We start from the raw sequence: 57,507 nt of genomic DNA, 5'->3' as shown, positions 1-57,507 counted from the left end.
GGCTGGGGCACCACAACGGCGGGCGCGGCTCTCACCACCGCCTGCGGAGTGCCATCAATGATCCAATCCAGTTCGCGAGGCATCCGGGGTCCGAACTGCAGTTGAAGCCCGTTCAATACATCAGTCTTTTCCCAGCGATTCGCATCGAGTCCGTGTTTCAGCACTCGATAGAGAACCTGGGCCTTCGCCTCGGCGGCAATACGATCGTCGGGGCCGAGGTTGTTAAAATCTTCGCGCTCGTCAATTAAATTCTCATGGAGATCACCCGAAAGCTTGTCGGCGAGCTCGCGCGCAACCTCAAGCAAGGCAAGGTCATCACGACCGTGCATCGGCTGAAAGGACTGGCACGCGCAAATCATGAGGGCTACTGAAGATGGCCCGCCTTCTATCCATTGAAAATCCCGCCAGCCTTTCAGGTAGCGGCAGATTCTGCGCAGTTGCTCCCCGTGTTCCGCAATCTGGTGACGGAACCAATCCGAAACCACGCCCGGGTCAGATGCTTTCCACTGGCCATTGCGAGTGGCGAGGACGATCTCCTTCAGACTATCCCAGTCCGGCTCCGGCAATTCGCCAAAAGCGCTTGCTTCAGCGTAATGCTCGTCCTTGAACGTGAGTGACTTCGCCAGCACGCGCTCCTGAATGGCAGTGAACTGCGCATCGGGTGCCGCATATGGTGGTACATCTACATGGCAATCCTTGCCGATCACGACCCGAACGCATGTGTCTTTCGCGCAGAGAGTCCAACCCTCCTTCGCGCAAAGGGATTTGAGCAATTTTTCGAGCAGACCGTAGTAAACAGTGGCGGCAATCTTCGGGTGATTGTCCTCCCACACCGATACGGGCAGGTAGACGCCGAGATCCCAATCCATCTCCTGCGGCGGCACCTGAGCGCGTTGGATGCATGTGTTGTAAGACCAGGACCCCTGCGTTCTGAAACGAGGTGACACCTTCCTCGTCTGATCGAGAATCGTCATCGAGGCTTGCTCGATTCCCTCACGGAGGTGGTCGCGAATTTTATTCTTTGCCTGCGTGAGATGTTGCCGTTGCTCTTCAGTGGGCAAAACCACGCAGTAGTATGAGCGGTCATTGTTGGAACTGTAGAAAAGCCGGTGAAGATTAAGCATCGTCGCTGTTCCTTATGTTTTGATTCGGTCCGTGGTAAAAAGCCGGCTCGTCCGGCTTGTGGCTCATGAAGGCGCGGAAATCGGGGCGCCCAAAACATTGCTGCGCAAGGTGGTTCGCGCGGCCGATCAAGACGCTGGACGCAGCCTCGTCTGTTTTGTCCAGGCCAACTGACGCCGACTGCGCTTCGGTAACTAAAACGTCTACGTCCATGTAGCGCTCGCCGAGAGAATGGCTCAGCATGAATTTACTGAGCGACTCTTGCGCTGAAATGGTCAACTCGAAAATGCTGCTTGCCCAGCGAGCTTTACCGCGATTGAGCGTCGCCGTCGGATCTGCCGTCACCTGGCTCGTGATCGTGCCGACGGCAAGAACATGTACATCTGTTGGGTTTTGCCCCAAGAATTCACGCGCCTCGTGCACTGCAAGCAATCCTGGCGCGTTTGCTACCAAGCCACCGTCTACGTATTGCTGGGAATTAAGTTCGTAGATCGGGAAAAAAGTCGGTGCGGCGCTGGTTGCCAGGGCCACATCGACCATGGATAGCCGATGATCCCGGCCAAAATTTGCATGGTGGGGCGTCTTGAAGAGTTGCGGCGCGCCTGAGGTATAGTTCACAGCGGGGATTAGAAGACGCGTCCTGCTTTCCCCGAGAAGTCGTCCGCCGAGAAATTCGTCGCGCGATAGCAATGCTTTTAGATAACGATTGTCGTACTTCGCGCCGAGCCAACCGGAGAGAAGGCTCCTCGGATGGAAAATTCTAGAACCATGGCTCTTGAATATTTCCGTCAGCCGCGCAGCAGGGATACGGAGTGCCAGTGCCAGCGCAAGGATGCCGCCGATTGAGGTTCCTGCGATCAGGTCGAAGCGATCCGCGATCCTCCCTCCGTATTGCTCCTCCATCAGTTCAAGAACGCGGGAAGAGAACAAGCCGCGGTAGCCTCCGCCGGACAGTGCAAGTATCTGAAATCTTTTTCCCATTTAATATTAAATAGATACAATAATTGTTGGCATATTCAGCACAAACTCGTAAAGATTATATCATGCGATCATATTGATCGCGTATACTCCTCTTAAAGATTTTAACTATTCATGGAATTCAAATAAATGGCGGTTGTTGCTCAGAAGCGTTCTAAACATTTGCCTACGGCTGACATCACACCTGGAGCGCATGAACGACTCGTTTTTATCGATTTTCGCTGTCTGTTTTTGGGGGAGTTGAAGCGAACAGACCTGATAAGTCGATTCGGCATCGGGACTGCCGCGGCGACGCGGGACATTGCGCTCTATAGAAAAGAGCTAGGCGGCCGGATCGATCTTGATCCAGTCAGCAAGTCCTACCGACCGGCAAAGCAATTCACCGCCAAATTCGAACATGACGTCGAGCGAGTGCTGACGGCGTTGTCTAGAGGTTTCGGCGAAAGTCAATCAAGCAGGACGCGTGCGTTATTGCTATGCGAAACTCCACCGGAGTTGTGCACCCCGCGCATAGAGGTACTCGCGCCGATTACTCGCGCGATTTATCGAAAAAGTCCCGTGAGTATTCGTTACAGCTCATTCTCGAGCGGCGAATTGACCCGAGAGATAGTTCCCTTCGCGCTTGCCAATAATGGTGTGAGGTGGCACGTACGGGCGTTCGATCGATTGCGGCAGCAATTTATCGACTTTGTTCTCACTCGTATTCACGAAGCCAATGACAAGGAATCAAGTCCCGTCGAGGAGCATGAGCTTCCTGAACACGATTTCGAATGGGGACGCATGCTTGAACTGGAACTCGTTCCGCACCCGAAGGAAACACGTCCGGAGATTGTGGCGATGGACTACAAGATGAAGGACGGTGTATTAAAAGTCCGCGTACGGGCGGCGCTCGCCAGCTACCTGCTGCGTCAATGGATCGTTGACTGTTCGCCGACACACTCATTGATCGGCCCTGAGTACCGACTTTGGCTTCGCAATACACCGACCTTGTATGGCGTAGCGAATGCGCACCTCGCGCCAGGATACGTGGCGTCATCAAGTTAGCATTGAGTTATCGCGGATCAAGAGCGTTCATGTGCGCCCTCACTATCGGCAAGGAGGGAGATGCAAATGCGCCTGAATGTTGGTCCCCTCTGAGGGATATCTACTGGATCACGGGGCGTTAGCGATCGTGTCGTTTCACTGTCGGGTTGCTGTCGTGTCCGATAGCCCGAGAAAGGTCAATGCTGAAGGCTCTTCAACCCCTAGGTAGGTGACTGATATGAATGCAGGACAGAAAACGCACCCCGAAACCATGCGCATTGTTACACCGCAAGAGTTTAGTCACGTCGTACAAATATTGCGGGAGATGAGGAAATGGTCCCAGGAAACCTTGTCAGCCATCAGCGGCTTGAGCGTCCGTACGGTACAGCGCGTTGAAAACGGAGAGCCCTCGAGTGTCGACACGCGACGCGCCTTGGCTCGCGCTTTTGAATCAGAGGACATCGATGTCTTCAACAAGCCTTGTGACGTTCCAACTAAAGAACATCTACTAGCCGAGAAAGAAAAATTTGAACGCGACCATGTGACGGTTGCGTGCAATCTGGTCAAATCAGGGCGCGACCTTATGGCCGCTTTCACGACCGCCATGGCAGATCAATCCATGCCCGCAACGCCGATGAATGACGCTGCTGAAGAGACATTTGCGACGTTACTGGACTACCTCCGAGACTGGCGAGATTGCTGGGATTTGACGAGCGAGGTAGACAAGCTCGAAGTCTATAGAGAAATTCAAAATCTCCTAGATTCTCTGTTTGCGGCAAATATATCCGTGGTGATCGCGACACGCGATGTAAAACTTATGTCACCGAGCTGGCCAGATAAGACACCATGGCCTGTGACGGTGCTTCACATGGCCGCCTTTGAGAAAGGCGCAGAACCCAAAGAGATCTGGGTCCGCCGTCAGGTCAAGTTCGGATAAATCGACGCTTCTACTTAATTGGTTCTGCCCCGCGCTGCAGAATTTCGAGGTAACTGGTATAGACGTAAACTCTGTTACGGTCCTGACCGGTCACTTCTTTTACGATGCCCAGGTTAAGCAATTCGACGAGCGCGGAACGGGCTGTCGGCGCCGAGACATTTAGTTCCTTTTGGACGTTTGGCACGGTCGCATATATCTGTTTTTCCATGAGGTCATACACTTTATAAACGGCCGCGTTGCTGCGGCCTGAGCGCGCCAGAATTTTGTCGCGATCGGTCTTTATGAGGTCTGTGAGCTCACGTGCCGTGGTCGCGGCTTCATTGGCGACTTCCGCGACGCCACGTAGAAAGAATTCGACCCATTCTTCCCACGCGCCTTTCTGGCGAATGTCCTGGAGGGCGCGGTAATACTCGTTTCTATTGATTTTAAAATAGAGGCTCAAGTACAGAGTGGGCTCGCGCATCAAGCCACCAGCGCACAAAAACAATGTGATTAAGAGCCGGCCCAGTCGCCCGTTGCCGTCATGAAACGGGTGGATCGTTTCGAATTGCGCGTGGATGAGAGCGGCGCGCACAAGGACTGGCAACGAGGGCTTTTCTTCGTTGATGTATTTCTCCAGTTTGCCCAGCAAGGGAAGAACTTGGTCTGCGGGAGGAGGCACGAAATTTATCCTTCCGTATCCGTCTTGTATCCAGACTTGTGAGCGGCGAAGTTCGCCAGGATCTTTATTCCGGCCCCGCTGCCCTTGCAGCAGTATTCGATGCAAGTCTCGCATCAGATTGAGCGTAACTGGATAGCCTTCCCGAACTCGCGAAAGCCCGGCGCGGATAGCTGCGACGTAGTTCGAGACCTCCTCGACATCTTCCGCTGGGACGCCTGGCGCAGCCTCTATCTCATGAAGAAGCAGGTCGGAAAGCGATGACTGGGTTCCCTCGATTTGCGAGGACAGAAGCGCTTCTTTCCGAAGATAGGCGTAAATGAAACGGTCGACATCGGGTAGCAATTGCGCAAGCCCTTCCAGCTTGCCAATAGCGACTTGAGCCTGCTCAAGCAGCCCTAGCATCGGCTCCAGTTGGAGGGGAGGTACCGGCGGCAGCACAGGTGGGATGAAAGCTTGTGCTGCCTTTCCAGCCGCAACCGTTGGAACGTAGTTCCCGAGGCGGGAATTGTCTTTCTTATCGTCTGCCATAGATTATATAAAGGAAAGATAAAATGTAATAACTTTCTTATGACTCCTTTTTAGATCATATTAAGAAAGATAAAGGCATCTGGCAACCCCCATTAAGAAGGGTAATCTAAATTATCTTCCTTAATATAAGGTTAGTACTGTACTAACACCTCCACCGACCGAACTCGAACCTCAAAGGCTATTGGCGAGATTTCCAATCCAACTTTGGCCGCCCATTTCAGGCCGACTCACGCTCTACCGGCACCCAAAAATCGGGGACGCAGGTTCGGTTGCGCCGAGAAAATAGGGCCTACTAAAAAACATCCTCCCCCTTCAACTGATTCACGGAGTAGTCGATGCCATACGTCACTCTTCGCTATGAACGTGCAAAGCTTTACGAGGAAGTCTGGGTAGAAGCCGTCACTACCGTTGCAAAACGCTATGGCATATCGGACGTGGCACTCCGAAAAATCTGCAGAAAGCTCGCCGTGCCGCTGCCACCGCTCGGCTATTGGGCCAAGCTCGCTGCCGGAAAGAAGCTCCCTACCCCGCCACTTCTCGAATATTCCGGGCCTGCCGAAATCGTCAGGGAACGTTACGTCAGCGATGTGCCCGTAGAGCCGGATCCGGCCCATCTCGTCGCCAGGCGCGAGTTCGAAGCTCGGCCCGAGAATCGGATTGTTGTCGCAGAAACGCTCGATCGACCCCATGCATTGGTCGCCGCGACCGAACGCGCTTTCCGAAAACCGAAGCGTCGGAACCCTGACGATCAGCCGATCACCGAACGGCCGGCACTGGCTATTTCGGTAAGCGAAGCGAGTCTGCCGCGAGCCCTGCGGATCATGGATGCGCTGATCAAGGCACTCGAAGCCCGAGGCATGACTTTGCGCATCGAAACGGACGACAAGCGGCGCACCTGCCTGACTCTCCAGGGGCAAGTCATCGCAATTCGTCTCGCGGAAAACATCTCGCGTACCGAGCGTGAACCCACCGAGAAAGAGCGCCAGGAAATCAAGAAATATGGCTATACATACCTTCGGGATCGCTACTCATTCCAGCACACCGGCATGCTGAAACTGGGGATTCTCGGCGACTATCGCGATGAACTGCAGAAGGTCGTGGGCGATGGTAAGCAGCAACGTATCGAGCAGCTCCTGAATGAGTTCATAGTCAAGATCGAGACGGAAGCGGTGCGCCGAAAGAGAGAGGCTGAACACCACGAACGGCAGCGTCTGCGATGGGAGGAAGAGGCACGCCTGCGACGCGAATACGAAGAGAGACAGCGGAAGGAAATGGAACGATTCAAATCGCTAGAGGAGGCAGCACGCAACTGGAAACGGGCGGAAGATCTCCGCACCTACATTGCTGCCGTGGAAACAAAAGCAGCGCGCGAACAAGGTAGCGTTGCGTTGGAAAGCGACCTCGGTCAGTGGATTGCCTGGGCGCGGCAGAAAGCCGATTGGATCGATCCGATCATCAATGTCGAGCGTCCGGTAGACGACGAGGACGAGTGTCCGGTACTCGACGATGAATAGGTAACCGCGGCTTCGGCAGCGCGCAGGGGCGGTGCGCTTCGTACCGTCACGGCCTCAAGATGGGTGGTGCCATGCGGTCCCCGCAACGCCGCATGACCCACTCGTTATCAACCTACTCAGCACTATCATTTTTCATCCTTTCGAGCTCGTCTTTGGCCTGCACCTGGGCCGTTGGAATGATGCCGTGCTCTCGCGTCGCGGCCACCGAGCGCAGGATGTTTCGAGTTTCCAATACCGCTTCGCACAGTCGCCAATAGGCCGGGGGAACGGGTGCCTGCATCGCCATTTCCACGCCTTCCAGGAGCAGTCCGCGCTCGATTAAAAGCCGGTAGTAGTCGGCGTCAGCGACGCCTCTCTTTCGCGCTCGCTGGGTTACCTCTTCAGCCAGATCAGTTGGCAAACGAAGTGCCTTCGGAATCATCGGCCGCATGCCGCACTTCTCCTTTCATGTATCTGCAAATGCGTACAGAAGTCGTTGACGCAACGGCACTTGATCACGAATGCGTATTCAACTGAGGGCTGCATGCGTAGTCACTCCATCTTGTTGACGGTACTTGCATTTCCGGCTCATCGCGAGAGTGCATCAGGTGTGACAAAAAAATTACGGGGCCCCGCCGGTTTTATCGGCGGGGGAAACCCACTTCACAGACCACCGTTGTGCGCCCTTCGCTGGAATGGTGGCGCCCTCCTTCTCCTGCGCCCGAAAATCCGCGTCCTTGTCCATCACATACACGAGCGCGCGCTCGACCAGGTCGGCGAGTTTAAGGGCGCCGCAGAACACGCGGTAACGCTCCACGGGTTCTTGCACGTCGCGGGCAATCTTGACGCGCAGGAATGTGCGTTCCTTTGAGGGTTCGGATTTGAGAATTGCCATGACGCTCATTCAAAGTGGAATTGAGGAGTGGTGACCGCGCCGACTGTAGTGCCAGGCCTGCGAGGAGGAAACTCCCAGTTCTGCCAGGCATGGCAATGCCTCACGACGTTTCTCAGGTTCAGTGTGCTGCGACCGGCTAAAGTTCGTGCGAAATCGCGATCTATGGCCACGGGCGACTTTCTTGGGTCGGAGGCGCGATCCGATCTCCGCGCTTCCCACCGAATTCTGGCTGCCGGTGCGAGCGCGGTTTCTTGCGTGAACACGGGCAATCCACACTTTGCGACAGGAGCGCAAACATAGCGCTCGTGTCGTTAAACGTTTCGAAGTGAGTGTGTCGATTTTCAGATTCGCGCCGGACCACCGGTTCATTCAGCCGCGACACACAGCCGTTTTAACCCAGCCGCCGCCCGCTCCGAACAGTTAAAATCGCGCGTGCAGCCCATTCAACAACCGTAGGATGGGTCGAGCGCAGCGACACCCATCTGCCAATTCGAGAACAATTCTACGTGTCACAGGCACGGGAAAACCGATCCCCGGAGACCCACTTGAACGCCCGCCAGAATGAATACCAGCAACCCATCGGTCCCCCAGTCATCGGCTGGACGCCCCGGCCGTTGCCGCCCCGCTCCGCGCTCGTCGGCCGCCACTGCCGGCTCGAACCGGTCGACGCCGGGCGGCACGCGGCCGATCTGTACGAGGCGTACAGCGAGGCTGCCGACGGTCGCGACTGGATGGACGTACCTGTTCGTCGGACCGTTTCCCGATTTCGCCGGCTATCGCGACTACCTCGTCAAGGCGACCGCGAATCCGGATCCGCAGCATCACGCGATCATCCATCTGGCCTCGGGCAAACCGGTCGGCACCGCGGCGCTGATGCGCATCGACCCGGCGCATGGCGCGATCGAAGTGGGCCACATCGCGTATTCGCCGCGACTCCAGCGCACGCCGGCGGCGACCGAGGCGATGTACCTGCTGATGCGGCGCGTGTTCGACGAACTGGGATACCGGCGTTACGAGTGGAAGTGCGACGACAACAACCTGCGCTCGCGCGCCGCGGCGGCTCGTTACGGATTTCAGTTCGAGGGGATTTTTCGCCAGGCGATCGTCTACAAGGGACGCAGCCGCGACAGCGCATGGTTCTCGATCATCGACAGCGAGTGGCCGGCCATCCGCAGCGGCTTCGAGCAATGGCTGTCCCCGGCGAACTTCGATGCCGCGGGCAACCAGGTCGAGCCCCTGTCGGCGCTGGTCGCGCGGTCGCGCGCCTGAAAATCGTCATGCAACCGGAAGCAACTGCTGCCGGCGCGGCGAGGATTCGTCCCGCGGACGATCCCGCGTGCTGCTGCGCCTGATCCCGTTTGCGCTGGCGCTGGCGTGGGGCCTCAACTGGCCCGCGGTCAAGATCTTGTTGTCCGCGTTCCCGCCCTTCATGCTGCGCCTGGTGAGCCTGGGCAGCGGGGCCATCCTGTTGCTGATCGTCGCGCTGCTGCAGGGCAAGCGCCTCACCCCGCAGAAGGGTTCATGGCGCGGGGTCATGATCGGCGGCATTCTAACGGTCGCGGTCTTCAACCTGTCCGCCACGCTGGCGCAACTCAACACCAGTACCTCGCGCGCCGCAGTGCTGACATTCACCATGCCGATGATGTCCGCCATTCTTTCCTGGCTGGTGATCGGCGAACGGATCGAGGGGCGCAAGATCGTCGCCCTGGCACTGGGCATGGTCGGTGTGTTCGTTCTCGCCTGGCCGGTGTTTGTTTCGCTGGCGCAGGTCCATGATGCGCGCCAGGTCAAGGGCCTGATCTTTCCGCTGGTCGCCGCATTCGGCTGGGCAGCGGGCACCGTCTACCTGCAACGCTGGCCGGTGGCCAGCGAACGCATGGTATTCACCGCCTGGCAGCTGATGGTTGGCGCCGCGTGCGGAGCAGCCGGCGCGTTACTGGCCGGCGAACATTTCCCGACCGGGCCATTGAGCATCCGGGTGATCGTCGCGCTGTTCGTCCACATCGTCCCCGGCACCGCGATGGCCTACTGGCTGTGGTTCATCATGAGCGAGCGGGTCAGCGCCACCGTTTCGTCGATCACCACACTGATGGTGCCGGTGGTCGGCGTGCTGGGGGCGATGGCGCTGGTCGGCGATCGTCCCAATGCGCTGGACTGGGGCGGGTTCGCCTTCGTGCTCGCAGGAGCGGCGCTGATCGTGCTCAAGCTCGACCTTGCGCCTCGCGAAGCGAGTGAAGTGAAGGCGTAGTTCCGTTTCGGCAGTGCAGTCAACGGCACGCCGGCGGGCAACGGATATCGTAGGATGGGTGGAGCCTGCTTCCGGCGGAATAACTCTGGCCCGCATGGAAGCAGGCGGAATCTGGCGACTACGGCCGGCGCAGGCCACGTACGCGCAACGCGCCCAATGCCGCCAGAATCAGACCCAGCACTGCAAGTTGCCACGGCGCGACACAGCAACGGGGTCAGGACCTGCACTGTCTTGTGCGGCGTAGCCGGATAAGCGTATTCACGCACAGACGTGTATGAACCCCTCGTCGTCTAAATGTGCAATCAGATCTTCATAGGCTGGAATTGTTGTGCCCGCAATTTCAATGCGATGAATATGGGCCTCCGCAATGACGAGGACTTGCGCACCCGCAGCTTGGGCAGCAAGGATCCCAACGGCAGAATCTTCAAATATGAGGCATTCCTTCGCATTGACGCCCAATTTTTTGGCGGCAAGTTCGTAGCCTTCTGGATCGGGCTTTCCGGTCGTCACATCCTCCGAGGTAACCAGGACTTTGGGTAAAGGAAGGCCTGCGGCTTTCAGCCGTGCCTTGGCCAGTGCCAAGGGAGCGGAGGTGACGATAGCCCAACGGTTCGCCGGCAGAGATCGCAAAAACTTTGCGGCGCCAGCAATTTCTACAATACCGTCTACGCTAGCGATTTCCGCTTCGGTGATGGCCTGCGCTTCTATTTCTGGGTTTATGCCGGGTAATTCTAAGGCAGCTATCCTGTCAACCGAACGCACGCCGTGAATGGTTGGCAAAAAAGATACGATATCGAGTCCGTGATCAATTGCCCACGCACCCCACACATGCTCCGCCGCGGCTATGGAATTAAGGACCGTGCCATCCATGTCGAAGAGGAGCGCTTTATATCGGCCTTCAAATAACGATCCCGTGTTGTCCATTTACTCGATCGATGCCCGGTACGCCGCTTCACGGCAATAAAAGTTGAGCATCCCGCCGAGTCTCTGTTGCCGGCAGGCCATCCCAACTCCTTGCAAAGAGCTCGGCACCGGCCGGATCAGGCGATTGCCCAGCCCCTGATGATTTCGCTCCCCATGGTCATGGTCCAGGTATTCGGCTACCGCGCGATGCAACGATGCCCGCCCGATGAAGATGATCCGATTCAGGCATTCGTCCTTGATCGAGCGAACAAATCACTCCGCATAGGCATTCAGGTTCGGTGATCGCGGCGGTAGCCGGATGACGTTCGTCCCGCTGCCCCGGATCAGCTGCCGGAATTGATCCGTGTACTTGGTATCACGATCCAGAATGAGATACCCCTTCCCGCGCATCGCCCCGCTTTCCGCATCGACCAGATTGCGCCCTACTTGCAGCATCCACGCTTCATCCGGACTCGTCGTGATTCCTACAAGGTCCACGACACGATCAGCAAGGCTGATCACGAAGAGAAGATCGTGAGTTACCAGCCCTCTTCCTGTCGATACTTCCACCGTCAAGAAGTCGCTTGCGGCAAATACCTCCCAATGTGCCTTCAAGAATGTCGACCACGTTGTCCTCTTGCTTCGCTCGGGCGATGGCTCGATGCCGTTGCGCTTCAATACATTGGCCACAGTCCTACGACCAACACGGTGGCCCAGGTTGCCCAGCGCCCCTTGAATCCGGGTGTATCCCCAACCTGGATTGTCCTGGGCCATGCGCACAATCAGAGCGCAGACTCTTCTGTATGATCCCTGGCCGCCCAGGCCTGCGCCGGTGCACGAAATTCCACTTCTCGGCGATCAGCCGTCGATGCCAGCGCAGCGTATCCGGAGAAACGACCGTGTCCAGTTCGAGCAGCGCCTTGCGTCCCACTGCCTTGGCTTTCCTCGCCAACAGCGCCCGCTCCGCGTCGGTGAACCGGATCCGCTTTCCGCGCAGCCGGTCTTTAAGCGGCCGGTTCTCGGCCTGAAGGAATTCGATGACGATCAATTGGTGGCGATGAACCCAACCAGCCGCGATCATCAGCAGAAACGAGAGCAGAGGTGGCACGGAACCCATGCAACCAGTCTATCGCACGCACCGGCTGAATTGTTGGACAGCACGGCGCCCAGTAAGACGGTCGCCAGCGCTGTGACTGTCCCCCCTGAAAGACCAACCCTCGCGATGATTGAACTCAGCGCGCAAGAATCGATTAAGCTGAATCGTCAGTCGGCCATGCGCTCGAACAGAATGTCTTGCGCACCCTGCCAGAGAACGAGTTTGCCGAACGCTTCCAGATGTTCGCGCCCCTGCTCCACGGTCAAGAAGTGATTGCCGGCCAGTTGCCCCATCCTGCTGGCGAAGCGCGAACTGCCATAAACGAACAGGATCTCCGTCTCGCTGAACCCGCCGGGATAGAACAACAAGTCACCTCGAGATCCGTGGCTGGTATGGTTCTCGAACGCCAGTCCCGTTGCCATCTCGCCCAGGGGAATCCAGACCGCTTCGCCGCTCCAGCGCGAGTGAATAACTTTGTTCCGGAACGGCAACAGGCCCGCGAACAGGGCGCAGGTCGCCGGCGCTTTTTCGGTTTCCATACGCGCAATGAATTCGAACGGCCCGGCACTGATCTTGATGCGCTTCGTAACCGTCATATTTTTCCGGATTCCCCGCGGCTCAGATATTCCCCCATGCCGGTGCGGCCAAGCCAGCCGCCGCCATCGACGATGCACTGCCCGCGCAGAAAAACCTTTTTCACACGGCCCGTTACCGGCCGCCCCTCGAACAAGCTGTAATCGACCCGGCTGTGCTGCTCCGCCGCGCGGATGGTCCACTGCTCTTGCGGATCGAACAGCACGATGTCCCCGTCCGATCCCACGGCGATCGTTCCCTTGCGCGGGAACAGGCCGAACAGCTTGGCCGGCGCGGTCGAGGTAATTTCGACGAAGCGATTGATCGACATGCCCTGCTTTTTGACCGCGCCGTCGAAGATGAGGGGCAGTCGGGTCTCGACTCCGGGCGCGCCATTCGGGATCTTGCTGAAGCTGTCCGCGCCCTGCTGCTTGGAGAACTTCATACCGTGAGGCTGTTCGTTGAAGCAGAACGGACAATGGTCGGTCGACACCACTTGCAGATCGTCAGTCTTCAGCCCGCGCCAGAGGTGCCCCTGATGGTGGTGATCGCGCAGCGGCGGGGTCATGACGTACTTGGCGCCTTCGAACCCGGGCCTCTCATAATCCTGCGCCGTAAGGAACAGGTAGTGCGGGCAGGTCTCGGCATGGACGGGAATACCGCGGTCGCGCGCCTCCGTCACCGCCGATAGCGCTTCCCCCGCCGACAGGTGCACGATGTAGAGCGGCGTGCCGGCCAGTTCCGCCAGGCAAATCGCCCGATGCGTGGCCTCCCCTTCGAGGATCGAAGGGCGAGTAGTGGCGTGGTACTTGGGCGCTTTCAGTCCCTGCGCCACCGCTTCCTGAACCAGAACCTGAATGACCGGGCCGTTCTCCGCGTGGATGCAGGTCATGGCGCCGTTGGCGCCCGCCACGCGCATGGCCTTGAACAGCGCGCCATCGTCCACCATCAGCACGCCGGGATAGGCCATGAACAGCTTGAAGCTGGTGACGCCTTCGTGCCTGATCAGCGTTTTCATGTCGGCCAGGCTCTGGTCGTTGACGTCGAGCATGATCATGTGTGCGCCGACATCCACACATGCGCTGGCTCGGCGTTTGTGCCAGTCCTCAAGCCCGACCAACGGACTCTTTCCAGCCGTTTGGTTGCAGAAGTCGATGAGCGTGGTGGTGCCGCCAAATGCGGCGGCCTTGGTGCCGGTCTCGAAGGTGTCCACGGTATGCGTTGGACCGAACTCCCAGTCCAGGTGGGTATGCACGTCCACCCCGCCAGGCAGGATCAGAAGACCGTTCGCGTCATGTACCTTGACGTCCGCGCCTGCTGCGATGTTCTTGCCGATGGTCTGGATGCGACCATCGACGACCACGATATCGGCGGTGTAATCATCCACCGCCGTTACGATCCTCCCGTTCTTTATCAGGGTCGCAGCCATCTAGCGTTCCTCCTCGGAAAGGTTTGCGTTTTTATATTCGTCGTGCGCGACGCATCAGGGCGCCAGCGCGGCCACGGTTTGCGCAATCGGCCCGTTCTTGGCACCGGACAGCAACACCATCAACAGCAACCTTGCCTTGGGCCCCTTCAGGTCACCCGTAAAGATTGCGCCCGCATTGGCAAGGTCGCGGCCCCCGCCACCGCCGCCGTAAATCGCCTGCACGCGGCCGGCGGGACACCGCGACGTAATCAGAACCGGAATGTTCTTGCGCTTCGCCCGCTGCACGAGTTGCGCCAGTCGCGATGGCCCGTTGCCGCGGCCGAAGCCCTCGATTATCAGACCCGCGACACCGCGCTCGATGGCGGCCTCGATGCCGCGAAGGTCCATGCCGAGAACGAGGCGGAAGAGCTCCACGTTTTGTTCGAGCCGGTCGACTCTGAACGAGCGCCGCAGGACGGGCCGCCGATGGATGACGACCGTGCTGCCGTCGACTGCGCCCAAGGCACCGTGTTCGTACGATTGGAAGGTTTCCACCGCGCTGGCGTGGACCTTGGTCACATCGCGCGCGGCGTGGATGGTTGCGTTGAAGCAGATCATGGCGCCGAGCCCGCGAGCCAACGGCGACGCCGCGACCCGCAAGGCGTTGAGCAAATTGGGGGGACCGTCGGATTGCGGATCATCGTGGGCACGCTGCGCGCCGGTGAACACCGCCGGCTTGTCGGAATCGAGCAGCAGATCGGCCAGATAACAGGTCTCCTCCATCGTATCGGTGCCGTGCGTGACCACCACTCCCGCCACTTCCGGCCTGGAGAGTGCATCCCGGATGCGCCCGGCAAGATTGAAAGCGAACTGCAGATCCATTTCGTAACTGGGGATGGTCGCCAGGTCATGAACTTCGATGTCGGCGACATCGGCCACCTGCGGCAACGTCTGGAGAAGCGCATCGGCACGCTGGGAGGCGACCGTACTGCCCAGCTTCGGGTCATAACGCGACGCGATGGTTCCGCCTGTGGCCAACAGTACGATCCTGGGTTTCATGCGTCGATTCCTTTTGCGCGACCCGCCTACTCAGCGATCCGTGCCTTCAGGAGCATGACGTTCAGCAGCACGTTGCAGCCCGTGGCCAGGTCTTCTTCCTTGGCGTTCTCGATCTCGTTGTGACTGATGCCGCCTTCACACGGGACGAATATCATGCCGGTAGGGGCAACTCTCGCCATGTAGATGGCATCGTGGCCGGCGCCGCTGACGATGTCCATGTGGCTCAAACCCAGAGATTGCGCGGCATTGCGTACCGCGGATACGCATCCGGCTTCGAAATTGCAGGCTGGGTAATTGGCGACGCGCTCGACGCTGGCACTGACTTTCCCCTCCCGCGCAAAGCGCTCGCACGCCGCACGCATCTCGCTTTCCATGCGGTCGAGCGCCTCGTCTTGCGCGTGGCGCAAGTCCACCGAAAGCCGCACCTCTCCCGGAATGACGTTGCGCGAATTGGGCTTGACCTGCATGAATCCCACCGTGCCGCGGCCGTCGGGCTGGTAGCGGTTGGCGAGCGCGTTGATCTCGGCAACGATCTTCGATGCGACGAGCAACGCATCCTTCCTCAGCCGCATCGGCGTGGGACCGGCATGCGCGTCCTGCCCGGTGACAACGACGTCGTACCAGCGCAGGCCCAGCGCGCCGAGCACGACGCCGATCACCTTGCGCGTATCCTCCAGAATGGGTCCTTGTTCGATATGCGCCTCGAAGTAGGCGCCGACGGGCCGGCCGCCGATTTTTTCCGCACCGGCGTAACCGATCTGCTCGAGCGCCTGGCCGACCGTCACGCCCTCCAGGTCGGCGCGTTGCAAGGTGGATTCGAGCGGGAAGGCCCCCACGAACACGCCCGATCCCATCATCACCGGCGTGAAACGCGAGCCTTCCTCATTGGTCCACACCGCCACTTCGATTGGCGCTTCAGTGCGGATCTTGTGATCGTTGAGGGTGCGAATCACTTCGAGCCCGGACATCACCCCGTAGTTGCCGTCGAATTTTCCGCCCGAAGGCTGGGTGTCGATGTGGCTGCCGGTAATGATGGGCGGGAGCGCATCATTGCGGCCCGCACGCCGCGCAAAGATGTTGCCGATGCCATCGATCGCGATGCCGCAGCCTGCCTCCTTGCACCAGCGAATGAACAGGTCGCGCGCTTCGCCGTCCAGCCTGGTCAGCGCCAACCGGCGCACGCCGCCTTTTTCGGTGGCGCCGATGCGGGCGAGATCCATCAGGGACTTCCACAACCGTTGCGAATCAATCGATATTGCAGCCATATCCGGTTCCCTCTTGCGAGCCGCGCCTTGGGGCCGCAGGCGACAGAATGATCAAAAGCTTTTGAAATCGCGCTCGCTCACTTGGCCCACCTCGACAACTTGCTCATCGTGCTTCAGCTCCGCGATTGCCGGTCTTGAGCCGGAATTGGCTGCGCGACCGGGACCTTATGCCACCGCCGGCTCCGCTATTCGCAATTTGCAAAAAGCCTCCAGCGAGCGACGTAACTGACCCTGATCGATGCCGCGCGTGATGAACACGATGCGCGAGCGGTGGTCCGGCGTGGGCCAGCGCTCCAGGTGCTGGGGAGGATGGACGATGTGCTGCACGCCGTTGATGAACACCGGCGTGTCGCTGCCCTCGACGCAAAGGATTCCTTTCACCCGCAACACGTCGTCGCCATGCCGGTTTAGCAGCAGGCTCAACCAAATGCCGAAAGCGGTCCAGTCAATCCGTCGACTCAGGACCAGGCTCATGCTCGATACCGATTCCGTATGCTGGCGCAATCCTTTCGTCGCCTCCACCCTCCTCGCGCTCGCGCCCGCATTCTGCAGCCGGTAGCATGCCGTGCCCGGCGCCGGCGCAGACGGCATTACATCGAGCAAGAAGTCCGCGTCGACGGATCCCTGCGCGGCGTCCCACTGCCTTGCGGAGGGATTCAAGCGCGCCAGTTCCTCGCGCACCGCCGCGGTCTGGGCCGCTTCGACAAGATCGGACTTGGTGAGGACCAGCCGGTCGGCGGCGGCCACTTGCTTGATGCCCTCGCGATTGCGAGACAGATGCAGTTCCGCATTCACCACATCTACGGTGGTAATCACGTTGCCGAGCTGGAAATGATGCCGGATCACCGGCTCGCTCAACAGCGTATGGAGAATCGGTCCCGGGTCCGCGAGGCCGGTGGTCTCGATAATAATCCGGTCGAAGGCCGGAATCTCGCCGCGCTCGCGCCGGCTCAGCAGTCCGCGCAATGCGGACGCGAGGTCATCGCGGATGCTGCAGCAGATGCAACCGCTCTGCAGCAACACAACCGACTCATCTACTTGCTGCACCAGCAGATGGTCCAGGCCTATTTCGCCGAACTCATTGATCAGCACCGCGGTACGCCCCATGCGCGGTGAACGCAGCAGCCGCTGCAGCAGCGTTGTCTTGCCGCTGCCCAGGAAGCCCGTGAGGACGTTGACCGGAGTGAGATTGCTGTTCGAGACCATCGCGTGCTCTGCCCCTGATCAATCCTGTTCGAGAACTTCGATCAACCGTGCATCGAGCGGATCGATCGATTGCCTGCGCATGCGTTCGGCCGCGGGCCAGACGGCGGCGACGCTGGGCACGATGGCCGTCTGGCCGGTCTGGCTGCCGAGCAAGTAAGCGCTTCCCTGCCAGTCGCTCAACTTCAGCCCGTATTGCTTGAGAATGCGGTTGGCTTGCGCGACGCGGTGCAGCCGTTCGTGGCGACGAGTGCGCGCGGCGCTGCCGCTCGCGCCCACGGTCACGTCAGTCCAGTGCGCCTCACCATGGAAAACGCCGCACAGTCCGCACATGGCTAGCCCGCCGCAGCCACGGTGGAGTTGCCCGTCGAAGGGGCGCGAGCCGCCCCCGTGGCCCGCCCGGACCGCGCAACCAGGTAATGCAATTGCTCCGCGTCCCAACGGGCGATCACCGGATCCCCCATCGTCAACGGGTCGGCGAAAAATTGGTCGTCGGGGACGTTGGCGACGAAGCCCTCGCCGCAAGCATCCTCGATAGAGATCTTCAGCCAGGTGCCCTGGTATTCGATTCCGCAGACACGACCGCTCACTGCATTGACGCCGGCTTCAGCCGTTTCGGAGTGTGCGCGGCTCAGACGCACGCGATCGCGGCGCACCGCGACCTCGAACTGCTCGCCAACCGCAGGGCCCGAGGCGACGGCCGAAGGCGGCGCCGTGATGTCGATCTTCTTCTTTCCACTAACGATGGTGACAATACCGGCCTGGCGCCCGGTCACCGTTCCGGCCAGCACATTCTGTCCGCCCATGAAGTGCGCCACGTAACCGGTGCGCGGCCGGTCGTAGACGTCCCGGGCCGAGGCCGCCTGCTCGATCTGGCCCTGATCCATCACCACCACCATGTCGGCCAGCGCGATCGCCTCCATTTGGGTGTGCGTCACGTGAATGAACGTGATGCCGAATTCCGCCTGGATGTTCCTGAGCTCGCCGCGCATCTGCAAACGCAAAAACTCGTCGAGCGCCGAGAGAGGCTCGTCGAGCAGCAGTACGCGCGGGTTGGTAATGAGCGAACGCGCCAGCGCGATGCGCTGCTGTTGCCCGCCCGACAGCTGCGCAGGCAACCGGTCTGCGAAGGACTTCATGCGCACGCGATCGAGCATGTCGCGCGCGCGTGCCCGACGCTCGGCTTTATCCACACCGCGCGTCTTGAGGTTGAAGGCAACGTTATCCGTGCAGCTCAGATGCGGAAACAGCGCGTAACTCTGGAACATCATGGCCGTGCCGCGTTCGACCGGGGGCTTGTCGACCACGTTCTCGCCGTCGATCAGCACTGCGCCCTCGGTCGGCGATTCGTGGCCGGCGATCATGCGCAGTATCGTCGTCTTGCCACAGCCTGACGGCCCCAGCAGACAGCAGTAACATCCGCCAGGTATTTTCAGATCGATGTTCCTGACCGCGGTCGTTTCGCCGAAACGCTTGGTGACGCCTGCCAGTTCGATGCTGCCTCGCGCGGCAGGACGCCGATCTCCCGGGTTCATTCTTGTTCCTTTGCCAAAGATACATTTCCAACAGGTCGCGATCTGCGCCACTGGATGATGGCGATCGATCCCAGCGCAAGCGCGATGGCGATGAACGACACCAGCGTTGTGACCGTTCCAAGCGCATACAGTGCCGGCGAGGTCACGTTGGTGGTCATGCCCCAGATTTCCATGGGCAGCGTGTTCGCCGCGCCGGACGTTAACAAAGTGCGCGGAAACTCGTCATAGGACAGCGTGAATCCAAACAGGGCCACCGCGATCATGCCGGGAAACAAAATAGGCAAGACCACCCATAGAAAGATCTGCCAATTGGTGGCGCCGAGATCCCGCGCCGCCTCTTCATAAGCGCGATCGAAGCGGCTGAGCACCGCGAACATGATCAGCATGCCGAAGGGCAATGTCCAGGTGAGCTGCGCGCCCAGCGCCGAGGCGAACCACTTGGTTTGAACCCCCAGCGTTTGGAAGGTAAGCCCCACGCCCAGCCCCACCAGCAATCCCGGCATGATCAAACTGGCGACCGCCAAATAGAACACGAAGGCGGCCCCGACGAATCGACGCCGGAAGGCAAGCCCGGCGACCACCGAAATTGCCACCGTCAGCAGCAAAGCCATCACCGCGAGAATCATGGAGCGGGTGAACGCGCCCGCGAAATCTCCCGTCCGTTGCTGACTGAAGAGCGCGTCGAACCAGTGCAACGACCAGCCTCGCATGGGGAAGGTCAGCCCGCCAGTGGGTCCCTGAAAGGACAGGATATAAATGGCCGACATGGGGCCGTAGAGGAAGAGCACGAACAGGCCGAAAAAAACACTCAGCGCGTAAAAGCTCAAGGGACGTTTGCCGGTCTGTAGTTTCTGCATGACTTACCCCGCGATTTCTTTTCGGACATCGACGACCCGCAGGATCGCCGCCACCATCAAGCTCACGACGATCAGCAAGATCACGGCGCTGGCCGCCGCCGGGGGGTACTGCACCATCGCGATCTGATTCGACATGGCCATGGCGATGGAGGCGGACTGGCTGCCGCTCATGACCTTGACCACGAAGAAATCCCCCATCACCAGAGTAACCACGAAGATCGACCCCAAGGCGATACCGGTCTTGGAAAGTGGGACCACGATGTCCCAGATGATGCGCCAGCCACTGGCGCCGCCATCGCGGGCCGCCTCGATCAGCGCCTTGTCGATTCTCGCCATAGCGTTGAAGATGGGCACGATCATGAACAGCGTAAACAAATGCACATAAGCGATGATGACCGCGAAATCCGAGAACAGCAGAAATTCCAGCGGTTGCTGCGTAATCCCCGCCCCAATGAGCGCGTTGTTGAAAATCCCGTTCCTGCCGAGAAAAGGAATCCACGAGATCATGCGAATGATGTTCGACGTCCAGAACGGCACGGTGCACAAGAGGAACAGCGCCATCTGCCAGATCAGGCTCTGCACGTGGAAGGCCAGGAAATAGGCAACGGTGAATCCGATCAGGAGCGTAATCGCCCATACCACCACCGCGTAGTAGAGTGTTTTCAAATACAACGACAGCGTGACCCCGGAAGTCAGCACATCGATATAGTTCACGAAGTCGAAGGCGGGCACCGAGTCGAGGCCATCGAACTGAAAAAAACTATAGGCGATGACCACCAGCAAAGGAATGCCGAAAAACAGCAGCAGCACCAGCAGCAGCGGACCGATCTGCAGATAAGACGTCAGGGTGGGCGAGACTTTCACGGGGCGTGCGCCTCTTGTTCTGTCAGGTGATTGCACGTAGGGGGAAAGGGTAGGAGGTAGAGAGAGGAAAAAATCTCCGCCCCCTATTCTCCAAATCCTGGCTCCTAGTCCCCTATTTCAGGAAGCCAGGAATTCGTTCCACTTCTTGACCATGTACTGGTTCTCGTCCATCAGGGTATTCCAGCAAGCCACTTTACCCATGCGATCCCAGAAGGCTCCGCCGTCACGCACCGCACCCGGTTTCTCCATGACGTTACCGTAGGGATCCTTGATTTCGCCCTTGGCCGGCTTGCCTTCGTACCAATAGCCATACTCATCCTCGGTCATGAATTTCTTGGCGGCTTCTGGAACGGAGCTGTAGTAGCCTTGCTTGGCGATGAAGCCCGCCTGCCATCCAGACATATACCAATTGATGTACTCGTAGGCCGCGTCGAGTTGGATGCCTTTGAGGTGGGCCATGGGAGCGATACAGCTGCCCCAGGCGCGATAGCCTTCTTTTAACGGCGCGTAATAGCACGGAATTCCGCGCGAACGCACCGCCGTCACCGCTGGCGACCACATGGACTGAACGATGGTTTCGCCTGACGCCATCAGGTTCACGGACTCGTCGAAGGTGGCCCACATGGCGCGGAACTGTCCCGCCTTCTTCGCGGCCTTCAGAATATCGATGGTCTTGTCGATTTCGGCCTTGGTCATGTTGCCTTTGTCGCCGTACTTGATGTCGCCGCGCGCTTCGATGGCCATGGCGGCGTCCATGATGCCGATGCCCGGCACGGATACGATGGACGTCTTGCCCTTCCACTCGGGATTGAGCAACTCGGACCAGCTCTCGACCTTGCGCTTGACCAGGTCGGGACGAATGCCCAGGGTGTCGGCGTTGTACACCGTGGGGATGCCCGTGATCCACTTGGTCGGGCCCTTCGCGAACTCCTTCGCCCCTGGTCCGCTCACGTATTGCACTTTGTAGGGCAGCACGCCCTGGTCGGACACCTTTCTACCGTCGGGATAGGTGCCCTTGGTGAAGATCGGCACAACCTTGTCCCACAGCTTGATCTTCTTCTCCTCCATGGGTTGAAGCGTGCCGCGCTTGATGAGGTGTAACTGGAAAAAATACTCGATGTCAGCGATGTCGATGGTCTGGGGTTGGGTCACCAGGCGGTTCAGCAGCGCGGAATGGTCGGCGGTCTGCATCTCCACCTTGAAGCCCAGATCCTTGGTGGCCTGGTCCGCAATATCTTTGATGGCGGAGTAGGAGCCGCCGACTTGCATGAGCTTGACGTCCTTGATGTTTTGCGACCACACCAACGGAAACCCGTCGATCAAACCCGTGGTGGCCGCGGCCCCTGCCGTCAGCGCGGCGGTCTTGAGGAAGCGCCGGCGTCCCGTCGAGGTCTGCGTCCTGGCCCGCTGTCCCGCTGTCTTCGCTTTTCCCTTCTTCATCATGGTTTTCTCCTCAGGTTGCAATGGAAGTACAAGTCAAGTCGAGATCATTTTCTTCTCGATTCCCACACCGGCGGCGAGCGCCCTCTCGTACTCGAGCGGGATGGTGGCCGAGTCCTGCAGTGCAATGCCGGTGGAGTCGAACAAGGTGATGTCCTTGTCCGAATTCCGCCCCTTCTTTTTTCCGATGACGACTTCGCCGATTTCCCCGGCGATGTCCGTTTCCTTCAGCACACCTTGCGACAAGGGCACATTGATCTCTCCATCGGTCCGGCACTGGCGGATGTCGTCCACGAAGATGCGTGCGCGTTTCAGGATGGCGGCTTCCAGTTCCTGATCGCCGCCCTTGTCGGCACCCAGGGCGGCGATATGCGTGCCCTCGCTGATCCATTCATTCTTGACAATAGGCCCGCGCGCCGGCGTTACCGTCACTACCACGTCGGCACCGCGCACGGTTTTTTCCAGGTTGGTGGTGGCGATCAGCTTGAAACCCTCATATTTCGGCCGCTGCTCCTTGACGAAGTGGTCCAGCGTTGCCTGCGAGCGGCTCCAGACCCGGACCTCCTCCCAGCGGAAGACCTCGTTGCAGGTGGCGAGCACGCCGGCGGCCATGTGCCCCGCGCCGACGATGGCCAGCACCTTCGAGTCCTTGCGCCCCAGCCATTTGGCCGAAACAGCCGCAGCCGATCCCGTGCGCATGACAGTGTGATGGCTGCCGTCGCAAATCGCCAGCGGGAATCCGGTTTCAGGATGGGTATAGATCAGGATCGAAAATACCGTAGGCAGATCGTGGTTCTTGCGGTTGTTCTCGCGGATCGACACCCACTTGCAGGCCGCGGCCTCGGGTTCTTCGATATAGGAAGGCATCGCTTCCCACTCCCCCGGATACTTGGCGAGGACGATGTGGCCCTTAGGGTCCATGTAGAAACGCCGCTCGCCGTGCATGCGATACGCCTGTTCCACGCATTGGTTGTATTCCGCCGGGGTCAACAATCCCATCATTTCGGTGCGGCCGAGGATAAGGGTCTTGCGGTTGCGCCAACTTTGCATTTGCGGTGTCCTCGATCCGGTGCAGCGTTTGCCTGACTGGTGCTGTCGCGCCTATTTTTTCTTGCGCGGGCTGCGCCGGGCGAAGTCGTTGGCAATGTCGTCGAAGGTGGTGAACCTCACGCCTGGATGACGGATGATGTGATTGAACAGGCGCTCCAGCATCAGCAACACCTGCGGGCGGCCGGACACATCCGGATGGATGGTCAGGGTGAAAACCGCGTAATCCATTTCCCGATATACCCAGTCGAACTGATCGCGCCACATCTCCTCCAGATGCCTGGGATTGACAAAACCATGCGAGTTGGGCGCCTTCTTGATGAACATCATCGGCGGCAGGTCGTCCAGGTACCAGCTTCCAGGAATCTCGATCAGGTCGGTTTCCACGCCACGTTCGAGGGGCTTCATCCACTCCTTTGGCTTCTTCGAAAAATCGATCAAAGTCCACTTGTCGCCGACGCGAACATAATACGGCTCGAAGTCCTTGTGCATCAGGCTGTGGTCGTACTTGATGCCTTTCTTCAACAGCAGCTCGTTGGAGACGGGACTGAATTCCCACCAGGGCGCTACGTAGCCTGTCGGTCGGCGGCCCGACACTTTTTTCACCAAGTCGATACATTTGTCCAGAACCGCCTCTTCCTGCTCGGGGGTCATGGAGATCGGGTTCTCGTGCGAGTAGCCGTGAATGCCTATTTCGTGTCCGGCCTCAACCACCATCGCGGTCTGCTCTGGAAAGGTCTCAATCGAATGTCCTGGAATGAACCAGGTTGTCTTCACTCCGAAACGTTTGAAAAGATTGACCAGCCGGGGCATGCCGACTTCTCCCGCAAACATGCCGCGCGAGATGTCGTCGGGTGAATCCTCTCCTCCATAGGATCCCAACCAGCCGGCGACTGCGTCTACATCCACACCAAAAGCACACAAGATCTCTTTGGCCATTGATTTCTCCTTAGTTATTTGGCATTCCGGAAGCTACACTGGCGACGTGCGCCAGACGCCGCACCCGGAAAGTTCAGCAGCGTTGGGATTCGGCGGGGTAGCATAATTTATTTTAGGATCGTAATCTATAGAATATAGAGTTTAGATTGTCAACAATAATGGCCAATTTGAAAAAAATTGCAACTGAATCAGTGATGCGGACGACCTTGAGCGAGGCTGCGCATCAGGCGATCCGCAGAAAAATCATTACTGGGGTGCTTGCACCAGGCTCGAAGTTGGTTGTCGCTAACCTTGCGAACTCGCTCAACCTGTCCGCCACGCCAATAAACGAAGCTTTGGCGGCGATGGAGCGAGAGGGCCTCGTCACTTACGCACCGCACCGCGGATACTTTGTGCGCACAGTGACGCCCGAAGATATCCAGGAGATTTACTTGGTGAGAGAAACCTTCGAACTGCTCGCCGTTCGACATGCCGCAAAGAATGCCCATAAAAAAGTTGCGGAACAACTCGGCGAGATACTTCGGCAATCCCGGCAATCCCTACGGACGACCGATACCACTCAATTCAGCGATCTCGACCTGGATTTCCACCACGTCATCTGGAGCAGCCTGAACAATTCTTTGGCCACCCGAATTGGTGAACTTATCGGCGCTCAGATCCGCCTGCTGGTAGCAACTACCGCTCGCGCCCCCGGCCGCTTTCGCGGCGCATTCGAAGAGCATAACGAAATCTACAAGGCCATCAAGAACCGCAATCCCGTGCGGGCCGAAAGCGCGATGCGCAAGCATCTTCGAAACGCCAAGACCGCACTGGAACGGGCTGTTCTTGAAGATCTCCGCGCCCCAGCATCGCGTGTATCGAAAACAAAATCCAAGCCTCTATCTGCAGCAGTCATTAACCGTCAACCATTCAGCATGAAACGTGGCACCCGACAGAAGGCGGTTTAGGGCTTTCGCATGAAAGAATTAGCGCACGCGAGGCGCGCCCCTTTGCTCAATATTATCGTGCGGACAGACAGGTGATTCGCACCGTCGCCGTGCGCAAGTAGGCAAGCGCCGGCTCCCTGACAACGATCACCCGCCCTGCTCGCTTGCCGCGCTCGCAATTCAATCTTCGAACGGGCGTATTGCTTCAATTCTTCGCTGAACGCCCTCCGATTTGCTCGGCGGTTGCCTTGCCAGCGCGATCGCGGCGCCGCGTTGTCGGGATTGCCTGGAATGGCGTCTTGAAGATATCCAGGAACTCGAACCCCGGCGTTCTTTGCATCAGCTGCTCGAATTTTTCGAGAAGTAACGCCGGCGGCAACCAGGGATAGGACAATGCAGACTGCATGGCATGCAGGATCTTTCCATCGCGATCGTCGATGATGTCCATTCTTTCGATGTGGATGTGCATCGCCGCAACTTGCGTATTTGCATCGCTCCGCTTCTCGAAGGTCCATTTGTAATAGCCCTTACCAATCCGCAGTCGGGAAGATGCGGACTCGCACATCAGCACCAGCCATGGCAGGATCGCGATCCTGTCTTCCTGCTGCGGCGTAAAGTCACAAATGTAGTAGGTCTTGCATCGGCTGAACTTGGTGCCGAAATCGACAATAAGCGTTTTTGTTATGTCATCGAGGCCAACAACTCTGTGAGGAAAGCTGATCGTATCGGTGGCGATCGAGAACGTCAGAACCGCGTTCGCATCATAGATTGTCTGCATTATATGCGGTCGTACGTGGTCTTTCGCTTCGACGTAGCGTTCTAACAGGGACCGAGGTGTTAACATCCACTGTCCTAGGTTCTGTCGCAGAGTTTGAGAGCCGATTGGCCCCTCCCGTTTGCCAGTTCCGCCAATTCACCGGGCGAACTGAACAAGCGCACCGGCATTTCGCTCGAAAGCTCTGCATGGCTTCCGTAGCCCCACAGAACCCCCGCAGCTTGCAGCCCGTTTCTGTGTGCAGCGATCATGTCGACAGAGCGATCGCCGACCATGATGGACGACTTGCTCACCTTACCTTGCGCTAGCAGGACAGCCATCTGTTGCCACTTGTGAGTTCCAATCTCGCCGCCGTCGATGAAACGAAAATACTGTATGAGCCCGAACATCGTAAGGATCTTTTCCGCAAAGTCTCTGCGCTTCGAAGTACACACCGCCATCGGAGTATTTGCGGCACGCAGAGCTTCAAGTGCCTCAACGACTCCGGGGTAGAGCTTATTCTCTGAATACCCGACATCCGCGTAGCGCTCTCGGAATTTGGTAACAAGTGCGTTGACTTCTGATTCCGCGCTACCGCCTGTAATTGCCTTGAACGTTTCGTCCAGTGGCGTGCCAACGTAGGTGGCAAGGTCCGCGAATGCGAGGGGCTCATAGCCGAAGTGAGATAAGGCATGGTTGAGCGAATGACCAATCCCTTCCATTGGATCGCTGAGCGTTCCGTCAAGGTCGAACAGCACGAGATCGTAGGGCATGGACAGGAGCTAAAGTTGCGCTGCGCGCGGCTCGCAGAGTCGGGACATCGTACGGTGCTTTTAGCCCGCCCGCACCAGCTTGATATCGAGCCGGATCAGCTTCGGCGTCTTGCTGGGGGCGCGATCCGCGTATTGACCGGTACGCAGAAGATAATTGAGCGCCTCCTCGCCGTCCTTGACCCAATGCACCGTGTTCAGAAAATTGATCTTGCGCAATGCGCGCATCGTCATCTCCGCGTCGCGTGGATTGTCTTCCGCCAGGAGGATTTCCACTTGATCGTAGTCAACCATTGTCAGTTCTCACCGGTAATGTGAAATAGAAAGTCGCGCCCTCTCCAAGCCTGCTATCTGCGCGAACGCCACCGCGATGGCGGGTTACGACTCGATGGACGATCGCCAAGCCCACGCCCGTGCCTTCAAATTCCTCCGCCTTGTACAGACGCTGGAAAACGCCGAAGAGCTTTATTAAACCCGCTTGAATCTGTGAGAAAGTTCACTATTTCGCCCCTCATACCTCATGTACCCTTCTTAAATGCGCGTGACGATCGGCGGCGCGCTCTTCGGGATAGGAAACTGTCCACCATTTCTGGCGAGACCGCAGGGCTTAGCAGAAAGCCCTGCATTTCATCGCATTGCAGTAGCCGGAGGATATTCAACTGCTCCCCCGTCTCAACTCCTTCCGCCACTACTTTTAGACCAAGCGAATGGGCCAGCGAAATTACCGCCGATACAATGGTCCTGCTTTCCGAACTTTGGCTCATGCCCAGGACGAACGACCGATCAATCTTGAGCGTATCCATCGGTAACCGCGCGAGGTAATTTAGCGAAGAATATCCGGTGCCGAAATCATCGATCGCGATGGTCACCCCCAGGTCGCGCAACGCCTTGAGCCGCACGATATTGCGCTCGATGTCTTCCATCAACAGGCTTTCTGTGATCTCCAGCTCGAGCGCAGGCTTCAGGCCTTCTTGAGACGCCAGCGCAAGCTGCACGTCCTGCACGAAATGCTGGTCGCGCAGTTGCTGGGCTGAAACATTTACCGCAACCCGCGGTACCAAAAGCCCCTTGCCACGCCATCGTTGCTGATCCACGAGCGCCTGGCGCAGCGCCCAGCGTCCCACCTCGAAGATCATCCCCGTCTCCTCCAGGATATGGATGAACTGCAGAGGCGGCACCATACCAGTATCAGGATCATTCCAGCGGATCAGCGCCTCGACGCCGGTGATTTTGCCGGTGGCCGCATCGAACTTGGGCTGGTAATGCAGTACAAACTGCTCAAGCTCGATCGCCCTGCGCAACTTGGTTTCCAGCACCAGCATTTCGGCTACCCGTGCCGTCATTTCGGGTGCGTAGAATACAAATCGTTCTTTGACCTGCTTGGCTCTCTTCAGTCCTGCTTCGGCATTTTTCAACAGGGATTCGGTGTCGGATCCGTCCGTCGGATAAACTGAAATCCCGGCGCGGGCGACGATTCGAAACTCCACCCCATTGATAACAAATGGCGTGCCGAAGCAGGTTTTCATCCCTCCCTCGATCAGGCGAGCGAGTTCGTTGACGTCGCGCGCGCCGCGTATGACCACGGCGAAAACATCCGCCATCAAACGGGAAGGATTGGACAATCGAGTCGTCGTCGCACTGGACTCAAGGCGACGAGCGATCAGGCGGAGCAACTCATCGCCCGTCTGTCGACCCTGTGTCTCGTTCACCATGCGAAACCGTTCCACGTCCATCAAGACTACCGCTGCCAGATCGGTTTTTTTGGCGTCCATATGCAGGTATTGGCTCAGTCGTTCACTGAATAGCGATCGATTGGGCAGTCCGGTCAGCGTGTCGTAATAGGCGAGGAAGTCGACCTTCTCTTCCTTGGCGATGAACTCCAGGCCGAACGATATGTCCCCGGCCAGCTCCGTCAGCAGCTTGACCTCCTCGTCGTCGAAAAAATTCCGCTCCGGCGCATACAAGGTAAGAATCCCGAACGTCTTCCCCTCCACGTACAGCGGCAGCACGATGACTGCCTTTGCACCCTGGCGAATGGCCGCTCGCCTGACACTCAACGTATCCGGCCCAAGCTCGCTCCCCATTTCACCCAGACCGCGCTCGATGTCGTTGTCGAAGGCGGGCCGCTTTTCCCGCAATGCGACTTCTGCGGTGCCTCCCGGCACCAGCCCGACCGGACGATTGGAAGAGTCGCTGCCGGCACCGAAATCCATTGGCAGACCCGCTTGCCCAACCGGCACGAGCGTTTTGCTTGCATGGTCCATCATGGCGATCCACCCGATCCTGAATCCGCCATGCTCCACGGCGATGCGGCAGGCCTCCTTGAATAGCTCCTGGCGGTCACGGATGCGCACGATCGCCGAATTTATGCCGCTAAGTACTGTATGGATCCGGCTCAGCCGCGCGATCCTGTGTTCCTGCTCCTTGCGTTCGGTGGTATCCTCCGCGATTCCCGCGATACGCCTCCGCCCAGGCCCGAGGCGCCGCATAGAGGCTCTGGCGACTCCGGCCCCATATTTCCTCGTATGTGGGGCTGATGTAGAGCATTTCGTCTTTCGACGGATCGGTCAGCCAGAATACATCGCGGATGTTCTCGGCCACCTGGCGGAACCGCTCTTCGCTTTCCAGCAGGTCCATTTCGGCGCGTTTGCGCTCGGTGATATCCCGGATGTGGGCACTGAAGAGCGTTTGGTCCGGGAGCCGGATAGGTACCACGGTGAGTTCGACGGGAAACTCGCTCCCGTCCTTTCGCATCGCGGAAACCTCTATGCGCCTGCTCAGTATCGGCGCCTCCCCGGTAGCGTGATAGTGCTTCAGCCCCCGTCGATGGGCTTCGCGCATGCCGGCCGGAATGATGAGTTCGGCGAGTTCCTTCCCCAGCACTTCTTCGCGCGCGTAGCCGAAAGTTTTTTCCGCCGCCGGATTGAATTCGATGACACGGCCTTGTGCGACAATCGTGACGATACAATCGAGCGCCGATTCGAAAATTGCACTCTTGCGCAATTCGCTTGCCCTGAGGGCGTATTCCGTGTCTCTGCGGACCGTTCGTTCCCGCTGTTCCTGAATCGCCCGCACCACTGCGGAGGACAGGCGAATCAGATTGGTCTTCATGACGTAGTCGTTCGCGCCCTGTTTCAGGGCACGAATCGCATGCTCTTCACCGATCGAACCCGAGACGAAAATGAACGGGATATCCGGGAAATGATCGCGTGCGATGGCGAGGGCTTCCGTGCCGTCAAAATTCGGCATGGTGAAGTCCGAAAGGATCAAGTCGGGTTTGAATTCCTCCAGCTCCCGACGATATTCGGCCGCGGTCTCCACCCGGCGCGCGTCGACCACGATGCACGCGCGCTTGAGTTCCCACAGCGCGAGCTCGGCGTCGTTCGGAACGTCCTCAACGATCAGGATCTTGAGTTGCCTGCTCATGAAGTCTTCCGGGAAGACGCCCGTGGAATGGTGCGTGGGATCACTTTTCAACACGACGGTTTCTGGACAGGGTGAATTCCGGATGCTGATTCAAAGATGAGGCTGGTGGCCACACCCCGTGCGACACGTCGGGAAGCGGAGCAAAAAACAAGATGGCGGTTCGCTGGCAAACTAACGTCGATAAGTGCGTCCTAAAGAATCCGGCTGTCGCGAAGGGAGGAACGCGAATCAGTCGGCGGCCGCTCGGAGTCAGTTGGAGAACGCCAGCGAGGGGAAAGACACCCGCCATCTCGCCTGAAAAGGTACGCTTGCGGGCGGCAGAACCTAACTTTAGTTTTGCCGTCATGACACGCCGTTCTCCTTTAAGGTTGTGTTCGCTTTCTGTAACGAACATTTGTTTGCGAATTACTCATTGATTAGCACCCGGTTTCGGCCGGTATGTTGAATTCGAAGTGCGCAGCGCGAACTCCCGGTCGGTCAGCACCTCGATCGCCCCCTCGAACTCCGTGGCCTTGTCGAAGAAAAAACCACCGCCCAGCGCCCGGCACTCTTGCCGCGCCTTGGTACTGGGAAAGCTGGTCGGCATGATGACCACCGGCGCGCCGGGTTCGCGCTTGACCTGCCGCAGCACATCGAAGCCGTTGCTGTCGTTCAGGCGAATGTCGAGAATCACCCCTTGCGGGTGGCAGCGCCGGATCAGCGCCTGCGCCGCACGCCTGGTTTCACAGGCGAGTTCGATCCCGGGCAGCCCGAAATCAGGGCCGCCAAGCACTGCTGTACCAGCGGCTAGCTGCAAGAAACACTCTTCTCGCCATTCTGTTCTTTCCCGATTTCGGCAGTTCTTCACTACGCGGCGTTGCCCGAAATCCAGCTGAAAATTCGATTCTTCGTCCGTGGGGAATGCTTGAGAAGTCACTTTTGGAATACCACGGGGAAGCGGCCGCCGTCCGATGTGAGCACTTCAGCCGAGTCTTATCCTTTCGAATCCGGTTCGCGAGACCAGCGAATAGAGCGCCAGCGTCCAGTCTGAATTCTAATGATGAAGACCTACGGATGCCGTCGCGTACAGCCGACAAACTGCGTCAGATATTTCCTGACAGCGCCTGCGTCGCGGTTATTCGAGAGAAGTAATGCCCTGCCGGATCGCGAATCTGACAAGATTCGCGAGGTCGCGAATGTCGAGTTTGTCCATCATTCGAGCGCGGTAGGTCTCCACCGTTTTGGGTGAGAGCGACAGCGTTTCCGCGATTTCGGCGATAGAGTGTCCCTCGGCGAGCATTTGCAGGACTTGTCGCTCGCGGGAGCTAAGCCGCAGAATTGGGTCGTCCGAGGCGGCTTTGCGGACGACGTGGTCAATCAAACTTGCATTCAATTGTCCGCTGAGATAGTGCCTGCCTTCGTGCGCCGCCCGAATCGCATCGACCACTTCCTTGGCCACTGATTTCTTCGCGATATAGCCTGCTGCGCCAGCCTGCAGTGCACGGTACACGTGAACCGGGTCCGAGTACGCGGAGAGCATGATGACGCGGGTCTGAGGGCACCGCTCCCGGATGATCCGCGTCGCCTCGGTGCCGTTCAGAACGGGCATGGCAATGTCCATGAGGACCACGTCCGGACTGTGCTCCATTGCACTGCTCACGGCCTCGCGGCCGTCCTCGACCAGAGCGACGACTTTCATGTCGGCCTGCGCCTCGACCAGATGGCGCAAACCTTCAGCCACAACGCGGTGATCGTCGGCGATCAGAACACTGATCGTCATGTCAGCGTGGAACCCGCACGGTGAGTCGTGTCCCGCGGCCGGGCAGCGCCCGAACCTCGAAGCGCCCGCCGACTGCCTGCGCGCGCTCTCTCATCGTCACCATGCCGAGTCCGGGCTTCGGCTTGTCCGAGGTAGCCTCCACGCGGTCGAAGCCGATTCCGTCGTCCTGCACGGACATCACGCATTCGCCGTTCGCATGATCGAGCGCGATTTCGACGTGCCGCGCGCGGGCGTGTTTTACGACGTTGTTGAGCGCCTCCTGCGCGATGCGAAAGAGCGCGATTTCGACCTGAGGTGCCGGTCGCACAGCCGGCTCGCTTCCGCTTACCGCGACCGCGATCCCCGTTCGCATGGAGAAATTACTCGCGTGCCAGTCCAAGGCCGCCGCGAGACCGTGGTCGTCGAGCATCGACGGTCGCAGCTCCGACATGACGTTCTCGATCGCGTCCATCGTCGACTCGAGAAGCGCCGCCGAATCGTCCACTCGTGCCCGAACCTCGCCGTTTCCGCTCGAAGCGAGCGCCTTCTGAAGGATATCGAGGTTGATTCTCAGGGCGGTCAGGTACTGGCCGACCCGATCGTGGAGCTCGCGGGAAAGCTGCCGGCGCTCAGATTCCTGCAGTTCGACCAGCCGCCGCGACAGGGCCTGGTGCTCTGCCGCCGACCGCCGCAAGGCGTCCCCAGCGTGCTTGCGCTGGGTGATGTCCTCCGCAACGCCAGCGATCCGGTACACCTTTCCAGACCGATTTTTTATGGGAAATCCACGGTCACGGATCCATCGCACAGACCCGTCAGGTCTTACGATGCGGTATTCCACCTCAAATCCCTGTTCCCGCTGCCTTTCAAGGATGCCGACCACATGCTCGCGATCCTCAGTGTGAATCGCCTCCATGAACGATCGCGGCCGTTGACGCAGGCTTTCCAGAGATCGTGCCCAGATGACCTCATACGCGGGACTCACGTAGAGCAGTTCGTCCATGGCGGGTGTGGTCATCCAGACCACCTCCCGGATGTTTTCGGCTAGCTGGCGGAACTTTTCCTCGCTCTCGCGCAGTGCATTCTCGGCCCGCTTTCGGTCCTCGATATCGGTACTCGTTCCGTACCACTTTACGATATTCCCCTGTTCATCGCGCAGCGGCACAGTGCGTATCAGGAACCAGCGATATTCTCCGTCAGCGCGGCGCAAACGCATTTCATCCTCGCACGGTTCCCCGGCAGCCATGTCCAGAGACCACTTTCCCATGACCCTTGGAAGGTCTTCTGGATGAACTGTGCGAGTCGACCCTTCAAGTGCCTCCTCCAAAGAGAGGCCCGTATATTCCAGCCAACGCTGATTGACGAAATCAACGGCGCCGTCAGGCAGAACGCTCCAGGCCATCGTGGGAATTGTGTCGATGACAAGCCGAAGGTGATCTTCCTTTTGCCGCGACAACGCTTGAATCTCCCCGGCCATCTGCCGCGAAGCCTCCTCCGCGTGCTTGCGCGCGGTAATGTCCTCGATAAGTGCGACCATGTAGCGAGGCTCGTCCGCCGGACCGTGCAGGAGCGCCACGGTATTGTGCACCCAGACTAATTGGCCGTCCTTTCGACGATAGCGCTCGTCGATCACAAAGGCCTCGCGCTTGCCCGCGAGCAGCTCGTCGATCAGCGCCTTGTTTTGTGGATAGTCTTCCTCGTGGGTGACGTCCGCGATGGTCTTGCCTTGCAGCTCCGCTTGCGTGTGGCCCACCAGCCGCGCAAACGTCGGATTGACCCGGACGATATTCCCCGCGAGGTCGGTGATTCCCATACCGCACGGCGCCCCTTCGAAAACCGTCCGCAACAACTCCTCGCTGCTCTTCGCCTCGACCGCCAAACGCACCATCTGCGTGGCCATGTCGATCAGGTGGATGTGATCCGTCGACGGCAGGCGCGGCTCGCTGTAATACATCGCAAATGTCCCGAGCACAGTGTTGTCGTCCGAAAGAATCGGGGTGGACCAGATCGCGCGCAGGCCGTTGCGGACCGCGATGTCGCGGCAGTCCTCCCAAAGCGCATCAACCCCAGTGTCTTTCGTGTACACCGGTTTGCGCAGGAACGCCGCTGTCCCGCACGAGCCCATGTTGGGCGCGATGCGCAGGAACGGGTCGATGCCCGCCTTGTAATCCTCGGGGATGTTCGGCGCAGCGGCAAACCTGAGCCGCTGCTGCATGGTGTCCACCAGCAGCACGGCGCAGCGCATACCGTCAGCCTGCTCCTCGATCAGCCGGACCAGGGTTTCGAGAATCTCCCGTAGCGGCGCGCCACTGGCGATCCGCTCGAGCACCCGGCGCTCGCTATCAAGAAGCGCGACGCGAGTCTGTTGTTCGGTTATGTGTGAAGTCACGCCCGAAATCTCTTCCCAATCGCGACACGCTCGCGCATGAGGAGCGACATTCCCACATCCCTGGCTCGCCTCGCCGCGTTCAGGTCACCCGCGTAGGCGGCGATGATCGATCCCATCATCAGGATTTGCCACTGTCTTGCCAAGCGATCCGGGTTGCGCACGCCTGCGTCCTCAACCCATTGTCGCAGGAGTGCGCGGATCGTCTCGATGTGGCGCACGGCCGCATTTCGAACGGGATGCCTTAGGTCACTCTGTTCGAGCAGCGCTTTCGCGAAGGAACAGCCCTCGAAATCGGACCGACGGAACCACGTGTCAAAAGTATCGAACACGGCAAGCAGGCGCTCGCCGGGCATTCGGGCCCGGCGCTCCACCTCTTCCTGCAGCCAAGCCCGCGTCCACAATTCCTCACGACGGCGGAGAAAAGCGAGTGCGAGCTTGTCTTTGGAAGCATAGTGCCGATACAAAGTCATTTTCGCCACACCAGAGCGTGCAACGACGGTATCAACGCCCACCGCACGGATTCCGTGGCGAGAAAAAAGCTCGTACGCGGTTTGATCTATGCGCTCTCTCGCGCTGGCGGAGCGAGAGGAGATTGGCTTTCGATGTTTGGATCGAGGTGCTTTCATTCGAGAGACCTCTACGATTAGACAGGCCGGCTTGCACATTTTAAGTATAGACGAACCGAGTACTACTTCCATTTCTATACAGCTCTGTCTCTCCAATCTACCTCAAAGGACGATTCAAGTTGTACTTCTGTTCGTATACAGCTCTGTCTCTCATATCTTGATCATGTTGTCAAGTTCGCCTGAGCTGCTGCCCTGATTTAGAGCAACCCCGGTTCCGTAGTTAAGTATTGACGACCCTTAGCGATAGTCGCGGACAATCCTCCCAAGGCGCGTCAATCCCGGCGTCTTTTGTATACACCGGCTCGCGAAGAAACGCCGCAGTTCCGAACGCGCCCATGTCTGGCGCGATGCGCGGAAACGGCTTGATGCCAGCCCTGTAATCCTCCGGGATATTTGGTGCGGTGACAAACTTGAGCCGGTGTTGCACGGTGTCCGTCAGCAACACGGCGCAGCGCATACCGTCGGCCTGTTCCTCGACCGGCCTGACCAGTGTCTCAAGAATCTCCTGCAGCGGCGCCCCACTCGCGATCCGCTCGAGCACCCGGCGCTGACTATCAAGGAGCGCAGCACGAGTCTGTCGTCCAATTGTTTGTGTAGTCACTCCTGAAATCAAGAGCTCGTAGGCGGTCTGATCAATGCGCTCGCGCGCGCTGGTTCGGCGATGTGGGGTTGGATTGCAATGTTGGGAATGACGCACGTTCATATGTTTGGTCAATATAAATTTAGACAGCATGTCCACTCGAGTGCAAGGACGCGATTTCGGCCAGCACGATACGCTACGACTGAGCTCGGACCAATGTGTTCCATGATGCCGGCCGGCGGCTCCACCGGAGGTTGGCGGATCATTAACTATCTTTCATATTTCGGCCTGGAGAGCCTCCCGGCCGCCTCACCGCTGGGGCGTTGCGTAATCTTGATTCCCAGACACGCCGAAGTGCATCGCCCTCGGTTCGTTGTAGGTCAGCGGCGCGCGGCGGCCGCACACTGAAATAGATATCCGCCGACAGAGCCCGCGGATGCTCGACTGCATCTTGTCGCCCGTGCCGGGCTCTGTTTGCTGAAGTATGGCTGAAGATCACCTGTCTCAGAAATCCGATCAAGCGCTCTCTTTCGAAGATTAACGGACCTTAATGATTCGTCAATACGTGAGCAATCCTTCGACATGCATAGTGTGCCTCCGATACCGCTACCGAAACGCGAGCGTAGATGGAATGCGGACTAAGCACGACGGTGCAGCAGCATCGCCCTCTTGACAGGAACACATCACGAGACAGAGCCATGGAAACCATTCAACTCGGCAACACAAATATCGTCGCTTCCCGCATCGGCCTGGGCACCTGGGCTGTCGGCGGCTGGATGTGGGGTGGAACCGACGAGCAGCAGGCGATCGCCACGATTCAGAGCGCCCTCGATCGAGGTATCACGCTTATCGACACCGCACCGGTCTACGGATTCGGCCGGTCGGAAGAGATCGTGGGCAAAGCATTGGCCGAGGGCGGTCGGCGCACCCGCACGGTTATCGCCACCAAAATGGCGCTGGAGTGGCGCGACGGCAAAGTGTTTCGAAACTCAACGCGCGCGCGGATTCGCCAGGAGATCGAAGATTCGTTGCGCAGGCTTCGCACCGATTACATTGATCTGTACCAGGTGCACTGGCCTGATCCCAGAGTGCCCATTGAGGAGACTGCTGCAGCCCTGGGCGAGTTGCGCGCAGAGGGCAAGATCCGGGCAATCGGTGTGAGCAACTACAGCCCGACGCAGATGGAGGCCTTTCACAAAATTGCACCACTGCACACGGTGCAGCCACCTTACAACCTGTTCGAGCGCGACATCGAGAAGGACGTGCTGCCTTACGCCCGCAGGGCCGGCGTCACCGTGCTGGCTTATGGGGCGCTGTGCCTTGGGCTGCTGACCGGCAAGATCGGCGAGGGCACACGCTTCAAGGGCGATGACCTGCGCAAGGCCGATCCGAAATTCCAGCAGCCGCGCCTCGGCCAGTACCTGGCGGCCGTGCACGCACTGGAGGAGTTCGCACATCAGCGCTACGGCAAGAGTGTGCTCGCTCTGGCCGTGCGCTGGATCCTCGATCAGGGCGGCACCATCGCATTGTGGGGCGCGCGCAAGCCCGGGCAGCTTGACGCTGTCGACGACGCGCTGGGGTGGTCGCTCGATACCTCGGCAATGCGCGAAATCGACGCCATCCTCGCATTGCATGTGAAGGACCCGGTCGGCCCCGAGTTCATGGCACCGCCGGCGCGCGGCGTAGTTGAGAGCGTCCCGGCTTGAGCACACTGTCAGCCACAACCCAAAAGGAAACAAAGATCATGTTGCATCGATATCTCCCCCCACCGGGCCGTTGTCATGGCCGGCCTTTTTCTTGTCGCATGCGCGGCCTATGCCCAGGCGCCCTCGCCTGCGACCGATGGCCGTCCAGCGGAACTGAACAATTCACCGCTGGCGCCAAACCCGCCCGCGCTGATGGCGAAGAGCGCGAACGACATCCCCGTGAGCAAGATCAAACTGCCTCCGGGCTTTGCGATCGAGCTGTGGGCCAGCGGGCTGGCGAACGCCCGCTCCATCGCGGTCGGGTCGAAGGGCACGGTGTTCGTCGGCACGCGGCTCGCCGGCAACGTCTACGCCGTGGTGCACAAGGGCGACCATCGCGAAGTCAAGACTATCGCTACGGGCCTGCACCGGCCCAACGGGGTCGCGTTCCGCGACGGCTCGTTGTACGTGGCCGAAATCTCGCGCGTGTTGCGCTATGACGATATCGAGAGCCGGCTGGACCATCCTCCCGCACCGGTAGTCGTATATGCCGACCTGCCCAAAGACGAACCGCATGGCTGGCGCTTTATCCGCTTCGGTCCCGACGGCTGGCTGTACGTCGGCATCGGAGCACCGTGCAACATCTGCAATCCGCCGGCGACCAACGCGCAGATTCGCCGCATCCGTCCCGACGGCTCGGCCGCAGAGGTTTATGCGCGCGGCGTGCGCAACACCGTCGGCTTCGACTGGGATCCTGCTAGCGGGCAGTTGTGGTTCACCGATAACGGACGCGACTGGTTAGGAGACGATCTCCCGAGCGACGAACTCAATCATGCCGCGGGACCTGGACTGAACTTCGGCTATCCGTTCTGCCACCAGGGCGACACACCGGATCCGGAATTCGCTAGCCTCGGCTCCTGCGCTGATGCCGTGCCACCTGCAGTGAAGCTGGGTGCGCACGTTGCCTCGCTCGGAATGCGTTTCTATACCGGCGGCATGTTCCCGCCGGACTATCGCAACCGCATCTTCATCGCCGAGCATGGCTCCTGGAATCGCAGCAAGAAATCGGGCTACCGAATCGTCTCCGTGGACAATTCCCGGCAGCCGCCAAGGTCCGAAGTGTTCGCCGACGGCTGGCTGGATAATCAGACGTACTGGGGCCGCCCGGTGGATGTGCAGGTCATGCCCGACGGGTCGCTGCTGGTCTCGGACGATGAGGCCGGTGCGCTGTATCGGATCAGCTATACCAGGTGATGCGTGATGACTACGTTGCTTGATCTGCTCGGACGTGGGTCACTGGCGTTTGCAGCCGTCGTGTTCGTGGTTGCGGCCGGGAATCCGCATCCGGTTGGAGCCGCGGATTCCGTCCCTGAAATGGCCGCAAACTGCGGCGCCTGCCATGGGCCCGCCGGCCGTTCTTCGATGACCGAGATACCTTCATTGGCTGGGCAGCCAGCGTACTACCTCACACTGCAGCTGACTTTATTCCGGGACCAGCAGCGCCAGTCTGCACGTATGTCGCCGATCGCTACGGCCCTGAGCGACAGCGAGGTGCGGCAGTTCAGCGCCTACTTTGCCGCGTTACCTCCGGCAGAACCGCTGGGCGGACAAGACAAAGCCCAAGTAGGCGAAGGTGAACGCCTGACCCAAGCCAATCACTGTGCCTCGTGCCACCTCGCGACCTTCGCCGGACAAAACCAGATGCCGCGCCTGGCTGGTCAGCGCGAGGACTATCTGCTCAAGGCGATGAAGGACTATGGGGACGGCAGTCGCCCGGGCTTCGACGGGACTATGACAGAGGTGCTGCACGGGCTTCCGGACCGGGATCTGGCGGCTCTCGCGCATTACCTGTCCCAGCTGCACTAGCACCTGTGCGACTGCACGTATCCAAATTCACGCAAAGGACCAACACATGCAACCATCGCATGCTGCACGAGTGGCGTTGATGGCGCTGATATTTCCAATGGTCTTAGGGATCGCGCGCGCCAGCGAAGTCAATATGTGGTTCGACGAAACAGGTGAGGTGCACTTTTCGGATATGCCTCTGGCGGACGTAAAAGCGCCTCGCGTGCCGCAGTCGGAGACATTTCGCGCAGGCATGAAGGCGCAGGGCAAGTCCCGTGGCGGCCTGAGCATCATCGCCGGCACGACTGCGCCGGACCCGACTTCTGACGCAGAGCCCGTTCACACGGAAGATCAACAGAACGCGGTAGCTGCCCAAGCAAACGCCGAGCGCCGTCACAAGATGATCGAGGATTGCGAGCAGAACAACGGCGTCGATTGCGAGCGCGAGGTAGACACGGAGCTAGGCGCCGAAGCGATCCAGCGTGGCGGTCATGTGATCCACCAGATGCGGTCGGCCGGGTCGATGCGCTGAGCTTGCTAAATATTGCCGGCCACCACCTGCATCGGTTTCGTCAAATGTACCGGCGGCACACATTCGACCTTACACTGCCAGCGACATTACATTCCGCTCGCGCCGCCACTTTGCCTGGCAGATCGGGCAGACCGCTTCACCGCGCTCGTCGAAAAGCATTTGCATGCCGCTGACCGGGTGAATCAAGTGCACCGGGCTTCGCAGTGTGTCGTCGCGTATATCCACACAAAACACGCAGAGCTTGATTTTCGGATACTTGGCCATGGCAGTGGAGACAGCGCCGAACCGGTCAGAGTTCAACAACCGGACATCGCGGACAAGCTTCTCCTGTTTTCAGGACATTCATGCCAACGGCTCACGCGGTGTACCAGGAATGCTGGAGCACGAGCATCTGAAGCATTGACGGACATATGTTCGAGGGACGCCGTCAGGCCTGTTCTGTTTCGGTGTGGCTGATCCACCATGCCGGATACCGGGTTGCGTCCATCTTCCCGAACTCGGCGAGGGAGGCCTCGTCGAAGCACTTCAGCGTGCGTGCCGCCACGGGCAACGAAACGCCGAGTGCTGCGGCTTCCTGCAGCATATCGCGCAGGTCCTTGCGCATGAAGTCGACGTCGAAGCTCGCTGCTGCCGTGTCGTTGCCCGCGAGCGCGGTGGCCACCAGGGCGCCGCGGGCCTTGAGGATGCCGGCGCCGATGTTGGAATCCGCCAACAGATCGATGAGCCTTTCCGGCTCGATCGGGACGCCCTGCATCAGACTGCATGCCTCGCCCAGGGCCTGCCAGAACACCGTGAGCAGCAGATTGGCCGCGAGCTTCATGTTGGCCCCCGCGCCCATCGGGCCGATCAGCTCGAACCTGCGACAGAGTTGATCGAGCAGCGGCTGGGCAGCCGCGAAGGCCTCGGGCGTACCCCCGGCGAACCCGACCAGCTTTCCTTCGCGGGCCGGTCTGACCGTGCCGCTGACCGGGCATTCGAGCAACGCCGCATCCCTGGCTGCCACCTTGGACGCGAGCGCGCGGTGGTCGTCTCCGCGCACAGTGCTCATTTCGATCAGCAGCTTGCCCCGCACGTCCCCCGACAGCAACCCATCCTTCCCGGTGTAGACGGCCTCCATGGCCGCAGTGTTGGTCAAGATGGTAATGATCCTGTCGCAGGCCGAAGCCAAAGCTGCGGGTGTCGGCGCAACGGCAGCTCCCGTAGCGGCAGCCACCGCGGTCTTCTCCGGTGCCCTGTTCCAAACTGTGACCTCGTGGTCCAGTTCCAGCAGCCGCAGGGCGATTGCCGTTCCCATCCGGCCTGTGCCGGCGATACCGATCTTCATTTCACTCTCCTGATTGAATCAAGCGTCGTCTGACTGCCCCTCGCGCGTCAATGACCACTGCTGTCGCCGCGGCGCGCCGCCTCGAAGAGGAACCACACGCGGCCTTCCGTCTCGTCGATCCAGGTCTCGATCAGGCTGGCGCTCGCCACATCCCGATGTTCGTCGCAGAGTCCGTGCGCCTCGCGAAGTCGCGTCGCGAGTTGTTTGTTGTCGTCGCGCAACTCTGCAAGCATATCGAGCGGCGTAACGTACTCCGCGTTGTTGTCCAGAACGCGCTGGAGGCGGGCAATGTGGCCGACGGAACGCAGCGTCGATCCGCCGATCTTGCGCACACGCTCGGCAATGCTGTCGGTGGTCGAGAAGATCTGGTTAGCCTGTTCATCCAGCAAGAGGTGGTAGTCGCGGAAGTGCGGGCCGGACACGTGCCAATGGAAGTTTTTCGTTTTCAGGTACAAGGCGAACAAGTCCGCCAGCAGCACGTTGAGTGCTCCCGAAATGTCGCGCGCCGCCTCCGCACCCAGATCCGTCAGGGTGTGAAGCGAAAGGTCCCGGGTATCGGGCCGGGTTATGGCATCGGTGATTCGGGTTATGGCATCCATGATCTTGACTCCTTCTCGGTAGGTGATTGCGACTTTGATCGCGGCCCCTGGGGCGGCCGGTCGTCCCGAACCGCCACGGTCTGCTCAGCCATTCAACACTTCACTTCGATAGAGCCAGTAAGGTCGGACCAACTGTGTTGCATGATGCCGGTCTTCGGCTCTGCCAGAGGTTGGCGGATCATTAACTAACTTTCATGTTGTGGCCCGCGCCCGACCGCCTTGCCGTTGGAGCATGGCGTTAACTTGACCCCTTATCGGCGCTCCCCTGCGCTTCATCGCTCGACGGTCCACCCGGGAACCGTGCGGCGTCCGGCCCCCAGACAAAACTTTCGGCTGACAAGCGGTCTGTGCGGCAAATCCGATCGCAGCGGAAATGACAAGGGCCAGAAACGTTGAAGTATCTGGCCCCCGGCGCTCTGAAGGTCGGCGGCGCGCGTCGGAGCATGGCTGAACATTGCCTGCCGCAAGAGCCAGATAAAGCGCTCCCTTCCGAAGATTAACGGAACTTAATGATCCGCCAATACCTGGCCAACCCACCGGCATGCATAGTGCTGCCTCATCGCCGCAACCGAAACGCGGAAACGTGGATGGAATGAGGACAAAACATGACGGACTTGCGTGAAATGCGTGTCAATACATTACGGAGCTACCCGCTACTGAGTCGCGCCGGCTCGCGTCCGGCGACCCCGGCGGCGGGTGCAACGCAAAGGACTCTGTTCATGCATTTGCATGGGGCACCGCGGCGATCTACCTGTTTCCTTTTAACGCTGACTGCAATTGCGCTTGTCGGCTGCAGCGAAGCGAGTCAGGCGCCGCCCGCTCCGCAACCTCCGGAAGTCAGCGTGGTGACGGTCCATCGCGCGAGCGTCCCTGTGAGCACTGAACTGCCGGGACGCACTTCCGCGCACCTCGTGGCGCAGGTCCGTGCCCGAGTCGACGGCATCGTCCTCTCCCGGCCTTTCACGGAAGGCGCAGACGTGAACGCGAGCCAGTTGCTATACCAGATCGATCCGGCGCCCTACCGCGCGGCGCTCGCGAGCGCCGCGGCGATGCTCGCGCGCGCCCAAGCCACGCTCGCCGCGGCCAACGTGCTGGTGGAGCGCTACAAGATCCTTCTCGGCGGCAACGGCGTCGCCCAGCAGGACTACGACAACGCGGTCGCGGCCCAGGGGCAGGCGTCCGCCGATGTCGCCACCGGAAAGGCCGCGGTCCAGACCGCGCAAATCAATCTCGGCTACACGAGTGTGGTGTCGCCCATCGAGGGACGCATCGGCCCTTCGGCGGTGACCCAGGGTGCCTTCGTGCAGGCGAGCGCCGCGACGCTGCTCGCGACCGTGCAGCAACTCGACCCGATCTATGTCGACCTCAACCAATCCAGCGTGCAGGGCCTGCAGCTGCGCCGCGACGTCGCGAGCGGAAGGCTGAAGCTGACCGGCCCGGGCCAGGCCAAGGTGACGCTCCTTCTCGAGGACGGCACTCAATATCCGCTTGCGGGGTCCTTGCAATTCACCGACGTCACGGTGGACCAGGGCACAGGCTCGGTGACCGTGCGCGCGCTGTTCCCCAACCCGAAAGCCGTGCTGTTGCCGGGCATGTTCGTCCGTGCACGCATCGACCAGGGGATCAACGACAACGTCGTGCTCGTCCCTCAAGTCGGCGTAACCCGTGACGCGAGCGGCAAGGCTACGGCGCTCGTCGTCGGCGCGGACAACAAGGTATCGCTGCGCGCGATCCAGGCCACCCGCACGACCGGCACCGATTGGGTGGTGGAGGACGGGCTGAACGAAGGCGATAAAGTGATCGTGGCTGGCGTGCAGAAAGTGCAGCCGGGAGCCACCGTTCGAGCCGTCGCTGTCGCGAGCGCCGCGCCGGCGCCCGTCGCATCGACGCCCCAACCTGCAGAGTCGAACTGACCATGGCCAGATTCTTCATCAACCGGCCGATCTTCGCGATCGTCATCGCGCTCATCATCATGCTGGCGGGCGGGCTGTCGATCCTCACGCTTCCGATCGATCAATACCCGCCCATCGCGCCGCCCACCGTGCAGATCAGCACGACCTACCCGGGCGCCTCGGTCAACACCGTCAACAATGTAGTCGTGCAGGTGATCGAGCAGCAGATGAGCGGCATCGACAACCTGATCTACATGTCGTCCGTGAGCGACGACACCGGCCAGTCCACCACGACCCTCACCTTCACGCCCGGCACCAACCCGGACATCGCGCAGGTGCAGGTGCAGAACAAGCTGCAGCTCGCCGTGCCGCTGCTTCCCGCGCAGGTTCAGCAGGCGGGCGTGCGCGTGACGAAATCCACCAACGCCTTCCTGATGTTCGTGGGCTTCATCTCCACCGACAACAGCATGTCGAAGTTCGACATCGCCAACTATGTGGTCTCGCATGTCCAGGATCCGATCAGCCGCGTAAACGGCGTCGGCAACCTCAACGTGAATGGGACCCAGTACGCGATGCGCATCTGGCTGGATCTCAACAAGCTGAACAACTACGCGCTGACGCCGCTCGACGTGAGCGCGGCGCTGCTCGCCCAAAACGTGCAGATTTCCGGGGGACAGCTGGGCGGCACGCCGGCGGTCGCCAACCAGCAGCTCACCGCGACGATCACGGAAGCGACGCTGCTCAGCACGCCGGAACAGTTCGGCGAGATCGTGCTCAAGGCCCTGCCCGACGGCTCCCAGGTTCGCCTTCGCGACGTGGCCCGTATCGCACTCGGCGCGGAGACCTTCATCATCGACAACAAGTACAACGGCGTTCCCGCTTCCGCGATCGGCATCCAGCTCGCGACGGGCGCGAACGCCCTCGACACGGCCAACGCCGTTCGCGCCAAGATCGCGGAGCTGAGGCCCTACTTTCCGCACGGGCTGAAGGACGTGTACCCGAACGACGTGACGCCGTTCATCAAGATCTCGATCCAGGAGGTGGTGAAGACGCTCCTCGAGGGGATCGCGCTCGTGGTCCTGGTGATGTTTCTCTTCCTGCAGAACTGGCGGGCCACTCTCATTCCCGCGATCGCGGTGCCGGTGGTGCTGCTCGGCACCTTCGGGCTCATGGCCGCGGTGGGCTTCACCATCAATACCCTTTCGATGTTCGGCCTGGTGCTGGCGATCGGTCTCCTCGTCGATGACGCCATCGTCGTGGTGGAGAACGTCGAGCGCGTGATGAGCGAGGAGAAGCTGGGCCCGAAGGAGGCGACCGAGAAGGCGATGAGCCAGATCACCGGCGCGCTGGTCGGCGTGGCAATGGTGCTGTCGGCGGTGTTCGTGCCGGTGGCCATGTCCAGCGGCACGGTGGGCGCCATCTACCGCCAGTTCTCGCTCACCATCGTCGCGGCGATGCTGCTGTCCGTATTCGTGGCGCTCACGCTCACGCCCGCGCTCTGCGCGACGCTCCTCAAGGCGTCGGATCGCGAGCATGCCGTGCGCCACGGATTCTTCGGGTGGTTCAACCGCGTCTTCGAGCGGGGACGCGACCGTTACGCCGGCGGCGTGCGCGGGGTGATCGCGCGGTCGGCGTGGGCTTTCGCCATCTACGCCGCGATCGTGGCCGCCGTGGGCCTGCTCTTCGTGCGGCTGCCCACCGCGTTCGTGCCGAACGAGGACCAGGGCTATTTCTTCGTCCAGGTGCAGACGCCGCCGGGCGCCACGCAGCAGCGCACCGGCGTCGTGCTCGACGACGTCGCGCAGTACCTCCTCAAGCAGGAATCGGCGAGCGTCGATGCCGCGTTCGTCATCAACGGCAACAACTTCGCCGGGCGCGGGCAGAGCCAGGGCATGGTCTACGTCCACCTGAAGGATTGGGGCGAGCGCAGCAAGGACCAGACGGTGCAGGCGGTGATCTCGCGCACCGCGGCGCAATTCAGGAACTACAAGGACGCGATCATCACCCCCGTGAACCCGCCGGCGATCCGCGGGCTGGGTACCTCCTCGGGCTTCGACTTCGAGCTGGAGGACCGCGCCGGATTGGGCTATGACGCGCTCCTCAAGGCGAAGGATCAGCTCATCGCCCTGGCGGCGAAGGACCCGGGCCTCGCGCAGGTGCGATTCAACGGCGTCGTCGACAACCCGACTTTCCGCATCGACGTGGACCGCGAGAAGGCCAGTGTCCTCGGCGTGGCCCTGAGCGACATCGACCAGACCTTCTCGGTCGCGTGGGGCTCGCGTTACGTGAACAACTTCCTCGACACCGATAACCGCATCAAGAAGGTGTACGTGCAGGCCGACGCGCAGTTCCGGATGAATCCCGAGGACCTGGACCGCCTCTACGTGCGCAACTCGAAGGGCGTGATGGTGCCGTTCTCCTCCTTCGCCACCGGCAGCTGGACTTACGGCCCGCCGCAGCTGCAGCGATACAACGGCGTAGCCGCCATGGAGATCCAGGGCCAGGCCGCGCCTGGCAAGAGCGCGGGGCAGGCGATGCTCGCCATGGAGGCGCTCGCGAAGCAAATGCCCGCGGGCATCGGCTTCGAATGGACCGGCATCTCGCTGCAGCAGCAGCAGGCGGGATCACAGGCGCCATACTTCTACGCGCTCTCGATGCTCGTGGTCTTCCTGAGCCTCGCCGCGCTCTACGAAAGCTGGTCGATCCCGGTCTCCGTGATGCTCGTGATCCCGATCGGCGTGTTGGGCGCGCTCCTCGCGGCGACGCTGTTGGGAGTACCGAACGGCGTCTATTTCCAGGTCGCGGTGCTCACCACGATCGGTCTGGGGGCCAAGAACGCCATCCTCATCGTGGAATTCGCGCGCGAGTTGCGCGAGGAGGGCCGCTCCGCCCTCGAGGCTGCGGTCGAGGCCGCGAAGATTCGGATGCGCCCGATCCTGATGACCTCCCTGGCGTTCCTCCTCGGCGTCCTTCCGCTCGCCATCGCGGCCGGCGCGGGATCGGCGAGCCAGAACGAGATCGGCATCGCCGTGATAGGCGGGATGCTGGCCGCGACTTTCCTCGGCCCGCTGCTCGTGCCGATGTTCTTCGAGGTGGTGAGCCGGAGATTCAGCCGCCCGAATCACGAACCGGCGGCCGCAATGGCGACGGGAGATTGACATGAGCATCAACGCACGGGGACCCTGGGCTCCCGACATCTCCGTTCCGGCATCCTTTTTCGGGATCGTGCTCGGCGTGATTGCGCTGGGAAGCGACTGGCGCGCCGCGGCCGGGCTGTGGAACCTGCCTCACGGCATCGGAGAGGCGATCATGCTCGCCGGTGTTTGCATCTGGGGAGTGCTCGTGGCGGGATATGCCGCGAAGTGGATGTGGCACCGCGACGAGGCGCTTGCGGAAGCGGCGCATCCGATCCAGTGCTGCTTCATCGGCCTCGTGCCGGTCTCGACGCTGCTCGTCTCGACCGCGTTGCTTCCCTATTCGCGCGCGGCGGCGATCGGCCTCTTCGCCCTCGGCGCCGCAGGGAGCCTCGCCTTTTCGGTCTGGCGCCATGGCGGATTGTGGAAGGGAGGCCGCGATCCGTCGACCACCACGCCGGTGCTCTATCTTCCGGCGGTCGCCGGAAGCTTCGTCGTCGCCACGGCCGCCGGTGCCCTCGGGTGGACCGCTTGGGGGCAGCTCTTCTTCGGCGCGGGGCTCTTCGCGTGGCTCGCCCTGGAATCGGTGATCCTTCATCGGCTGCTCGTCGCCGATGCGCTTGCCGTGCCGCTGCTACCCACGCTCGGTATCCAGCTCGCCCCACCCGCCGTGGGACTCGTCGCCTACCTCAGCGTAACGGATGGGGATCCCGGTCTCGTGGCGCAGATGCTCTTCGGTTACGCGCTGCTGCAAGGGTTGATCGTGCTGCGGCTCCTGCCCTGGATCCGGCGACAGCCGTTCGCACCGTCGTACTGGGCTTTCACCTTCGGCATGGGCGCCTTGTCGCTGGCCGCCGAACGCATGGTGGCTCGCGGCGTGGCCGGACCGGTGACGATCCTCGCTCCGGTTCTCTTCGTCGTGGCGAACGTGGTGATCGGATCCATCGCGATCGGCTCGATCGTCCAGCTCGCACGCGGGAAACTGCTTCCCGTTGCCGGGAGACTGACGTGAGCCCACGTTCCTTCATTCACCGCGCGCTTACGGCGCTCGTGCTTGCACTCTCCGCTGGCTGCTCGTTGCAGCCCACCTACGAGAGGCCGGCCGCGCCGGTAGCGGGAACCTTTCCATCGGGCGCCGCGTACAAGGCCGCGCAAGCCGGGCAGGCCGGCACGACTCTCCCGGCCGGGGACATCGGCTGGCGCGACTTCCTGCGCGACGCGCAGCTGCAGCGGCTGATGGAGATCGCGCTCGCCGATAACCGAGATCTGCGTGTCGCGATGCTGAACGTCGAGCAGGTTCGCGCGCAATACCGGATTCAGCGTGCGGCGCTCTTTCCCCAGGTATCAGGTTACGCCGACGCGTCGCGGTCGCGCACGCCGGCGGGAGTCTCGACCAGCGGAAAGACCACTACCACGCAGACCTACGAGGCCGGCGTCTCCGCCTCGTGGGAGATCGATTTCTTCGGCCGGCTGAGGAGCCTCAGCGACGCCGCGCTGCAGCAGTACTTCGCCTCGGCATACGCGCGGCAGGCCGCGGAGATCCTGCTCGTCTCGCAGGTCGCCGATCAATACCTCACGCTGCTCGCATTCGACGAGCAGATGCAGGTGACGCAGCAGACCGCAAAGACCGCGCAGGCCTCCTACGACATCGTGAAGCTGCAGTTCGACACCGGCACCGGCACCGAGCTCGCCTTGCGCCAGGCCCAGACCGTCGTCGAGCTGGCCCAGGCGAACTACGCGGCGCAGGTACGCGGCCGGGCGCAGGCCGAGAATGCGCTCGTGCTGCTGATCGGTCGGCCGTTGCCCGCCGACCTTCCGCCGCCGGTGCGCCTTGGGGCGCAGCCGATTCTCGCCGACATCCCGGAGGGCTTGCCGTCCGACCTGCTCACACGGCGTCCGGACATTCTTCAGGCCGAGGCGATCTTGCGCTCGGAGAACGCGAACATCGGTGCGGCGCGCGCGGCGTTTTTTCCCACCATCAACCTGACCGGCAGCCTAGGGACCGCCAGCGCGTCTCTCTCCGGATTGTTCGGCGGGGGCAGCACGTCCTGGTCGCTGATCCCGGCGCTCTCGGTCCCCATCTTCAATGCCGGAGCTCTCAAGGCCAGCCTCGACGTGGCGAAAATCCAGAAGGACATTGGCATCGCGCAGTACGAGAAGGCGATCCAGACGGCCTTCCGGGAAGTTTCGGATGGCCTTGCAGCGCGCGGGACCTATGACGACCAGGTTGCCGCGACCGAACGCTACACGGCGGCGCAGCAGCGGACGTTCGACCTTTCCACCTTCCGCTATCGAAACGGCGTCGACAACTATCTCACGGTGCTCACGGCGCAGATCGGCCTCTACGACGCGCAGCTCACGCTCGTCAGCACGCGGCTGCAGCGCCTCACCAACCTCGTCGACCTCTATCGGGCGCTCGGTGGCGGCTGGATCCAGACGACCGGCGATGAACCGCGGCCGGCCGACACTCTTGCGGCTGGCGCACCAATGCACGCGTCCGATCGATAAGCATGGCTACGCGCGAGCATCGCCTCTCCTCGGTGGAATGCATTCGCATTCAGTCCCCTGCCGAATACTCCAGACCCTCCCCCGGGGTGTTCGGCTTTTCAGGTCCATTGCTACGGCAATGGGCCTGCTTTCTCTTCAAGTGCACATGGCCGCGCAATGCATTGGCCACGGCACCGGGCAGCAGCCGTAAATGTTTGCATTGAATTCAAAGGACACTCCGACAAGTGACGGCGCCGCGCTTGTCGCCGGTTCACTCGGCACGTCATGGCTTCCCGGCGTGCTTAGCGTCGTCGCCGGCAGTACGGACATCATCGGCTTCCTTGGCCTTGGTGGCTTGTTCACCGCTCACATCACCGGCAATCTGGCAATCCTGGCGGCGCACGTCGCGAGCAGCGGTACAGCCGAGGTCGTGCAAATATTGTCGGTTCCGGTCTTCATTGTGGCAGTCGGTCTGACGAGACTGCTGGCCACCGGCTTGGAATCGGTCGGGCTCGCCACGCTGCGCCCCCTGCTTCTCCTGCAGTTCCTGCTTCTCGCCGGTTTTTTCGCGCTTTCTGTCGCTGCCGGTCCGCACCCGGACACGACTGCAACGAACGCCATTCTCGCGGGCATGATCGGCGTTTCGGCGATGGCGGTGCAAAATGCACTGGTGCAGATCTCGCTGGCGGGGACGCCCCCCACAGCGGTGATGACAGGCAACGTCACCCGCTTAACCATGGACGTTGCCGAAGTCCTGCTGGGGCGCGATCCCGACGCCGTGGCCAGCGCGCGTACCAGGGCGAAGCGTACCGCGCAGTCCATTGCGGGCTTCGCCGTCGGCTGCGGTCTCGGAGCGATGGGCGAGGTCGCAATCGGACTATGGTCGCTCGCTCTGCCCGCAGGTCTTGCGCTGCTCGCGCTGGCGATGGTTCTGCCGCCCGTCGCTTCCCTGAGGGGAAGACACTTTTCATTGCGCAGGAAAACCGATTAAGCAGATCCGAATCCCGATGCCACTTAGTTCACATAGGGAGCGTCCATGATGCCATGGGCAACCTCCACGCCAGCCCTCTCGGCGGCCTTTCTCGGTGCGCTTGTCGAAGCGGTCGAAGCGCTTACCATCGTGCTCGCCATCGGCACTGTTCGCGGCTGGCGTCCGGCAGGATCGGGTGCCTTCGCGGGTCTTGCGTTTCTTGCGCTGATCGTGATCGTACTCGGCCCGTTCCTCGATCGCGTTCCGCTGTCCGTCCTCCAACTCTTCATAGGCATTCTGTTGTTGCTGTTCGGCATGCGTTGGCTGAGAAAAGCGATCCTGCGCGCGGCGGGCGTCCTTCCCCATTATGATGAAACCAGGATATTCGCCACCGAAACGGCGGCATTGCGCGGGCAGGCTCGCCGCCTGGAGAAGCGCTTTGACTGGTTCGCCGCACTGGCGTGTTTCAAAGCAGTGCTTCTTGAAGGACTCGAGGTGGTATTTATCGTCATTGCCGTAGGCGCCGGCCGTGGTCTCCTGGGTCCTGCCAGCATTGGTGCGCTCGCCGCCTGCGCACTTGTCATTGCCGTCGGCTTCGTCCTGCGACTTCCACTCGCCCGCGTCCCCGAAAATACGCTCAAATTCGCCGTTGGCGTGATGCTGTCGGCGTTCGGTGTGTTCTGGACCGGCGAAGGACTTGGCGTGCCATGGCCGGGCGAGGACCTCGCCATCCTCGGCTTTGGGGCGCTGTTTCTGACGGTCGCGGTCATCGCTGTCGCGCTCCTGCGCCGGCCGATGGGCGAGGCCTCGTCATGAAGGCACTGATGAAGGTTGTTATCGAATTAATCGGCTTGTTCGTCGACGATGGCTGGCTGGCGCTGGCAATCATCGGCGTCGTTGCGGTAACGGCGCTCGTTGCCGCGCTCGCTCCGCATGATCCCGTGGCTGCCGGCGTCGTGCTGCTGGTCGGTTGTCCTGGCGTGCTTTTCGGCAACGTCATGAGAGCGCGACATCGCGGATTCGCGCATCCGAATCGTTAACGCTGAACCAGCGAACTATTTGCCTTCGATCAAGCGAGTTTCCAATTGACAATCTCATCAATGAACGGCGCACGCATTACTGGCGATGAAGCGGAAAATCGATTGTGGCTCCTTGCCAACCGGCATGTCACGGCAGTAAATTCGTATACTCTCGATCACCATGTCGACGTCGTCAGGGCGATATCCGCAATGGCAATGCAACCTTCGCCAAAAATCGTCTTTTTATCGCATACCGGATCCCGGAAGATGGAAGTGCCATGAAAATCCTGTGCGTGGAAGACAACGAGCGAGTGGCGCGCTTTGTGAAGAAAGGATTGATCGAAGCGGGACATACCGTGGATCACGCGGATAACGGGCGAGATGGCATGTTCCTCGCTGCCAGCGAGCCTTACGACGTGATAATCATGGATCGCATGCTGCCCGGGAATATCGATGGCCTGGGCATCATCGAAGCGGTGCGCAAGGCTGGGAACAAGACCCCGATCCTGATCCTGAGTGCCCTTTCCGATGTGGACGATCGCATCCGCGGTCTCAAGAGTGGCGGGGACGATTATCTCGTCAAGCCTTTTGCGTTCGGCGAGTTGCTGGCACGGCTCGACGCCCTTGTCAGGCGCTCGCAGGAGAGCAATGCGGAAACGACGCTGGTGGTCGATGACCTGTGCCTGAATCTCGTCTCGCGCAAGGTCACGCGCGCCGGTCAAGCCGTGATCCTTCAACCTCGTGAGTTCAAGCTTCTCGAATACCTGATGCGGCACGCCAATCAGGTGGTCACGAGAACCATGTTGCTTGAAAACGTCTGGGACTATCATTTCGATCCCCGCACAAACGTTATCGACGTCCACGTCAGCAAGCTGCGTCAGAAGATAGATGCGGGTTCGGAGCGAGCCCTGCTGCGCACCATCCGCAATGCAGGCTACATGTTGACGGCGGATGATTAGATTTCTGCGCTTTTCCGCCCTCAACCTCACGCTCGGTTACATTGTTCTGGGCATTGCGGTGCTCGCCTCGTTCGCCACACCCCTATGGATTGATTGGCGTCATGACATTCAGGCAGCGAGGATTGCGTCTATTCAGGAAGACTTCGAAAGGATGGTCGACATTTTTCGGAGAGAGGGCGTCAATGCCCTTGCTCGTTCGATAGATGAACAAGTGGGAACAAGGCTGGCATCCAACAGACTCGTGCTGTTCGCAAACCCTGCCTTTTCGCGCATTGCTGGCAATCTTACTGTCTGGCCCCCTGAGATTACCCAATCGTCCGGCATGTTCACGCTAACAATGGAACTAGGCGGTTCGACCGTACAAACGGTATTCATGCCCAGGACACTCCCCGGTGGATATAACCTTCTGGTCGGACGAGACGTCACCAGGTTTCAGCATCTGGAATCGCTGTTCAAGTTGGGGTTCGCGGGTGCAACGGGGATCATCATTCTGCTCGGAATTCTGGGCGGGCTACAAATTCGGCGTGTCCTTCTTTCCGAGGTACACGGCATCAGCCAGACCGCCTCTGCCATCGTCGAGGGAGACTTGTCCCGCCGTCTGCCGACGAACGGAGGGCGAGATGAACTGGACATGCTCGCACAAACGGTCAATCGCATGCTCGACCAGATCGAACAACTCGTGCATGGCGTTCGAAATGTTTCGAACGCGATTGCGCATGATCTGCGCACTCCGCTGGCGGAACTTCGCTCCCGACTGGAGGAGCTGTCCGTGACCCGGCCTTCCCCTGGCGAAACCTTTGCCGAAATCGAATCCGCGGTCGCCGATGTGGACCGGGTGATCGGAATCTTCCATGCCCTGCTACGCCTCGCCGAGATCGACACCGGCACGCGCCGTTCGGGTTTCGTTCAAGTCGATGTCGCCAGAATAGCTAGCGAGGCCGCCGAATTCTATCAACCCGTCGCGGAGCTCAAAGGAGTCATGCTCACCTTTGTTTCCTCAGGCGAGCTCACCGTAGCCGGCGATCCCCTCCTGCTCGCTCAAGCCATTGGAAACCTCATCGACAATGCGCTCAAGTATGCGCAGGAAGGGGGCGCGATCACGGTCCAGGCGATACGACGGTCGGATGGGGCCATTGAAGTCAGCGTCTCGGACGACGGTCCCGGCATCCCCGACGATGAGAAGCTTAAAGTAACCGAGCGCTTCTACCGCGGCGATGCGAGTCGTGGCACGGAAGGCGTGGGACTGGGGCTCAGCCTCGTGGCCGCTGTAGCAAAGCTCCACGGGGGCGTGTTAGAACTTACCGACAATCACCCAGGATTGCGGGCGACACTGATCATGTTTGCCGCTAACATCCATCCTAGCACTCTAACAGGACGCCTGATCCAACCAACGTAGCTTGTGGATTTTCGGCACTCCCCGTTGATCATATCAAGCGCGTCAACATTGCGCGGAATGAGGGCGCAGCCGGTCGAGCCGTTCGAGAATGCGGCCTGAACGGATAGACCTGAATGTAGGACAACATCGCATTGCCCGGTTTCTAAAGAAGGCTAGAATTAAGAAAAATGCCGGCGGAAACAAGCAGGCAATAAAAAACCAAACTGTCGGTCGATGTCGAGAACAGCAGCCCAGCACTACGCGCTCGTGATGCGTGACGCCAAGGACAACGTGTTCCTTGTCGCCGTCCGCGATTCTTCCCTTGTTGTAACTGCCGGTGGCATCGCTCACGACTGGCTTCCGATCGCCACTGGCTTCATCGACACGCGCTTTGCGAAAATCGTCGGCACGCTATTGTCCGATCTGGTTAGAAAAGCACAACAGGCGGGCAAGTTCATTTGACTGACGCGGCCAAATGAAGCAACGCATCACAGCGACTGCGCCAGCATCTTCGGACACAACCCGGAGTCAGGCATCGAGAGAACGGATTGCACGGCGGCACATGGCGGCGACCGTCGCCAGGCAATATCCCCATTCGGGCGTCGTTGAGATCGCAACCAAAATTCAACGATCCGCTGCAGGTCGAAAACGGGACGGTGTGTTGACCTATTCCTGGACAACATCGCGAGGAATATTCGTGGCGCTATAAACGCTCGTCAGAATTCTGACTAGGGTGGAGAATCATTTCGGTATCTGGAAGGTCAAGGTGATGATGTGCAGAAGTTACTAACCCTATGCCAGCCAGTTTGGTGCGATTGTTCGACCGCCACGCAAGACGCAGGAGCCATGGTTTTACGTATATTGGAATGCTGATTTTTATTGCCTTGATGGGCATTGTACTTGCCGGACCGGCACGGTCTGGAGTACGCAGAAGAAACGCGGGAATGGGCGCGAAGCACTTCGCTAAAACCATCGATGAATTGCTGCTCGACCGACGGTACCAACCTTGGCTATACAGCGGAATCCCAATGCAAAACCGGGTCGGTCTGAAATAAAAAACAGGATCAATTGACAGTTAAAATCAACACCGCGTATCGCGAGACTTTCCTGGCGGCAGTCTCGTCTATTTTGTGTTCTTATAATAATTGACTTCTTGTACTTTGCGCGGTACATTGTACTCTACAAGGTACAGGCGGGATGTCAGAAAAATCACGAAAAAGAATTCCTGCGGTCTTCTACTGCTCGTCAACCGGCACCGAGCCAGTGCGGGGCTGGCTTAAGAAATTATCTGCGGAGGACCGCCGCGTGATCGGGCTCGATATCGCAACGATTGAATTTGGCTGGCCGGTGGGAATGCCCGTCTGCCGCCCGATCGTCTCGCGCCGCGGCCTTTGGGAGGTCCGCAGCACGTTGAACGGGGGGCGCATCGCCCGTGTGCTGTTCTGCATCCATGGAAGCCAGTTGGTGCTTCTGCATGGATTCATCAAGAAGACGCAACAGACGCCGGACCGTGATCTGGATCTGGCGATGAAGCGAAAGAAGGAGATTGAACGATGAGCAAGAAACACATGGGCTCTTCCTTTGAGGACTTCCTCAAGGAAGACGGCACTTACGAAGAAATCACCACCCAGGCCATTAAACGTGTCCTGGCGTGGCAAATTGCCGAGATCATGAAGGCCCAGGGCATCAGCAAGCTGGAGATGGCGCGACGCATGCACACCAGCCGCAGCCAGCTTGATCGTTTCCTCGATCCTGACAATGACAAGGTGCTGCTGGAGACCGTGCAGCGCGCCGCGTCTGCGATCGGCAAACGGGTTTCTATTAGTCTCGAAGACACCGAACCCGCTCCGGTCTAGTAAATCAAGGCGGTTGTTTATTGAAATTGGGGCTGTCGGAAGTGAACATCAACAGGCTCGATTCCCCGACAGTAATCGTGGGGAGATTTTGGGGACTCGAGGGAACAACAGCGGGCAAAACAGCGCGAAATGGGGAACGGGCGGCGCTGTAGTTCTTAGTTAAAACAACAAATTGCGCCTGCAGGAAGAGCTACGAACCAAGGGGTCGTGGGTTCAAATCCTGTCCGGCGCGCAAGAAATATCGCGCTGCCGGCAGTCTGTGCAATTGACTCCCGAGCCTGCGGGCACAGGGTAGCCGTCAAGCGGCAGGTGGATTAGTTTTCTTGGACCATAGCTTCCCCGGACATCGGCAGCAGGTTTACCGGCCAAGCAACTCTGGCCGGCCAACGCTTCAGGCCTGCTCCATCGAAACCCACTCGAACATCGCGCGTGCGTAATCGTCTCCGCGCCGCATGAGGCGCACGCCGCGGAGGTATCGCGCCGACTCTTCCCCCGTCGCTTCATAGACGCGGCCCTCCTTCCAGCTTTCGGGCGGTAGCAGCAAAGTGGACTTTGGCGACACTGCGGAATCGACCGGCAGGATGATCGCGCGCACGAGGTTAAAACCAAATTGCCGCGCCGTTTCCTCCGTGTAGAGGCTCTCCTCGTCCTTCCCGACGAGCACGCGTAGCTGCACCGCCTGCGGAGCGCGGCTCAGGATGGCGATGTTGGCGCGCAGGCTGCGACCCAGCTCGGCATGCATGGAGCGGATTACGCCCAGCCAGCACTCGTCATCGCCGTGCATCAAAACACCGACGATGTCGCCGCATCGCGCCCAGTCGTACGATTGTTGCGAGATCTCCACCCCGAGTTCGTTGCCGCCGGCGTCCAGCAGGGTCCACGTTTCCGGTGCCTGCGGTGCATCATCGCCGTCTTCCGCCAGCGTCAACTCGATTGTGGCTGATCGGGCGCGCGAAAGGTGCTGCCAGATCCCTGAGTAGCGATGAACGACATGTAATGTGCCCGTCGCCTCCGAGCGGGCGGGCGGCAAGTACGGGGACGTGGCGCTCCAGAACGCGAGCAGATGCTGAATAGCCGAGACTTGCACGTGCGGGGCGATGTCCCTGCCGAACGCTGGGATGTCCGCGGTCGTTGCTATCGCCAACTGTTTGTAGAGTCGCTCCAGGGTATTGAATGCTGCTCCTGCGCCGAAATAGCGGATTTCGGTATCCGTACCCGGCGGCTGGCCGGCCGCGCGGCATGGCGGGCGGTCGCTCGCCGGAGCGAAGCAGAATGGACCATCGGTGGCGCCGCGCGTGCGCAGCGTAAAATCTCCCCGCAGTTGCGCGATCACCCGGTCGGCCACTTCGATTTGCTCAGGCGCCATCATATCCGGCACGCTTGACTGCAGCATCAGCAGCCGCAGTAACTCCTGCGTCACGCTCGTCAACGTCTTGTGGGCAGCGTGCATGCATACGGGCGTCGCTGCGCAACCCGCCTTCTCCGCATCGCCATATACGGCATATGCCAACTGCCACAGCTTCGGTGGAACGCTCAGGTAGCGGACGAGGCAGATTTTCGCCAGCGTTCGACAGGCATCAAGGCCCCGTGCCGCGCCAGCCGCACCCAGAAGGTGGAGCGACGGATTGGCCGTTGCTTCATTCAGCAGAAGTCTGGCGGATGTGCAGAGCGCAGCCGTCAACATCTTCTGATAGTTGATGAGGGCGTTCCAATCCGCCTCCCGCGTTGGCTGCTTGTCGGCGGTTTTAGTGAGAAATTGCGCCAGCAGCGGGGACAGGTGCGCGTCTCCCGCTTCCTGGATCAGCGACAGGTTATGGCTGCGGGCTGTTTCGTCGTGGCTGGATGCAGCCTGGAGCTTGTCAAGCCGACCGCGCAGGCTATCAAGCGCAGTAACTGGATCGGCTCCGCGCAATTCGGGGAGTAGTTTCGCTGCCGAGGCCGGATCGGGCATCGGATGGTCCGCATGACCATCGTCTTTTCTGATCCAGTTCATTGGCAATGCGCTCTCCCGCCTGCATGAATCCGTTCGGGGGACTACTCCCGCACGGACGATTCGGGAATGCACTAAGTAAAAAATCATTATAGCTCTGAGGATGGCGACGCGAGCGTGCGGCGGGAGCGGCAGGCTGGGAATATTTCGCGCAGTAACCGTGCGATTTGTTGTCACGTGGCGACAAAATTCAATGCTGCGAGGCGCCTGCACGCGCCGTTCCCCAGCGATTGCGGGAACGTAGATACTTGTTCGGGAATCTCTGCGAAACCCTCGATCGGAGCCCCTGCGTCATCAAGGTTCACTCTGACGTGAGGGAAGTTGGTTCGAGCTCTTGTCGGGGACCCGATTGGAACTCGAACGCGGTTAGCTAATCGATCGAAATAGCCTCAACCCAGTGCCCAGATTCATCCTGTCCAGCGCGCCAGTACATCAAACGGTTAGATGCGAAAGCGTCTAGCCGTTTTTCATTTGCGTGGGGACTTTATGGGGACTTGTCTCCCCGCGAGCTTCCCTTGCAATCATTGCCAGGCTTCGATTCGTCCGACTGCGCTCATCGG

54 protein-coding genes and 2 pseudogenes (1 of these 56 only partly in view) are annotated in these 57,507 nt (G+C 60.0%); 22 read left to right on the top strand and 34 right to left on the bottom strand.

What is annotated here, in order from left to right; genetic code table 11:
• On the bottom strand, window positions 1-1,124 hold the 5' portion of the coding sequence (locus HY067_03440) for a hypothetical protein (protein ID MBI3526998.1). Its footprint begins 28 nt before the window's first position; only the first 1,124 of its 1,152 coding nucleotides appear in the window; the start codon lies at window positions 1,122-1,124; the stop codon falls past the left edge of the window.
• The gene (locus HY067_03435) at window positions 1,117-2,103 is read right to left on the bottom strand and encodes a patatin-like phospholipase family protein (GenBank protein MBI3526997.1); all 987 of its coding nucleotides are present in this window, start codon (window positions 2,101-2,103) and stop codon (window positions 1,117-1,119) included. Before HY067_03435 ends, HY067_03440 begins: the two co-directional genes overlap by 8 nt.
• 126 nt (window positions 2,104-2,229) lie before the next feature.
• Here HY067_03435 and HY067_03430 point away from each other — a divergent pair, with 126 nt between their 5' ends.
• Both HY067_03430 and HY067_03425 read left to right on the top strand, forming a co-directional pair.
• A complete protein-coding gene (locus HY067_03430) occupies window positions 2,230-3,144 on the top strand; it encodes a WYL domain-containing protein (GenBank protein ID MBI3526996.1) in 915 nt (304 codons plus the stop codon).
• A gap of 217 nt (window positions 3,145-3,361) precedes the next feature.
• Entirely contained in the window at window positions 3,362-4,060 is a 699-nt protein-coding gene (locus HY067_03425) for a helix-turn-helix transcriptional regulator (GenBank protein MBI3526995.1), read from the top strand.
• A 10-nt stretch (window positions 4,061-4,070) separates the two neighbouring features.
• Here HY067_03425 and HY067_03420 read toward each other — a convergent pair whose 3' ends face one another.
• Window positions 4,071-5,249, bottom strand: coding sequence for a Fic family protein (locus HY067_03420; protein ID MBI3526994.1), 1,179 nt, complete (start codon window positions 5,247-5,249; stop codon window positions 4,071-4,073).
• Window positions 5,250-5,584: 335 nt separating this feature from the next.
• On the opposite strand from HY067_03420, the gene HY067_03415 reads away from it, so the two are divergent.
• Entirely contained in the window at window positions 5,585-6,763 is a 1,179-nt protein-coding gene (locus HY067_03415) for a hypothetical protein (protein MBI3526993.1), read from the top strand.
• A 112-nt stretch (window positions 6,764-6,875) separates the two neighbouring features.
• Here HY067_03415 and HY067_03410 read toward each other — a convergent pair whose 3' ends face one another.
• Window positions 6,876-7,193 (bottom strand): hypothetical protein, encoded by a 318-nt coding sequence (locus HY067_03410; protein MBI3526992.1) that lies wholly within the window; start codon window positions 7,191-7,193, stop codon window positions 6,876-6,878.
• A 171-nt stretch (window positions 7,194-7,364) separates the two neighbouring features.
• Window positions 7,365-7,637: a hypothetical protein gene (locus HY067_03405; GenBank protein MBI3526991.1), complete on the bottom strand. Its 273-nt coding sequence runs from the start codon at window positions 7,635-7,637 to the stop codon at window positions 7,365-7,367.
• 545 nt (window positions 7,638-8,182) lie between these two features.
• Here HY067_03405 and HY067_03400 point away from each other — a divergent pair.
• Both HY067_03400 and HY067_03395 read left to right on the top strand, forming a co-directional pair.
• A pseudogene (locus HY067_03400) lies at window positions 8,183-8,906 on the top strand (GNAT family N-acetyltransferase).
• Between the two features lie 73 nt (window positions 8,907-8,979).
• Window positions 8,980-9,885, top strand: a complete 906-nt coding sequence (locus HY067_03395) for a DMT family transporter (GenBank protein MBI3526990.1) — start codon at window positions 8,980-8,982, stop codon at window positions 9,883-9,885.
• Between the two features lie 258 nt (window positions 9,886-10,143).
• Here the strand turns inward: HY067_03395 and HY067_03390 are convergent, their stop codons facing one another.
• The 14 genes and pseudogenes from HY067_03390 to HY067_03325 form a co-directional block, all read right to left on the bottom strand.
• The gene (locus tag HY067_03390; GenBank protein MBI3526989.1) at window positions 10,144-10,809 is read right to left on the bottom strand and encodes an HAD-IA family hydrolase; all 666 of its coding nucleotides are present in this window, start codon (window positions 10,807-10,809) and stop codon (window positions 10,144-10,146) included.
• Window positions 10,810-11,869: pseudogene (locus HY067_03385) on the bottom strand (transposase).
• Window positions 11,870-12,051: 182 nt separating this feature from the next.
• A complete protein-coding gene (locus HY067_03380) occupies window positions 12,052-12,480 on the bottom strand; it encodes a DUF3830 family protein (GenBank protein ID MBI3526988.1) in 429 nt (142 codons plus the stop codon).
• Window positions 12,477-13,886: a dihydropyrimidinase gene (hydA, locus tag HY067_03375; GenBank protein ID MBI3526987.1), complete on the bottom strand. Its 1,410-nt coding sequence runs from the start codon at window positions 13,884-13,886 to the stop codon at window positions 12,477-12,479. The genes HY067_03380 and hydA overlap by 4 nt, the downstream gene beginning before the upstream one ends.
• 54 nt (window positions 13,887-13,940) lie before the next feature.
• Window positions 13,941-14,924 carry an asparaginase gene (locus HY067_03370; GenBank protein ID MBI3526986.1) on the bottom strand — a complete coding sequence of 328 codons (984 nt, stop codon included), beginning with the start codon at window positions 14,922-14,924 and terminating at the stop codon, window positions 13,941-13,943.
• 26 nt (window positions 14,925-14,950) lie between these two features.
• Window positions 14,951-16,189, bottom strand: coding sequence for a Zn-dependent hydrolase (locus HY067_03365; GenBank protein MBI3526985.1), 1,239 nt, complete (start codon window positions 16,187-16,189; stop codon window positions 14,951-14,953).
• Between the two features lie 165 nt (window positions 16,190-16,354).
• Entirely contained in the window at window positions 16,355-17,395 is a 1,041-nt protein-coding gene (locus HY067_03360; GenBank protein MBI3526984.1) for a GTP-binding protein, read from the bottom strand.
• Between the two features lie 18 nt (window positions 17,396-17,413).
• Window positions 17,414-17,725, bottom strand: a complete 312-nt coding sequence (locus HY067_03355) for a hypothetical protein (protein ID MBI3526983.1) — start codon at window positions 17,723-17,725, stop codon at window positions 17,414-17,416.
• A 2-nt stretch (window positions 17,726-17,727) separates the two neighbouring features.
• Window positions 17,728-18,927: an ABC transporter ATP-binding protein gene (locus HY067_03350; GenBank protein ID MBI3526982.1), complete on the bottom strand. Its 1,200-nt coding sequence runs from the start codon at window positions 18,925-18,927 to the stop codon at window positions 17,728-17,730.
• Window positions 18,924-19,784 carry an ABC transporter permease gene (locus HY067_03345; GenBank protein ID MBI3526981.1) on the bottom strand — a complete coding sequence of 287 codons (861 nt, stop codon included), beginning with the start codon at window positions 19,782-19,784 and terminating at the stop codon, window positions 18,924-18,926. The genes HY067_03350 and HY067_03345 overlap by 4 nt, the downstream gene beginning before the upstream one ends.
• 3 nt (window positions 19,785-19,787) lie before the next feature.
• On the bottom strand, window positions 19,788-20,684 hold the full coding sequence (locus HY067_03340; GenBank protein MBI3526980.1) for an ABC transporter permease: 897 nt from the start codon (window positions 20,682-20,684) through the stop codon (window positions 19,788-19,790).
• A gap of 81 nt (window positions 20,685-20,765) precedes the next feature.
• Window positions 20,766-22,088, bottom strand: coding sequence for an extracellular solute-binding protein (locus HY067_03335; protein ID MBI3526979.1), 1,323 nt, complete (start codon window positions 22,086-22,088; stop codon window positions 20,766-20,768).
• A gap of 36 nt (window positions 22,089-22,124) precedes the next feature.
• A complete protein-coding gene (locus HY067_03330) occupies window positions 22,125-23,138 on the bottom strand; it encodes an ornithine cyclodeaminase family protein (GenBank protein MBI3526978.1) in 1,014 nt (337 codons plus the stop codon).
• Window positions 23,139-23,189: 51 nt separating this feature from the next.
• Complete coding sequence (locus tag HY067_03325; protein MBI3526977.1) at window positions 23,190-24,074, bottom strand: polysaccharide deacetylase; 885 nt, start codon at window positions 24,072-24,074, stop codon at window positions 23,190-23,192.
• 158 nt (window positions 24,075-24,232) lie between these two features.
• On the opposite strand from HY067_03325, the gene HY067_03320 reads away from it, so the two are divergent.
• Complete coding sequence (locus HY067_03320) at window positions 24,233-25,021, top strand: GntR family transcriptional regulator (GenBank protein MBI3526976.1); 789 nt, start codon at window positions 24,233-24,235, stop codon at window positions 25,019-25,021.
• A gap of 184 nt (window positions 25,022-25,205) precedes the next feature.
• On the opposite strand, the gene HY067_03315 is transcribed toward HY067_03320, so the two are convergent.
• The 11 genes from HY067_03315 to HY067_03265 form a co-directional block, all read right to left on the bottom strand.
• Complete coding sequence (locus tag HY067_03315; protein ID MBI3526975.1) at window positions 25,206-25,778, bottom strand: hypothetical protein; 573 nt, start codon at window positions 25,776-25,778, stop codon at window positions 25,206-25,208.
• Window positions 25,779-25,852: 74 nt separating this feature from the next.
• Window positions 25,853-26,533 carry an HAD hydrolase-like protein gene (locus HY067_03310; GenBank protein ID MBI3526974.1) on the bottom strand — a complete coding sequence of 227 codons (681 nt, stop codon included), beginning with the start codon at window positions 26,531-26,533 and terminating at the stop codon, window positions 25,853-25,855.
• A 54-nt stretch (window positions 26,534-26,587) separates the two neighbouring features.
• Window positions 26,588-26,818, bottom strand: a complete 231-nt coding sequence (locus HY067_03305) for a hypothetical protein (protein MBI3526973.1) — start codon at window positions 26,816-26,818, stop codon at window positions 26,588-26,590.
• A complete protein-coding gene (locus HY067_03300) occupies window positions 26,811-27,008 on the bottom strand; it encodes a hypothetical protein (GenBank protein ID MBI3526972.1) in 198 nt (65 codons plus the stop codon). The genes HY067_03305 and HY067_03300 overlap by 8 nt, the downstream gene beginning before the upstream one ends.
• A 34-nt stretch (window positions 27,009-27,042) precedes the next feature.
• Window positions 27,043-28,878 carry a GGDEF domain-containing protein gene (locus HY067_03295; GenBank protein MBI3526971.1) on the bottom strand — a complete coding sequence of 612 codons (1,836 nt, stop codon included), beginning with the start codon at window positions 28,876-28,878 and terminating at the stop codon, window positions 27,043-27,045.
• Between the two features lie 19 nt (window positions 28,879-28,897).
• The gene (locus tag HY067_03290) at window positions 28,898-29,950 is read right to left on the bottom strand and encodes a PAS domain S-box protein (GenBank protein MBI3526970.1); all 1,053 of its coding nucleotides are present in this window, start codon (window positions 29,948-29,950) and stop codon (window positions 28,898-28,900) included.
• 409 nt (window positions 29,951-30,359) lie between these two features.
• Window positions 30,360-30,746 carry a response regulator gene (locus HY067_03285; GenBank protein MBI3526969.1) on the bottom strand — a complete coding sequence of 129 codons (387 nt, stop codon included), beginning with the start codon at window positions 30,744-30,746 and terminating at the stop codon, window positions 30,360-30,362.
• Window positions 30,747-31,064: 318 nt separating this feature from the next.
• Window positions 31,065-31,709 (bottom strand): response regulator transcription factor, encoded by a 645-nt coding sequence (locus tag HY067_03280; GenBank protein MBI3526968.1) that lies wholly within the window; start codon window positions 31,707-31,709, stop codon window positions 31,065-31,067.
• A gap of 1 nt (window position 31,710) precedes the next feature.
• Window positions 31,711-34,074, bottom strand: a complete 2,364-nt coding sequence (locus tag HY067_03275; GenBank protein ID MBI3526967.1) for a PAS domain S-box protein — start codon at window positions 34,072-34,074, stop codon at window positions 31,711-31,713.
• Window positions 34,071-34,700 (bottom strand): TetR/AcrR family transcriptional regulator, encoded by a 630-nt coding sequence (locus tag HY067_03270; GenBank protein MBI3526966.1) that lies wholly within the window; start codon window positions 34,698-34,700, stop codon window positions 34,071-34,073. Before HY067_03270 ends, HY067_03275 begins: the two co-directional genes overlap by 4 nt.
• A gap of 220 nt (window positions 34,701-34,920) precedes the next feature.
• Window positions 34,921-35,433 (bottom strand): hypothetical protein, encoded by a 513-nt coding sequence (locus tag HY067_03265; protein MBI3526965.1) that lies wholly within the window; start codon window positions 35,431-35,433, stop codon window positions 34,921-34,923.
• A gap of 545 nt (window positions 35,434-35,978) precedes the next feature.
• On the opposite strand from HY067_03265, the gene HY067_03260 reads away from it, so the two are divergent.
• From HY067_03260 to HY067_03245, 4 genes are all read left to right on the top strand, one after another.
• Window positions 35,979-36,986 carry an aldo/keto reductase gene (locus HY067_03260; GenBank protein ID MBI3526964.1) on the top strand — a complete coding sequence of 336 codons (1,008 nt, stop codon included), beginning with the start codon at window positions 35,979-35,981 and terminating at the stop codon, window positions 36,984-36,986.
• A 192-nt stretch (window positions 36,987-37,178) separates the two neighbouring features.
• Window positions 37,179-38,219, top strand: a complete 1,041-nt coding sequence (locus tag HY067_03255; GenBank protein ID MBI3526963.1) for a sorbosone dehydrogenase family protein — start codon at window positions 37,179-37,181, stop codon at window positions 38,217-38,219.
• A 6-nt stretch (window positions 38,220-38,225) separates the two neighbouring features.
• A complete protein-coding gene (locus HY067_03250; GenBank protein ID MBI3526962.1) occupies window positions 38,226-38,831 on the top strand; it encodes a c-type cytochrome in 606 nt (201 codons plus the stop codon).
• A 79-nt stretch (window positions 38,832-38,910) separates the two neighbouring features.
• Window positions 38,911-39,342, top strand: a complete 432-nt coding sequence (locus HY067_03245; GenBank protein MBI3526961.1) for a DUF4124 domain-containing protein — start codon at window positions 38,911-38,913, stop codon at window positions 39,340-39,342.
• Window positions 39,343-39,411: 69 nt separating this feature from the next.
• Here the strand turns inward: HY067_03245 and HY067_03240 are convergent, their stop codons facing one another.
• The 3 genes from HY067_03240 to HY067_03230 all read right to left on the bottom strand — a co-directional run bounded on the left by HY067_03240 (window position 39,412) and on the right by HY067_03230 (window position 41,265).
• Window positions 39,412-39,606, bottom strand: a complete 195-nt coding sequence (locus HY067_03240) for a hypothetical protein (protein MBI3526960.1) — start codon at window positions 39,604-39,606, stop codon at window positions 39,412-39,414.
• Window positions 39,607-39,769: 163 nt separating this feature from the next.
• A complete protein-coding gene (locus HY067_03235) occupies window positions 39,770-40,666 on the bottom strand; it encodes an NAD(P)-dependent oxidoreductase (protein ID MBI3526959.1) in 897 nt (298 codons plus the stop codon).
• 47 nt (window positions 40,667-40,713) lie between these two features.
• On the bottom strand, window positions 40,714-41,265 hold the full coding sequence (locus HY067_03230) for a DNA starvation/stationary phase protection protein (GenBank protein ID MBI3526958.1): 552 nt from the start codon (window positions 41,263-41,265) through the stop codon (window positions 40,714-40,716).
• Window positions 41,266-41,984: 719 nt separating this feature from the next.
• Here HY067_03230 and HY067_03225 point away from each other — a divergent pair.
• The 12 genes from HY067_03225 to HY067_03170 all read left to right on the top strand — a co-directional run bounded on the left by HY067_03225 (window position 41,985) and on the right by HY067_03170 (window position 54,957).
• Window positions 41,985-43,178, top strand: a complete 1,194-nt coding sequence (locus HY067_03225) for an efflux RND transporter periplasmic adaptor subunit (protein MBI3526957.1) — start codon at window positions 41,985-41,987, stop codon at window positions 43,176-43,178.
• Window positions 43,179-43,180: 2 nt separating this feature from the next.
• Window positions 43,181-46,315 carry an efflux RND transporter permease subunit gene (locus HY067_03220; GenBank protein MBI3526956.1) on the top strand — a complete coding sequence of 1,045 codons (3,135 nt, stop codon included), beginning with the start codon at window positions 43,181-43,183 and terminating at the stop codon, window positions 46,313-46,315.
• Between the two features lies 1 nt (window position 46,316).
• Window positions 46,317-47,303, top strand: a complete 987-nt coding sequence (gene tehA / locus HY067_03215; protein ID MBI3526955.1) for a dicarboxylate transporter/tellurite-resistance protein TehA — start codon at window positions 46,317-46,319, stop codon at window positions 47,301-47,303.
• Window positions 47,300-48,799 (top strand): efflux transporter outer membrane subunit, encoded by a 1,500-nt coding sequence (locus HY067_03210; protein MBI3526954.1) that lies wholly within the window; start codon window positions 47,300-47,302, stop codon window positions 48,797-48,799. The genes tehA and HY067_03210 overlap by 4 nt, the downstream gene beginning before the upstream one ends.
• 190 nt (window positions 48,800-48,989) lie before the next feature.
• The gene (locus HY067_03205; GenBank protein MBI3526953.1) at window positions 48,990-49,769 is read left to right on the top strand and encodes a DUF1275 family protein; all 780 of its coding nucleotides are present in this window, start codon (window positions 48,990-48,992) and stop codon (window positions 49,767-49,769) included.
• 45 nt (window positions 49,770-49,814) lie between these two features.
• Complete coding sequence (locus HY067_03200; protein ID MBI3526952.1) at window positions 49,815-50,564, top strand: TMEM165/GDT1 family protein; 750 nt, start codon at window positions 49,815-49,817, stop codon at window positions 50,562-50,564.
• A complete protein-coding gene (locus HY067_03195) occupies window positions 50,561-50,788 on the top strand; it encodes a hypothetical protein (GenBank protein MBI3526951.1) in 228 nt (75 codons plus the stop codon). Before HY067_03200 ends, HY067_03195 begins: the two co-directional genes overlap by 4 nt.
• 257 nt (window positions 50,789-51,045) lie before the next feature.
• Window positions 51,046-51,726 carry a response regulator transcription factor gene (locus tag HY067_03190; GenBank protein ID MBI3526950.1) on the top strand — a complete coding sequence of 227 codons (681 nt, stop codon included), beginning with the start codon at window positions 51,046-51,048 and terminating at the stop codon, window positions 51,724-51,726.
• Complete coding sequence (locus tag HY067_03185) at window positions 51,719-53,122, top strand: HAMP domain-containing protein (GenBank protein MBI3526949.1); 1,404 nt, start codon at window positions 51,719-51,721, stop codon at window positions 53,120-53,122. The genes HY067_03190 and HY067_03185 overlap by 8 nt, the downstream gene beginning before the upstream one ends.
• A gap of 213 nt (window positions 53,123-53,335) precedes the next feature.
• Window positions 53,336-53,563 carry a hypothetical protein gene (locus HY067_03180; GenBank protein MBI3526948.1) on the top strand — a complete coding sequence of 76 codons (228 nt, stop codon included), beginning with the start codon at window positions 53,336-53,338 and terminating at the stop codon, window positions 53,561-53,563.
• 735 nt (window positions 53,564-54,298) lie between these two features.
• Complete coding sequence (locus HY067_03175; protein MBI3526947.1) at window positions 54,299-54,658, top strand: type II toxin-antitoxin system RelE/ParE family toxin; 360 nt, start codon at window positions 54,299-54,301, stop codon at window positions 54,656-54,658.
• A complete protein-coding gene (locus HY067_03170) occupies window positions 54,655-54,957 on the top strand; it encodes an XRE family transcriptional regulator (protein MBI3526946.1) in 303 nt (100 codons plus the stop codon). The genes HY067_03175 and HY067_03170 overlap by 4 nt, the downstream gene beginning before the upstream one ends.
• A 391-nt stretch (window positions 54,958-55,348) precedes the next feature.
• Here HY067_03170 and HY067_03165 read toward each other — a convergent pair whose 3' ends face one another.
• Window positions 55,349-56,950, bottom strand: coding sequence for a hypothetical protein (locus HY067_03165; protein ID MBI3526945.1), 1,602 nt, complete (start codon window positions 56,948-56,950; stop codon window positions 55,349-55,351).
• Window positions 56,951-57,507 lie beyond the last annotated feature (557 nt).

This window comes from Betaproteobacteria bacterium, from assembly GCA_016194905.1.
Taxonomy (GTDB): domain Bacteria; phylum Pseudomonadota; class Gammaproteobacteria; order Burkholderiales; family JACQAP01; genus JACQAP01.
The sequence above is the reverse complement of the archived record's forward strand: the minus strand, read 5'-3'. Positions and strand labels throughout refer to the sequence as shown.

Excerpts from the sequence above, each read along its gene's own strand:
- HY067_03435 (MBI3526997.1), bottom strand. The coding sequence starts at position 2,103 with ATGGGAAAAAGATTTCAGATACTTGCACTGTCCGGCGGAGGCTACCGC.
- HY067_03430 (MBI3526996.1), top strand. The coding sequence starts at position 2,230 with ATGGCGGTTGTTGCTCAGAAGCGTTCTAAACATTTGCCTACGGCTGAC.
- HY067_03425 (MBI3526995.1), top strand. The coding sequence starts at position 3,362 with ATGAATGCAGGACAGAAAACGCACCCCGAAACCATGCGCATTGTTACA.
- HY067_03420 (MBI3526994.1), bottom strand. The coding sequence starts at position 5,249 with ATGGCAGACGATAAGAAAGACAATTCCCGCCTCGGGAACTACGTTCCA.
- HY067_03415 (MBI3526993.1), top strand. The coding sequence starts at position 5,585 with ATGCCATACGTCACTCTTCGCTATGAACGTGCAAAGCTTTACGAGGAA.
- HY067_03410 (MBI3526992.1), bottom strand. The coding sequence starts at position 7,193 with ATGCGGCCGATGATTCCGAAGGCACTTCGTTTGCCAACTGATCTGGCT.
- HY067_03405 (MBI3526991.1), bottom strand. The coding sequence starts at position 7,637 with ATGGCAATTCTCAAATCCGAACCCTCAAAGGAACGCACATTCCTGCGC.
- HY067_03390 (MBI3526989.1), bottom strand. The coding sequence starts at position 10,809 with ATGGACAACACGGGATCGTTATTTGAAGGCCGATATAAAGCGCTCCTC.
- HY067_03380 (MBI3526988.1), bottom strand. The coding sequence starts at position 12,480 with ATGACGGTTACGAAGCGCATCAAGATCAGTGCCGGGCCGTTCGAATTC.
- hydA (MBI3526987.1), bottom strand. The coding sequence starts at position 13,886 with ATGGCTGCGACCCTGATAAAGAACGGGAGGATCGTAACGGCGGTGGAT.
- HY067_03370 (MBI3526986.1), bottom strand. The coding sequence starts at position 14,924 with ATGAAACCCAGGATCGTACTGTTGGCCACAGGCGGAACCATCGCGTCG.
- HY067_03365 (MBI3526985.1), bottom strand. The coding sequence starts at position 16,189 with ATGGCTGCAATATCGATTGATTCGCAACGGTTGTGGAAGTCCCTGATG.
- HY067_03360 (MBI3526984.1), bottom strand. The coding sequence starts at position 17,395 with ATGGTCTCGAACAGCAATCTCACTCCGGTCAACGTCCTCACGGGCTTC.
- HY067_03355 (MBI3526983.1), bottom strand. The coding sequence starts at position 17,725 with ATGTGCGGACTGTGCGGCGTTTTCCATGGTGAGGCGCACTGGACTGAC.
- HY067_03350 (MBI3526982.1), bottom strand. The coding sequence starts at position 18,927 with ATGAACCCGGGAGATCGGCGTCCTGCCGCGCGAGGCAGCATCGAACTG.
- HY067_03345 (MBI3526981.1), bottom strand. The coding sequence starts at position 19,784 with ATGCAGAAACTACAGACCGGCAAACGTCCCTTGAGCTTTTACGCGCTG.
- HY067_03335 (MBI3526979.1), bottom strand. The coding sequence starts at position 22,088 with ATGAAGAAGGGAAAAGCGAAGACAGCGGGACAGCGGGCCAGGACGCAG.
- HY067_03330 (MBI3526978.1), bottom strand. The coding sequence starts at position 23,138 with ATGCAAAGTTGGCGCAACCGCAAGACCCTTATCCTCGGCCGCACCGAA.
- HY067_03325 (MBI3526977.1), bottom strand. The coding sequence starts at position 24,074 with ATGGCCAAAGAGATCTTGTGTGCTTTTGGTGTGGATGTAGACGCAGTC.
- HY067_03320 (MBI3526976.1), top strand. The coding sequence starts at position 24,233 with ATGGCCAATTTGAAAAAAATTGCAACTGAATCAGTGATGCGGACGACC.
- HY067_03315 (MBI3526975.1), bottom strand. The coding sequence starts at position 25,778 with ATGCAGACAATCTATGATGCGAACGCGGTTCTGACGTTCTCGATCGCC.
- HY067_03305 (MBI3526973.1), bottom strand. The coding sequence starts at position 26,818 with ATGGTTGACTACGATCAAGTGGAAATCCTCCTGGCGGAAGACAATCCA.
- HY067_03290 (MBI3526970.1), bottom strand. The coding sequence starts at position 29,950 with ATGAGCAGGCAACTCAAGATCCTGATCGTTGAGGACGTTCCGAACGAC.
- HY067_03280 (MBI3526968.1), bottom strand. The coding sequence starts at position 31,709 with ATGACGATCAGTGTTCTGATCGCCGACGATCACCGCGTTGTGGCTGAA.
- HY067_03270 (MBI3526966.1), bottom strand. The coding sequence starts at position 34,700 with ATGAAAGCACCTCGATCCAAACATCGAAAGCCAATCTCCTCTCGCTCC.
- HY067_03265 (MBI3526965.1), bottom strand. The coding sequence starts at position 35,433 with ATGCTGTCTAAATTTATATTGACCAAACATATGAACGTGCGTCATTCC.
- HY067_03260 (MBI3526964.1), top strand. The coding sequence starts at position 35,979 with ATGGAAACCATTCAACTCGGCAACACAAATATCGTCGCTTCCCGCATC.
- HY067_03255 (MBI3526963.1), top strand. The coding sequence starts at position 37,179 with ATGGCGAAGAGCGCGAACGACATCCCCGTGAGCAAGATCAAACTGCCT.
- HY067_03250 (MBI3526962.1), top strand. The coding sequence starts at position 38,226 with ATGACTACGTTGCTTGATCTGCTCGGACGTGGGTCACTGGCGTTTGCA.
- HY067_03245 (MBI3526961.1), top strand. The coding sequence starts at position 38,911 with ATGGCGCTGATATTTCCAATGGTCTTAGGGATCGCGCGCGCCAGCGAA.
- HY067_03240 (MBI3526960.1), bottom strand. The coding sequence starts at position 39,606 with ATGGCCAAGTATCCGAAAATCAAGCTCTGCGTGTTTTGTGTGGATATA.
- HY067_03235 (MBI3526959.1), bottom strand. The coding sequence starts at position 40,666 with ATGAAGATCGGTATCGCCGGCACAGGCCGGATGGGAACGGCAATCGCC.
- HY067_03230 (MBI3526958.1), bottom strand. The coding sequence starts at position 41,265 with ATGGATGCCATAACCCGAATCACCGATGCCATAACCCGGCCCGATACC.
- HY067_03225 (MBI3526957.1), top strand. The coding sequence starts at position 41,985 with ATGCATTTGCATGGGGCACCGCGGCGATCTACCTGTTTCCTTTTAACG.
- HY067_03220 (MBI3526956.1), top strand. The coding sequence starts at position 43,181 with ATGGCCAGATTCTTCATCAACCGGCCGATCTTCGCGATCGTCATCGCG.
- tehA (MBI3526955.1), top strand. The coding sequence starts at position 46,317 with ATGAGCATCAACGCACGGGGACCCTGGGCTCCCGACATCTCCGTTCCG.
- HY067_03205 (MBI3526953.1), top strand. The coding sequence starts at position 48,990 with ATGTTTGCATTGAATTCAAAGGACACTCCGACAAGTGACGGCGCCGCG.
- HY067_03200 (MBI3526952.1), top strand. The coding sequence starts at position 49,815 with ATGATGCCATGGGCAACCTCCACGCCAGCCCTCTCGGCGGCCTTTCTC.
- HY067_03195 (MBI3526951.1), top strand. The coding sequence starts at position 50,561 with ATGAAGGCACTGATGAAGGTTGTTATCGAATTAATCGGCTTGTTCGTC.
- HY067_03190 (MBI3526950.1), top strand. The coding sequence starts at position 51,046 with ATGAAAATCCTGTGCGTGGAAGACAACGAGCGAGTGGCGCGCTTTGTG.
- HY067_03185 (MBI3526949.1), top strand. The coding sequence starts at position 51,719 with ATGATTAGATTTCTGCGCTTTTCCGCCCTCAACCTCACGCTCGGTTAC.
- HY067_03180 (MBI3526948.1), top strand. The coding sequence starts at position 53,336 with ATGTCGAGAACAGCAGCCCAGCACTACGCGCTCGTGATGCGTGACGCC.
- HY067_03175 (MBI3526947.1), top strand. The coding sequence starts at position 54,299 with ATGTCAGAAAAATCACGAAAAAGAATTCCTGCGGTCTTCTACTGCTCG.
- HY067_03170 (MBI3526946.1), top strand. The coding sequence starts at position 54,655 with ATGAGCAAGAAACACATGGGCTCTTCCTTTGAGGACTTCCTCAAGGAA.
- HY067_03165 (MBI3526945.1), bottom strand. The coding sequence starts at position 56,950 with ATGAACTGGATCAGAAAAGACGATGGTCATGCGGACCATCCGATGCCC.